Here is a 55,818-nt window from a genome sequence, read left to right on the forward strand (position 1 = left end):
ATCGCGCCAGCACGTCGATATCGAATACCGCGCCTTCACCGTTGCCGCACGCGACCGCGAGCCCGCGATCTTCAACCTCCTGCGCCTGCACGAGGCGCAAACCGCGATCATCTTCTGCAAGACGCGGGCCAACGTGAACCACCTTCTGGCCCGCATGGCCAATCGCGGCTTCAAGGCTGTCGCGCTGTCCGGGGAACTGAGCCAGCAGGAACGCACCCATGCCTTGCAGGCGTTGCGCGACGGGCGGGCGCAGGTCTGCGTGGCGACTGACGTGGCCGCGCGCGGCATCGACCTGCCGGGGCTGGAACTGGTGATCCATGCCGACCTGCCCACCAATTCGGACACGATGCTGCATCGGTCGGGCCGGACCGGCCGGGCAGGGGCCAAGGGCGTGTCGGCCCTGATCGTGACGCCCGCCGACCTGCGCAAGGCACAAATGCTGCTGAAGCGCGCACGCGTGGACGCCGAATGGGGACCGGCGCCGTCCGCCGACGAGGTTCGTGCGCAGGACGACACCCGGATGCTGGATCATCCTGCCCTGAAGGAAGGGGCCGAGGATGATGCCGCGATGGCCCAGATGCTGCTGGACCGCTTCGGTGCCCCCCGGCTGGCCCAGGCCTTTATCCATCTGTGGCGCGAAGGCCGCCCCGCGCCCGAGGAACTGACGGTGCTGCATCAAGGCAGCAATACCCCTGCCGCTGCACGCGAACGCCCGCCGTTCGGCGAATCCGTCTGGTTCTCGCTGTCGGTCGGACATACGGGCCGGGCCGAGGCCCGCTGGCTTCTGCCCAAGATCTGTGATGGCGGCGGCATCACCCGCGACGCTATCGGCGCCATCCGCGTGCGCGGGGACGAAAGCTTCGTCCAGATCGCCGTGGCGCAGGCAGGCCAGTTCGGCAAGACGATGGAGCTTGAGCCGGGCCTGACCATGCGCCGCCTGGATGGCGAACCCGATCTTGACCGCGCTCCCCGCGCGGCCGATCCGCGCCCCGCCCGCCGCAAGCCCGAGGGCGACTGGAAGAAGCCGCCCCAGGCCGAGGCGCCAGCCGATCCGGCAGTCAAGCCCCGCAAGGCCCGCTGGACCCCCGAGGATCGTGCTGCAAAGGGCGGCAAGCCACCGCGCGCGGCCGGATCCTTTGACAAGCCCGGCGGGTTCCGGTCGGGTGCATCCAAGCCCGGTGCAGCTAAGGATCGCGGCGCAAAATTCGCCGCCCCCAAGAAGGGCGGCAAGCCGCGCAAGGGCGACCACTGACGGCTGCGCGGCATCCCCGGCTTGGGGGTGCCTTCGCGCAACCTGCGGTAGAAGTTAACGAATAATGTTGACCTTGGGTCAAACAAGTCTCACGCTGGACCTCGTATTCCCGTTTTGGTGGAGTGTGTGATGATTAAGCGTGTTTTCCCCCCCGGCAAGGACTCGGGAACGGTTCCTCGCAACCCGCAGCCTGCGCATGTTCTTCAGAAAAAGGATTTCGTGGACCGTGTGGTCGCCGCCAGCGGGGCAAAGAAGGCCGACGCCCGCCCCATCATCGAGGCGACGCTGGCCCAGCTTGGCAAGGCCCTGTCTGCGGGCGAGACGCTGGCCGTCCCGCCCCTGGGCCGCGCCCGCGTGAACTTGGAGCGTGACCAGCGGGGTGGCGAAATCATCACCCTGCGCCTGCGCCGCCGCCCGTCCAGCATCCGGCAGTCCGTCCACCCCTCGGGCGAGTGAAATCGGCCGATTCGCCCTTGCGATCACCCTGTGCCCCTGCTAGATGCTGCGCCCACGGGTGATTAGCTCAGCGGTAGAGCGCTTCGTTCACATCGAAGATGTCAGCGGTTCAAATCCGTTATCACCCACCACCTTTTCCTTTTGCGCGTTCGTCAGATGATGAAAACCTTTGTCACGGACGCAGCGACCTTGTCCGTTGCACCGATGATGGACTGGACGGACCGGCATTGCCGCGTCTTTCACCGGCTCATGTCCCACCGGGCCTTGCTTTATACAGAAATGGTCACGGCACCCGCCATCGTTCATGGCGACCGGCCCCGGCTGCTGGATTACGACGCCGCCGAACATCCGGTGGCCCTTCAACTGGGTGGTTCGGATCCGGCGGAACTGGCGCAGGCCGCGCGGATCGCAGGCAACTGGGGCTATGACGAGATCAACCTGAACGTCGGCTGCCCCAGCGACCGGGTGCAATCGGGCTGCTTCGGCGCGGTCCTGATGAAGACGCCTGACCTGGTCGCCGATTGCGTGGCGCGGATGATGGACGTCAGCCCAGTCGAAGTTACGGTGAAATGCCGCATCGGCGTGGATGATCAGGTGCCCGATGATGTGCTGCCCGCCTTTCTGGACAGCGTGCGCGGGGCGGGCGTGCGGCGCATCGCAATCCACGCGCGCAAGGCTTGGCTGCAGGGGCTGAGCCCCAGGGAAAACCGCGACATTCCGCCGCTGGATTATTCCCTGGTCCACCGGATGAAGCAGGAATTCCCCGCCTTGCACCTGTCGGTCAACGGCGGGATCGGTAGCTTCGACGCAGTCCGCGATCACTTGCGGCTCATGGACGGGGTGATGGTGGGCCGCGCGGCCTATCACCAGCCTTGGAACATCCTGGGCGGGGCAGACGGTCTGTGGGGCGACACCCCTCCCTTCGACAAGCCTGAACAGGTCGCCCAGGCAATGCGCCCTTATATCGCCCGGCATCTGGCGGCAGGCGGGCGGCTGCATCAGGTCACGCGGCATATGCTGGGGCTGTTCCACGGGATGCCGGGGGCGCGGGGCTGGAAACGCACCTTGTCCGAAGGCGCCTCGAAGGGCGGGATCGAGGTTTATGACGCGGCCCTGCGCCAGGTCACGCAACTGGCAGCCTGATCTTCTTCACCAAAATATCCTGGGGTGAGGCCCCGGCACGGGGCCGAGGGGCAAAGCCCCTTACTCTGCCGCCTTTTCGGCCGCCTTCGCCTGATCCCACAGCCGGTCCATCTCGGCCAGGTCGCTATCCTCTGGGCGGCGTCCCTGGTCGGCCAAGGCCGCCTCGATGGCCTCGAACCTCCGGGTGAATTTCGAATTCGCCCGGCGCAGCGCCTGTTCCGGGTCGATCTTCAGATGCCGCGCCAGGTTCGCCATCACGAACAAAAGGTCGCCGAATTCTTCCTCGCGCGCGTCGGGGCCAAGGCTGTCGCGTGCTTCGACCAGCTCGGCGGTTTCCTCGGCGATCTTGTCCAGAACCTCGGCGGGACCGGGCCAGTCGAAGCCCACGCGGGCGGCACGGTTCTGCAGCTTCACGGCACGGGTCAGCGCGGGCAGGCCCATCGCCACGCCGTCAAGCGTGCCCGCTTCGGCCTTGCCTGCCCGTTCGATGGCCTTGATCGCTTCCCAGTCCTTGACCTGCTGTTCGGCGGACTTGTCGCGGTTCTCGGTGCCGAAGACATGGGGGTGGCGAAAGACCAGCTTGTCGGAAATTGCCGCCGCGCAGTCGGCGAAATCGAACATTCCGGCCTCGTCCGCCATCTGCGCGTGAAAGACCACCTGCAACAGCAGGTCGCCCAGTTCGCCCGGCAATTCGGTCCAGGCCTGCCGGTCAATGGCATCCGCGACCTCGTGCGCTTCCTCGATCGTGTAGGGCGCGATGGATGCGAAATCCTGTTCGACATCCCAGGGGCAGCCGGTTCGGGGGTCGCGCAATTGCGCCATGATGTCGATCAGGCGGGCGATCTCGGCGCTGGCGTCGCGGCGCGTGTCTTCGGTCATTGCGATTTCCCCTCGCTTCTGTCCTGATGGGCCATTGCCACAGCCAAGGTCGTTAGTCCACATGCCCGTCGTGAACCGCATTGCCGAATTTTCCGACGACATGATCCAGTGGCGGCGTCACCTGCACCAGCATCCCGAACTGGGCTTCGAATGCTATAAGACCGCCGCCTTCGTGGCCGAACGGTTGCGCGAGTTCGGGGTTGACGAAATCCACGACGGGATCGGCGAGTCCGGCCTTGTCGCCATTATCGAGGGACAGGGTCCGGGGCCGACCATCGGCCTGCGCGCGGACATGGACGCCCTGCCGATGGACGAGGCAACCGGCCTTGACTACGCCTCGACCGTTCCGGGGCGGATGCACGCCTGCGGCCATGACGGGCATACGACCATGCTGCTGGGCGCCGCGCGATACCTGGCTGAAACCCGCAATTTCGCGGGACGCGTCGCGCTGATCTTCCAACCGGCCGAGGAAAACGGCGGGGGCGGCCAGGCGATGGTCCAGGACGGGATGATGGACCGGTTTGCCATCACCAATGTCTTTGCGATGCACAACACCCCCGGCCTGCCCGTGGGCATGATGACCACCACGCCCGGACCGATCATGGCGGCGGTGGATACGTTCGAAATCCACGTCCAGGGCCGGGGCGGGCATGGCGCGATGCCGCATCTGACCGCCGACCCCGTCGTGGCCGCCGTGGCCGTGGTGAACGCGATCCAGACGATTTCCAGCCGCAACCATTACGCCCTGGACGACCTTGCCCTGTCGGTCACGCAAATCCACACGGGCAGCGCCGACAACATCGTTCCCGACGGCGCCTATGTCTGCGGCACGGTGCGGACCTTTGCGCCCCATGTGCGCGACATGGTGCGCCGCCGCATGGCGCAGATCTGCGACGGGCAGGGCGCGGCCTATGACGTGACGATCCGGCTGGATTACGTCGAAGGCTATCCGGCCACCGTCAACGACCCCGGCCAGACCGCCTTTGCCGTGGGGGTCGCCCAGGAAATCTTGGGACATGACAATGTCCTGGGCGATGGCGGGCGGGAAATGGGGGCCGAGGATTTCAGCTATATGCTGAACGAACGGCCCGGCTGCTATCTGTTCATCGGACAGGGCGACACGGCGGGCGTCCATCACCCGGCTTATGATTTCAACGACGAAATCTCTCCGGTCGGGGCAAGCTTCCTTGCGCGCCTTGTCGAGCGCGCGCAGCCCTTGTCGCGCTGACGTTCACGATCCTGTTCGTCGCGGGCCACGCGCCCGGCCTTCCTTGCCAAGCCCGGGCCGCGGCGATAGGTTGCGCGCCAATCCGGGCGGGTTCGACCGCCATGACAGCCGAAAGGATAGCCATGCTCGTATCCCCCGCCTATGCCCAGGCCGCCGCAGGCGGTGCAAGCCCCACCGCAGCCTTTGCGCAGTTCATCCCGCTGATCCTGATCTTTGCGATCATGTATTTCCTGATGATCCGCCCGCAGCAAAAGCGCGTCAAGCAGCACCGCGAAATGGTCGCGGCTGTGAAAAAGGGCGATCAGGTCGTCACCTCGGGCGGCATCATCGGCAAGGTCGCATCCGTCCGCGACGAGGAACTGGAGGTCGAGATCGCGACCGGCGTCCGCGTCCGCGTGGTGCGCAGCACGGTGTCCCAGGTCTTGAACAAGACCGAACCCGTCGCTGCGAACGCCTGACGCTTTTCGTATTACCATTCAAGGGCTTCGGCAAAGATGCTTCAGATCGACCGTTGGAAACGCATCCTGATCGTCGGGCTTTGCGTCCTGGGCATCGGCTTTGCCGTGCCAAACCTGTTCTATCAACGGGTCGAGTCCCATAACGACGCCCTGGCCGAGATCGAGCGCAACGGCGTCGAGACGCCCGAGCTTGCCGCCGCCCGCGATGCCTGGCCCGGCTGGCTGCCCAGTTCCGTCGTGGCGCTTGGCCTGGATCTGCGCGGCGGCGCCCATCTTCTGGGAGAGGTGCGCGTGGCCGAGGTTCACAAGGCGCGCATGGACGCGCTGTGGCCCGAACTGCGCCGCGCCCTGGCTGACGAACGCGCGACCCTGGGCGCAATCCGCCGCCTGCCGTCCCCCGAAGGCACCCTGAAGATCGAGGTCGAGAACGCCGATGGGATCGCCCGCGCCACCGAAATCGTGCGCGGCTTTTCCACGCCCGTCACCACCCTGACCGGCGCGGGCCAGCAAAGCTTGGCGATCCAGCAACAGGGCAACACGATCACCATCCAGTTGTCGGACGCCGAAAAGGCCGTGACCGACGACCGCACCGTCCAGCAAAGCGTCGAAATCATCCGGCGCCGCGTGGACGAGGTCGGCACACGCGAACCGACCATTGTCCGCCAGGGCGCCGACCGCATCCTGATCCAGGTGCCGGGCATCGGCTCGGCCGAGGAACTCAAGGCGCTGATCGGCACCACGGCCAAGCTGACCTTCAATTCGGTCGTCGCCACCGGCACCGATCCGCAGGCGCGGCCGGGCGTGGGCCAGGTCATCCTGCCCTCTGCCGATCAGGAAGGCATCTATTACACGCTGGAAGAAAGCCCCGTCGTAACCGGCGAGGAATTGACCAATGCGATGCCGGGAACGGATCCGAACGGCCAGCCCGCCGTTGATTTTACCTTCAACCCGACCGGCGCGCGCAAGTTCGGCGCCTATACGGCGGCCAATATCGGCCAGCCCTTTGCAATCGTCCTGGACAACCAGGTGATCTCGGCCCCGGTGATCCGGTCGGCCATTCCGGGCGGAACCGGCCAAATCTCGGGATCCATGGATTTCGAGGGCGCGAACCAGTTGGCCGTGCTGCTGCGTGCCGGCGCGCTGCCCGCGCAACTGGATTTCCTGGAAGAACGCACCATCGGCCCGGAACTGGGCCAGGACAGCATCGACGCGGGCCGCCTGTCGTCGGTCATCGCTACGGCGGCGGTGGTCGCCTATATGATCGCCAGCTATGGGCTGTTCGGGGCCTTTGCCTCGGTGTCAGTGGTCCTGAACGTGGTCCTGATCCTGTCGATTATGTCGATCATGGGAGCCACGCTGACCTTGCCGGGCATCGCCGGGATCGTACTGACGGTGGGCACGGCGGTGGATGCCAACGTCATCATCTATGAACGCATCCGTGAGGAATTGCGTGCGGGCAAACGCGTGGCCAAGGCCATCAGCGACGGCTTCGACGAGGCGATGAGCGCGATCATCGACGCGAACGTCACGTCCTTCATCGCGGCGGCAGTGATGTTCTTCCTGGGTTCTGGCCCGGTCAAGGGCTTTGCCGTGACGCTGACCATCGGGCTTGTCACCTCGGTCTTCACCGCCATCTTCCTGACGCGGCTGATGATCATCTGGTGGCTGGAATGGCGCAAGCCCAAAGAACTGATCCTGTAAGGGGACCGATATGGCATTCCGTCTGAAACTTGTCCCTGACAACACCAATATCAACTTCTTCCGCTGGCAATTTCTGACCTTCGGCGCGTCGATGGCAGCGATGGTGGCATCGGTCATCCTGATCTTCACGATGGGGCTGAACTTCGGCATCGACTTCAAGGGCGGCACCACCATCCGCACCGAAAGCCCCACCGCCTTCGAGGTTGGCGATTACCGCGAAGCCCTTGACGACCTGGGCTTCAGCGACCTTGCCATCACTGAGGTGTTCGATCCCAGCTTCGGCAGCGATCGCCATGTCGCCATGATCCGCATCGGCACCACGGACGAGACCGGCTCTGTCAGCCCCGAGCAGTTGAACCAGATCGAGGCTGCGCTGCACGAGGTCGATCCGCAGATTACCTTTGCATCCGTCGAATCTGTCGGTCCGAAGGTGTCGGGCGAATTGATAAAGACGGCCTTCTATGCGGTGGGGGCCGCCTGCCTGGGCATCATGGCCTATATCTGGCTGCGCTTCGAATGGCAGTTTTCGGTCGGGGCCGTCGTTTCGCTGATCCATGACGTGCTGCTGACGGTCGGGCTGTTCTCGCTGTTTCAGTTGAAGTTCGACCTGACGACCATTGCCGCGCTTCTGACGACCTTGGGCTTTTCCTGCAACGACACGGTCGTGGTCTTTGACCGGCTGCGGGAAAACTTGATGAAGTACAAGACGCGGCCTTTGATCGACCTGATGAACCAGACGACTAACGAAACGCTGTCGCGCACTATCATGACCGCCGTCACCACCGGTATCGCCCTGACCGCGATGCTGATCTTTGGCGGCGACGTGATCCGCGACTTTGTAATCGCCATGCTGTTCGGGGTGATCGTCGGCTGTTATTCCACGATCTATGTCGCAAAGAATATTGTGCTGTGGCTGGGCGTCAAGCGCGACTGGTCCAAGAAGGATCCGAAGCTGGCGGCGTCCCCGTTCGAAAACGCGGAACGTTCCTGATGAAGCTGACGCCCACCGATTTTGGCGGGGCGATGGCTGTGGACAGCTATGGCCCAGGCTTTTTCCGGGTTGGCAGGACGGTGTATCACGGTCCCGTTCTGGTTACGGCAACAAGCGCCGGGGCCTGGGGCGGACTGGATGATCGCACCGCGCTGATGGCCCTGGCGGGGCAGGTGGACGTCTTGTTCCTGGGCATGGGGGCGGATGTCGCCCATGCCCCCGCCGATCTGATCGCCGCCCTGCACAAGGCAGGGATTGCCGTCGAACCCATGGCCTCGCCCACTGCCGCGCGCTCCTATAATGTCACGCTGTCCGAGGGTCGGCGCGTCGCCTGCGCCTTGCTGCCCCTGTGACATTGCTGTCCGTCCATGACCTTGCCGTCTCGCGCGGGGGATTGCGGACAGTGGAAGGAGTGTCCTTTACCTTGGTCGCAGGGCAGGCGCTGATCCTGCGCGGGCCGAACGGCATCGGCAAGACGACGCTGCTGCGCACGGTCGCGGGCCTGCAGCCCCCGGTGACGGGCCGGATCGAGATGCCCGATGACGCTGTCGCCTATGCCGCCCATGCCGACGGCCTGAAAGGCGCGCTGACCGTGACCGAGAATCTGGTCTTTTGGGCGCAGGTCTTTGGCGGCGGCGATGTGATCGGCGCAATGGATGCCATGGACCTTGCCGCCCTGACCGACCGTCCTGCCGCGGCCCTGTCGGCAGGGCAGAAGCGGCGTCTGGGCCTTGCGCGCCTGCTGGTTTCACGCCGTCCGCTGTGGGTGCTGGACGAACCGACCGTGTCGCTGGATGCGGCATCCGTCGCGCGCTTTGCCGATGTGGTGCGTGCCCATCTGGATCAGGGCGGGGCGGCGCTGATCGCCACCCATATCGATCTGGGATTGGAAGCGCAGGTGCTGGACCTGACGCCGTACCGCGCGAAAGCTGACAGCGCCGCTCGTCCCGCGGGCTTCAACGAGGCTTTCGCATGATTGCCCTGCTGCGGCGCGACCTGTCGCTTGCGGTGCGCGCGGGGGGCGGGTTCGGCCTTGGCGTCGCCTTCTTCCTGATCCTTTGCACGCTTGTCCCCTTTGGCGTCGGCCCGGACACCAGCGCGCTGCAACCCATCGCGCCGGGCATCCTGTGGCTGGGTGCGCTGCTGGCCTGCCTTCTGTCTCTGGACCGCGTCTTCGCGCTGGATTACGAGGATGGCAGCCTGGACCTGCTGGCGACATCCCCCCTGCCGCTGGAAGGGGCGGTGGCGGTCAAGGCGCTTGCGCACTGGGTCACCACCGGGCTGCCGTTGATCCTGGCCGCGCCCCTGTTCGGCATCCTGCTGCACCTGCCCCCTGCCGCCATCCTGCCGCTGCTGGCGTCGCTGGCTCTGGGCACGCCCGCGCTGTCGATGCTGGGCGCTTTCGGGGCGGCCGTCACGGTGGGATTGCGGCGCGGGGGGCTACTTTTGTCGTTGCTGGTGCTGCCGCTTTATATCCCGACACTGATCTTCGGGACCGAGATGATCCGGCGCGGGCAAGAGGGCGGCGACATGGGACCGCCGCTGCTGTTTCTGGCGGGCATCACGGCGGGCGTGCTGGCCGTGATACCTTTTGCCGCAGCCGCCGCGCTGCGGGTCAATCTGCGGTGAACCGGCTTGAGCCGGAACGGCGCGGGCGCTAGGGGATTAGTCATGTCGATCTGGGAATACGCCAACCCCGTCAAGTTCATGCGCACCTCGGGCGCGATCCTGCCATGGGTTGTCGCAGGGGCTGCGGTCTGCACTGTCACGGGGCTGATCTGGGGCTTCCTCACGCCCGAGGATTTCCGCCAGGGATCGACAGTCAAGATCGTCTTCCTGCACGTTCCCGCCGCGATGATGGCGATCAACATCTGGGTCATGATGCTGGTGGCGTCGCTGATCTGGCTGATCCGCCGCCATCATGTCAGCGCGCTTGCCGCCAAGGCCTCAGCCCCCATCGGTGCGGTGATGACGCTGATCGGGCTGATCACCGGGGCGGTCTGGGGCCAGCCGATGTGGGGCACCTGGTGGGAATGGGATCCGCGGCTGACCAGTTTCCTGATCCTGCTCTTGTTCTATATCGGCTATATCGCGCTGTGGTCCGCCATCGACGATCCCGACAGCGCCGCCGACCTGACCGCCGTCCTGTGCCTGGTCGGGTCGGTCTTTGCCCTGTTGTCGCGCTATGCCGTGTTTTTCTGGAATCAGGGCCTGCACCAGGGTGCCAGCCTGTCTGTCCAGCCGGGCGAAAGGATGAGCGCGGTTTACCGATACCCGCTGTATCTGACGATGCTGGGCTTTGGCCTGCTGTTCCTGTCGCTGCTGCTGATCCGCACCCGCACCGAAATCCGCAAGCGTCGGCTGGCCGCGCTGCAAGCAAGGGAAATGCGCGCATGATCGAGTTGGGTAAATATGCGGGCGCGGTCATGGGTGCCTATGGCTTGTCGCTCGGCCTGCTGGGCGGGCTGATCTGGCATACGCTGGCCGCCAATGCCCGCGCGCGGCGCGCCTTGGAAAGGCAGGAAAACCGTGGCTAGGATTTCACCGCTTGTCGCCGTTCCGCCCTTGGCTTTCGCCGCTTTGGCCGGAATGTTCCTGTGGGGCATGGGGCGTGACGATCCTAACACGCTGCCCTCGGCCATGGTGGGGCGTCAGGCGCCCGCCGTTCCCCTGACGACGCTGCCCGGAAAGACCCAACTGACAGACGAGATGCTGCGCCAGCCGGGGGTAAAGCTTGTAAATTTCTGGGCCAGCTGGTGCCCGCCTTGCCGCGCCGAACATCCGACGCTGACCGATCTGGCCCGGCGGATGCCGGTCTATGGCGTCGATCTGCGCGACAACGATGCCAATGCCCTGGCCTTCTTGGATCAGGATGGCGATCCCTATGCCGCCATCTCCACCGACCCCAAGGGGCGGGCTGCCATCGACTGGGGCGTCACCGCCCCGCCGGAAACCTTTATTGTCGATGGGGACGGGACGATCCTTTACCGCTTTGCCGGTCCCCTGGTCCGAGAGGATTACACCGGACGCTTCCTGCCGGAACTGGAAAAAGCCCTGGCAGCCGAGGATTAGGCCCACCCCCGAAAGTGGGAGGGCACAAAGCGCCCTTACGGCCCGTCGTTCAGATAAGGCGTCGAAGCCGAGGCTGCCGTTTTTGCCGACTTCCGGGTCTTCTTCGGTGTCTTGCCTGCCATGGCCTCTGCTGCGCCCGGCTGGCTTTGGTTCTTCCGAGTACTCTTGCCTGCCTGCCCGCTGCTGCCGCTTTCCTGCCCGCTTCCCGGCTGAACGCCGCTGGATTGATCGCCTCCGCCAGTCTGGTCGCCTTCGCCCGTCTGGCTGTTCAATTCCTGTTCGGCCTGGGACCAATGATCGGCATCCCGGCCTTCGGGGCGGCCCTCGCTTTCCCAAATTTCATGGGCGCGTTGCTTGATCCGTTCCTGATGGTCGTGGTCCATGTCGTCCTCCTTGATTTTGGTTATGCCTGCGTCTGTGGGGCGCGCATAAAGGCCATGACTGTCTGCCAGGACACCGCCACCGTGCCGCTGACCAGTGTATCCTGCGCCACCCCTTCGGTCGAGGTGTCGATGCGCAGGGTCCAATCCCCCTTGGGCAGGGCGAATTCCGCATCCTCGCCCGCATTGACCAGGATCAGCAGGTCCGGCCCGTCGGGAAGGGCCTGGTGCAGGGCAAGGCAGCGCAGTTCGCCGTCCTGCCAGTCGCCGTCCTCCATCGCGCCGCCGCGTGGATGAAGCCATGTGATGGCCGGCTGACGGGCCTGGGCGTCATCGGGTGCCGCGCCAAAGCGGGATTGCGACAACGGCACCTCGCGCCGGAATGCGGCCAGGGCCTGCACGGCGGTCATGATATCCTGGTTCGCCTTGGGCCATTCCAGCCAGCTGATCGCATTGTCCTGGCAATAGGCGTTGTTGTTGCCGTCCTGGGTATTGCCGAAATCGTCGCCCGCCAGGATCATCGGCACCCCTTGGCTGAGCATCACCGTCGCCAGCATCGCGCGCACCCGCCGGATGCGTGCGGCGATTATGCCCGGTTCGTCCGTCGCGCCCTCGGCCCCCAGATTGTCGGACAGGTTGTGGTCGTGGCCGTCGCGGTTGTCTTCTCCATTCGCATCATTGTGCTTGTCGTTGAAGCTGACCGTGTCCCACAGGGTAAAGCCGTCATGGGCCGCGACGAAATTCACGCTGGATGTCGCGGGGCGGTGGCTGTGGTTGAACTGCACCGGCGATCCTGCCAGCCGTTCGGAAAAGGCAGGCAACAGCCCCGGATCGCGGCGCCAGAAGGCGCGGGTGTCGTCGCGGAACTTGTCGTTCCATTCGCGGAATGGCCAGCGGTATCCGCCGACCTGGTATCCGCCTTCGCCGATGTCCCAAGGTTCGGCGATCAGCTTGGCGCTGGACAGGATCGGATCCTGGCGGATGGCGTTGAAGAACGACCCGTCGCGTTCGAACCCTTGCAATTCACGCCCCAGGGTCGATGCCAGGTCGAAGCGGAAGCCATCGACGTGCATCGCCTCGACCCAGTAACGCAACGAATCCATGATCATGCGCAGGACCATTGGATGCGCGACGTTCAGGGTGTTGCCGGTGCCGGTGGTGTCGAAGCTGTGGCGGGGGTTGTCGGGCGACAGCAGGTAATAGGACGCGTTGTCGATGCCCCGGAACGACATCGTCTGGCCCAGTTCGTTGCCTTCGGCGGTGTGGTTGAAGACCACGTCCAGGATCACCTCGATCCCCGCCTTGTGCAGCCTGCGGATCGCCTCCTTCACCTCGCGGATCTGGCCGGATTTCAGATAAGGGGCGTGGGGCGCGAAGAACGACAGGGTGGAATAGCCCCAGTAATTCGACAAACCCTTTTCACCCAGGAAGCGGTCATTGGCAAAGGCGTGGATCGGCAGCAGTTCGATCGCGGTGACGCCGATCTTGTGCAGATGTTCGATCACCGCATCGCTGCCCAGGCCGCGAAAGGTGCCGCGATCTGGTTCGGGAACATCGGGGTGCAGTTGCGTCAGGCCCTTCACATGGGCTTCATAGATAAAGCTGCTTTGCCAGGGCGTGCGGATGGCGCGGTCAGTATCCCAGTCGAACTTGGCATCCACCACGACTGCCTTGGGCATGAAGGGCGCGCTGTCTCGGGTGTCGAAGCTCAGGTCATCCTCGCCCACCTGATAGCCGTGCAGCGCATCGTCCCATTCGATCTGCCCGCGCAATTCGCGGGCATAAGGGTCCAGAAGCAACTTGTTCCGGTTGAAGCGGTGGCCTTGTTCCGGCTCGTACGGACCATGGACGCGATAGCCGTACACCTGGCCCGGCCCTATGCCGGGAAGATAGCCGAACCAGATCCCGCCTTCCATGTCGGGCAATTCCAGGCGGTGCAGTTCCTGTTTGCCGGTGTCGTCGAACAGGCACAGTTCGACTTTGGTGGCATGGTCCGAAAACAGGGCGAAATTCGTCCCTTCGCCCAGGAACTCGGCGCCCAGGATGTCGGGACGTGTGACGGACAGATCAAAGGCGGGTGTGTCTTTCAAATCGCGCATTGCGTTCCCCCGGTCATGCGACATCTTGGGGCCGCAGCGCATGGCGCGCCCCGGCGGGCAGGGTCATCGGCACGCGGATCGCGTCCCGCCGGTCCAGCATCGCCTGGGTGATCAGAAGGGTGTCCTTGTCCCGGCGGAACCAGCGGGAATCCTCGTCTGGATCCTCGCCCGCGACCAGACCGGAAGGTACTTGGGTGCCAGGGGCCACAAGGCAGCCCGTCAACCGGGCCGAGCCTGGGACAAGCGCGCCCGGCATCGCCACGCTGCCCCGTCCCAGATACCATTCGGACAAGGTGGACATACGCGGCAACCGGGCAGGCTGCTGGCCCACGAAATCCAAATGGGACAGGCGCAAGGCATCCAGCGTGCCGACATCGCGCCAATAAACATGGCCCGACGGTCCCGCAGGCAGGCGATGGGCCGCGGCAATCCCCTGGGCCACCGCCACGGGAATGACATCGTGCCCGAAATCCATGGGCTTGATGTCGCCACTGAACAGGGCATCCCTCAGCCAGTCGGTCTTGAACACATAGACGCCCATGGACACCATGGCGCTATCCGGCTCGCCGGGGATGGCGGGGGGATGTGCGGGCTTTTCCAGGAAGGACAGGATGCGGCCGCCGTCATCGGCCTGCATCACGCCAAAGCCGCCGGCCTGATCCAGAGGAACGACGTCCACGGCCACCGTTACCGCCGCGCCTGATGCACGATGCGCCGCGATCAGCGGACCGTAGTCCATATCGTAAACGTGGTCGGCTGCCAGAACCAGAACCTGTTCCGAACCCCAGTCCGCGATCTGCTGCCAGTTGTGGCGCACCGCGTCGGCAGTTCCAAGATAGCAGTTGCCCCCGTCGCACAGCACCATGCCGCCTTGCGGAAAGTGGCCCTCCCACCGGGCGGGCAGATGGTCGTGCAGGGTGGCGGGCGCGTATTGGGTGGCGACCAGCATCCTGTCCAACCCCGACCGGACGATGTTCGCCATTGCGAAATCCACGATTCGGTTGCGGCCTGCGAAATGCACGGCAGGCTTGCTTTCGGCGGCGGTCAGTTCGTGCAGGCGGCTGCCTTGGCCGCCCGCCAGCAGGACGGTCGCAACCCCTTGATCCCAGGGGGTAATAATGGACGAACGGGAATGCGTTGCTGACACCGTACAAACCTTTGTTTTGGAAAATAAGCGCCCGAGGGGCAGCTTGCTTTCCAAACTGAAACAACGCGTGATTGTTCCGGCCGTTATCAAATGTTAGCAGGATTTTCGCTGCTTGGCACGGTGACGCTGACGCTTGTGCCATCGGCAAAGGCGCGGGCCAGGAACATGTCACCCGGCAAGGCGGCGTTGCCCGAAAACTCGGCAATCAGATGCCGGTCGCCCATGCTGCGGATCAGGCGCAGCCGGTCCCCGTCGATCTGCACCCGTGCATCCGCATCGCGAAGGAAATCCCCTTGTGTCCTGCGCAACGCCAGAAGCTGCCGGGTCCAATGCAGCTTGGCGTCCGTGTCAGCCCCCTGATCCTGCAGGGCGTCCCAATCTACCGCCAGGCGATTGTCGGGGTCGGTGAGGGCCAGCAAGCCTGCTTCGTCCCCCCGATAGATGTCGGGAAATCCCGGCATCAGCATCTGGAAGGCCAGTTGGGCAAAAGCCAAGGCCGTTCCCCGGTCCAGCAAGGCTTGCAGGGCAGGATCGAGGCGACGGGTCCACTGGTCCAGAAGGTCGCGTGCAAAGGCCTGGGCAGCAGCCTCGGCGGTGTCGTCGGGATTGGTCCAGAAACTGGTCAGCTTGGCTTCGCGCATCGCCTTTTCGATATGGCCGTCCAGCCTGTCGGCGGTCGATCCCGCCCGTCCATCCCAGATTGCTAGGGCCGATTGCAGGACATACCACCGCCAGCGGGGTTCGACCCGGCTGGCCGAGGGCAGGCTGTCCGCCGCATCGTACAGCGTCCGGAACGCCTGGGGCAGGTGGCTGATCGCGACCAGCCGCATCCGGGAATCGCCCGACCGTTTCGTGTCATGCGTGGACACCAGCGTCATGTCCGCCGGGCGCCGCGCGGACAGGAAGGCCGTGGCCTCCTCGATCGTGGCCGTCGGCTCGTCGGGTTCAGCACCGACTTCGTTCGCGGGCAGATAGCGAGTCCAGCGAAAGCCTGCCGTGTCTTCCTGCGCCTTGGCAAGCAGGGCGCCGGACACTTGCTGGAACCGGCGCACAAAGGCACGCGCGGCGTCGGACTGGGGATCCAGCATGACATCGGCCAGCAGATCCACGACCGTCCGGCTGCGCAGCCCTTGGGCCGCGTCCTCGGCCACGGCACGCAGCAGGTCGCGATCATCGGGGCGGGCCGTATCCGTGACATAGCTGCGATAGCGCGGCATGGACACGAGAAGGCCGGTCACCGCCTCTCGCAGGGATTCCGGGCCGGGTTCCGCCAGGGGGGATCCTTGCGCTGCCAGCGCGGCCATGTCGCCGAGCTGCCGCCGCTCGGCCGCCAGTTCATTGTCCAGCACGTCCAGCTTGGCTTGGCGCAGTTCATCGCGGAAGCCGGTTTCGATGCCGGTGGCCTGCCGCCAGGCGCGGTCCAGATCCTCGATCCCCGCAGGGTCGGTGAACAGCCGGGCGATCAGGCGTGCGGCCTCGTATCCGGTGGTGCCGACGGTCTGCCATTCAGGGGGCAGCGTCTCGTGTCCCACAAGGATCTTTTCCACCCAGACGGGCGTGCCGGGCAGTTCGTCATGCAGCCAGTCCAGATAGGTGGCAGGGTCGGCCAGCCCGTCGATGTGATCCACGCGCAGCCCTTGGACCAGGCCGTTGCGGACCAGATCGAAGATGAGGCTGTGGGTGTCGTCAAAGACCGCGCGATCCTCGACCCGCATCCCGATCAGGCTGGTGACGTTGAAAAACCGCCGATGGGTGATGCCGTCGCGTTCCAGTTCGAAATGAACCAGACGCCAGTGCTGGGCATCGTGCAAGGCGCGCAGATCGCCGGTGATCGGGCTGTCTTCGGCCAGGGGCAGGGACACGTCGCCGAAATGCCACATCCCGTCCGCCGCATGAAAGGCGCCGTCGTCCAGCATCTTTTCGAAGGGTTCCGGCAGGAAGGGCAGGACCAGCGGCCCCGCGTCCCAGTCGATGTCGAAATGGCGGGCATAGCGGCTGGCCGGACCGTGCTTCAGCACATCCAGCAGCCAGGGATTTTCCAGCGTGAACGCCGTGTGGTTGGGCACGATGTCCAGGATGATTTCCAGGCCTTGTTCGCGTGCGGCACGCGCCAGGGCATCGAACCCCTCGCGCCCGCCCAGGACGGGATCGACGCGCGTCGGGTCGATGATGTCATAGCCGTGGGTTGACCCCGATCCCGCCAGGAAGATCGGCGACAGATACAGGTGCGATATCCCCAGGCCGGCCAGATAGGGCAAAAGCTGCGTCACGCGGGCAAAATCCACGCCGTCGCGCATCTGGATCCGATAGGTTGCCGTAGGGATATGGGTCATGTGAACCTTGTGGTGATGGAAAGGGCAAAGGGATCGGTGCCGATCCGTCCCAGGGAAAACGCGGCCTCGTCCAAAGGTGGCAGGTCCGGTTCAGCCTGACCCAGGCTCAGCCGCAGATCCAGTGTTCCCTTTTGGAACTGCCAGGTCGCGGCCAGCGATGCCGCACCATACCGGACGACCTGCGCAGGCCTGCTGCGGCCGCTTGTCAGCAACGGCACCACATGGTCGCGGCGGAACGAAAGCGCACGGCGCGTCACGTCCAGCCAGTCGCGCGCCGTGGCGGTATCGTCCCAATCCAGCCGCGACCGGGCAAATGTGTCGGGCGCCAACGGATCGGGCACCCTGGCTCTCAGGCTGGCGATGCCTGCGAATTCGGCGGCCCGGCCCTCGCGCACGGCGCGGGCGAGATCGCCGGTAAAGTCGGCGAAGAACAGGAAAGGGGTGGTGGCGCCCCGTTCCTCGCCCATGAAGATCATGGGGATATAGGGCGCGGTCAACAGCAGGGCAAAGGCCACCTGCACACCCTGCGGATCGGCCAGCGACAACAGCCGTTCGCCCATGGCGCGGTTGCCCACCTGATCATGCGTCTGGGTTGAATTGACAAAGCCCGTGGGCGGCAGATGCCCGCAAGGCTCTCCTCGTGGTTCGTCGCGGCCGGGGCGGGGCTGGCCTTCCTCGATATGGCCGCGTGCCAAGGCCAGGCACAGGTCGCCCACGGGATCGTGCGAGAAGCTGGCGTAATAGCTGTCGGATTCGCCGGTAAGCTGGCAATGGATCGCATGATGGAAATCGTCGTTCCAGCTTGCGTCATAGCCGTTTTCGCGCAGCGAAGCCTCGTTTCGCTCGTCCTCGACGATCAGGTGGATGGGACGGGCGGGATCCACGGCGCGGGCACGCCGGGCGAACTCTGCCATGAAATCGGTTGCACCCGGCCCGGCGATCTGGTGGACCGCGTCCAGCCGCAGCCCGTCCAGCCGGTATTCGCCCAGCCAGTATTGCGCGCATTGGATCCAGTACTCCCGGACCGCGTGTTGCGAAAAGTCGATGGCGGCGCCCCAGGGGGTATGGCGGCCTTCGTCGAAAAAGGGCGGCGCGGCGTGATGCAGATAGGCGCCTTCCGGGCCGAAATGGTTCATCACCAGATCCAGGATCACCATCAGCCCCAGCGAATGCGCGTGATCGACAAAGCGGCGCAGATCGTTCGGGCTGCCATAGGCCGGATGCAGCGCATAGGGCAGCACCCCGTCATAGCCCCAACCACGTTCCCCCTGCCACTGGCCGATGGGCATCAGTTCGACCGCCGTGATCCCCAGGTCGGCCAATTCCGCCAGCTTGCCGGTTGCTGCAGGCAGCGTCCCTTCGGGCGTGAAGGTGCCAAGGTGCAGTTCATAGATCACGGCCTCGGCCCAGGGGCGGCCTGCCCAGGGGACTTGCCGGGCATCGTCGGATGGTTTCACCACGACCGATGGCGCATGGACATCGCCCGACTGCAACCGGCTGGCGGGATCGGGAATGTCCTTGCCGTCCACGCGCAGCAGATAGGTGTCACCCGACCGCGCGTTGGCCGTGGCCGACCAGAACCCGTCCGCCTGCCGTGTCATCGGACAAGGCTTGCCATTCAGGATCAGCGCGACCTGATCAGCCAGCGGCGCCCAGGTGCCCACCGTCCATCCCGCATCCGTCCAGTATCCCCCCCACATCTGCGCCATCACATCATCGGCTTGCCGCCGGTCACGGCAATCGTGGCGCCTGATACAAAGCTGGACATCGGCTCTGCCAGCATCACATAGGCCGAGGCGAGTTCGACCGGCTGGGCAGGACGCTTCATCGGATAATTCTCGCCGAATTTCGACACTTTCTCCGGCTCCATGCTGGCGGGGATCAGGGGCGTCCAGACGGGACCGGGGGCCACGACATTGGCGCGAATGCCGCGTTCGGCCAGCAGTTGCGCCAGACCCATGGTAAAGTTCTGGATCGCGCCCTTGGTCGTGGCATAGGCCAGCAGGTTCGGGCTGGGATCGTCGGAATTGATCGAGGCCGTGTTGATGATCGAACTGCCGGGTTGCATATGCGGGACTGCGGCCTTGGTCAGATAGAACATCGCGTCGATGTTGGTGGCAAAGGTATAACGCCATTCCTCGTCCGGGATGTCCTCGATCTTGTCGAAGGTGCGCTGGTGGGCGGCGTTGTTCACCAAGATGTCGATCCGCCCGAAACTTGCGACCGTGTCGGCGACGATCTTGCGGCAATGCGCGGCGTCCGAGATGTCACCGGGCAGGGCCAGGCATTCGCGCCCTGCATCGCGGACCAGTTGCGCGGTGGATTGTGCATCGTCGGTTTCGTCCAGATAGGACATCGCCACATCCGCGCCCTCGCGGGCAAAGGCGATCGCCACCGCCCGGCCGATGCCGCTGTCGCCGCCGGTGATCAGGGCCTTCATCCCTTCCAGCCGGCCCGCGCCGCGCCAGCTTTCTTCGCCATGGTCGGGCTTGGGGTCCATCTTCTGAAAGGTGCCGGGCAATTCCTGCTGCTGTTTGGGGAAGGGCGGCTTGGGATAATCGCGCATCGTGCGGCCTTTCTGATCTGAAGGATGCCGCCCGTTTCGGGCGGCCTGCCCCCTTTGAACCATCGGGGAACCATCGGGTTTCCACCTTGCTGTTTATCAGTCGAAATAACCGTCCGCCCGTTCGGGGAACAACTGCAGCCGCGCGGTCGTTGATTCCCGAACAACAGGAGCAATGACATGCGCAATTGCGACATTCTGATAGCAGCGGGCGGGTTCCTGCTGGCAGGGGGACTGATTACCAAGGCGATGGGCGGCGGCTCGGGGTCGCAGGGCCACCGCTATGTCCGCCCCGCGGGACGCCGCGAGATGTCGGCGCCGCCCCGTGACTGGGACCGCGTGGATGAGACGGCGGACGAATCCTTTCCCGCCAGCGATCCCCCCGGCACCTACTGAGGGCGCCATGGGACAGGACGCCAGGGCCATCGCCCACGCCAAGCTGATCGAGGCTTTGCCGAACCTGCTGACGCCGGATGCCCGCCGGTCGCTATGCGACTGGCTGGCCGAACGGCAGGTCTTGCATGACGGCCAGGAAGACCCCGGCGCCGTTATCGTGGAAGGGCTGGAAACCGAACTGGCCATTGCTGAGACATTTCGCCAGATCGCCGAGCGTCTGGACTGCCGCACGGACAGCTAGACCATCGCGGCGACCAACTGGTTCGTCGCGACCATCTCGATCTGCTGACCGAAGCGCTTGGCATACATCTCCATCGCGGCGTCATGGGTTTCGTCCGTGGACGAGCAGACGGCATCCGACACCACGATCACCCGGTATCCCAGATCGACGGCGCCGATGATGGCGGCCAGCAGGCAGACATCCGTCTCGCCGCCGGTCATGATCACCGTGTCGATCCGGTCCTGTTGCAGCATCTTGTGCAGCCGCCCGTCCATCCAGGGGGAATAGACCGGCTTGTCGAAGACCTGGGCCGTCGGCAGGTGGATTTCCAGTTCCGGCAGCAGCCGCAACCAGTCGGGATCCAGGTTCCGGCGCAGCATCTGCGGCCATTTTTCGTAATAGCGCCGCCAGCTTCCCGGCGCGTCGTCCAAGGTTTCGGGCGTGATGAAGCGGGTGAAGATCGTGCGCGCGGGAAACATCTCGACCAGGTGGCAGACATTGGGCAGCACCCGCCGGATCCATTCGACCTCCCATTCCGACCCCTTGTCGAACAGCCGCTGCATATCGATGCACAGATGCACGGCCCTGTCGCCCGGCGGGCCATATCTCAGGCCTTCGTTCACCTTGTCGGCGTCCTGCATGGTCATGTCGTCACCCGCTCTTGAATCCTGTTCCAGAACCGCGGGGCAGGCGGGAAGTTTCCGATTCCGCCCGCCGCCAAACATTTGTTCCATGAACGGTCAGTGCAGGTGCGACCGGCCCCGCATCCGATATTCCTGATCCAGCAGGTGCAGCAGCCATGGTCCGACCTCGGCCGAACCGTCCCTGACGGATCGTTCGGCCACGGCGCGCTGCAAGGTCGCCTCGACCAGGCGTTCGGCCGAGGAAGCATCGGGCATGACCCGGCGTGACTGCTGCATCATCTGGACCACAATGGTCTGGATGGCATCATCGTCCTCAGGGATCCCGACACGGCGTTGTCCCAGCAAATCATCCAGCAGGGGCGCCGCATGGCGATGGCGGGGATAGGTGCGGTGCCCCTTGAACCGGCGCGGAATGGCGCCTGGACCGGCGTCGGTCAGAAAGACAAAGGGCACGTCGCTGTGGCGCAGGGTATCAGCCACCCAGAAACAGCCTTCGGTCCGGGCCGCCACGTCCAGGATCGCGGCCTGCACGCTGCCCGCGATCTGGATTGCCTCGTGCACATCCGCGAAGGGGCCAACCACCACATGGCCGCACTCGCGGACCTCGGCAGTCAGCCTTTGGGCATGGATAAGATCATCCTCCATGACCATGACACGCAATGGTTCGACTGTCATTCGTCCCCCCTGACCGGCGTGACAGGACATCCGGTCCCATCACAGGTTTTCCGCGCCTTCCCCAAGGGAAGCCTAGCGTCAGGTTCGGGTAAATCCAGTCATATCAGACTTAAGGACTAATTGATCTTTAGCAGCCGTTGATTTGGGCAGGAATCTGCCGACCAGGCCAGGACAGGACAGCCGTTCGCCTGTCTTGTCCTGGCAATCTCGGTCACTGGACCTGGGCGATTTCCGCGTCCATGCGCTCGCGCGCCTTCTTGGACAGCTTCACGGTCTTGGCCGCCTCGAGGTTCGCGGGCGCGTCGCCCACCTGGATCAGGCCCACCATGCCCATCGCGAAATGCGGCGTGCATTTGACGCCGTACAATCCCGGCTCGGTCACGGTCAGCGAAAACTCCTCGTTGATCTTGCTTTTGAAGGTTTCCACGCCCTCGGGCAGGATGTCCTTGATGGCTTCGACGTTGTGGCTCTTGTCGGTGGGAATGAAATGGATCACGTCGCCGGGCTCGGCCTTCACGAAGGCGGGTTCGAACACCATCATCCCGGCCTCGCCCTTGTTGAGCATATGCACCTCGTGTTCGGCGGCAAAGGCCGTGCCCCCCAGGGCCAGCATCAGGGCGGGGGCGGCAAGCAGCAGGGACAGTTTCATCGTCATTCTCCGTAAGGACGCGGGCCAGGAGGCGGCCCGTTCGCCCAAGGACTTAGGGCTTCCATCCGGCCCCCACCTTGACCCAGCGCAAACTGCGGCGCGAAAACGCCGCGTCACCGGAATCATTTGTTCCATCTTTGTTTCCTTTTCCCGTTCGGTTAGGCTGGCCCGGCGGAAAGAAAGGACGCAAGGCCTAGATGGAGGAGCCAAGGGAACAGCCTGAACAAACGCCACCGGCCGTGATCCGCAAGATCATCCATGTGGACATGGACGCCTTTTATGCCTCTGTCGAGCAACGCGACGATCCCGGCCTGCGCGGCAAGCCGGTGGCCGTGGGCGGGTCTGCCGCGCGTGGCGTCGTCGCCGCCGCCAGCTACGAGGCGCGGGTTTTCGGGGTCCGGTCGGCCATGCCCTCGGTCACGGCGCGTCGCCGCTGTCCCGACCTGATCTTTGTCAAGCCGCGCTTCGATGTTTACCGCGCCGTATCGCAGCAGATCCGCGAGGTCTTTGCCGAACATACCGACCTGATAGAGCCCTTGTCCCTGGACGAGGCCTATCTGGACGTGACCGAAAACAAGCAGGGCATTCCCCTTGCCACAACCATCGCGCTGATGATCCGCGACAGGATCCGGGATGTGACGGGGCTGAACGCCTCTGCCGGGATTTCCTATAACAAGTTCCTGGCAAAGCTGGCCAGCGACCTGAACAAGCCCAATGGCCAGGCGGTCATCACGCCTGCGCGTGGGCCCGCCTTCGTGGCCGAACTGCCCGTCAAGAAATTCCATGGCATCGGTCCCGCCACGGCGGCCAAGATGGAACGGCTGGGCATCGTCACCGGTGCAGACCTGCGCACCAGGTCGCCCGATTTCCTGCGCCGTCATTTCGGCAAGTCGGGCGACTGGTATCACCGCATCGCGCGCGGCATCGACCACCGTCCGGTCGAACCCCACCGTGTCCGCAAATCCGTGGGCGCCGAGGATACCTTTTCCGCCGATATTCACGATTTCGACCTGGCCCGGCGCGAGATCACGCCGCTGGCCGAAAAGGTGTGGCGGGCTTGCGAAAACAAGCGGCTGACCGGGCGGACCGTCACACTGAAAGTAAAATACGCCGATTTCCAGCAGATCACCCGCAGCCGCACGCTGACCGGCCCGGTCCATGGCGCCGAGGATCTGGAAACCATCGCCATCGGCCTGTTGCAGCCTCTTTTCCCTGTCGCCAAGGGGGTGCGGTTGCTCGGCGTCACGCTGTCGTCGCTGGAAGACGACGAAGGGCAGGGACCGCAACTGACCCTTTGCCTGCCGGGCTTTGACTGACACCAGGGTCGGTCCTTGCCCGTTATTCCCGGCGGGGCATCATGAACGAGTCTGCTCGGCTGGACCCTCCCAAGAAATCTTGGATCTCCACAAACTGGCCCCGGGCCTGCGCGATATGACTGGAATGATGCCCCCTAGTAGCTGATCGCAGCAGTCCGCCGCAGATCGTCCGCCGGGGGTTTGCCGAAGCCGAAAAAGTCCAGATAGGCGGGAATCTGTTCGAACAGCATATCGGTGCCGACCTGATACCGGCAGCCGCGTTCGGCGGCGGCAGTCAGGAAAGGCGTCATCTCGGACTTCATCACCACCTCGCCCACGAAGGCCGCGGGGTCGATGCGGGTCACGTCCAGCGGCAGCGGATCCTCCGGGTTCATGCCCAGGGGCGATGCGTTGACGACCAGTTCGAACCCGGCGGCATCGCGGCTGCCCGTTTCCACCCGCAGGTCGGGATAGGCCGCGATCAACCGTCCGGCCAAGGCCTGCATCGCCTCCGGATTGGGGTCGAACAATGCCAGCCGCGAGACGCCCGCGCGGGCCAGCGACGCGGCGATGGCCGATCCGACCCCGCCCGCGCCAACCACAAGCGCGCCGATCCCGTCCAGCCGCTGACCCTTGGCCTGCACCCCCAGGACAAAACCTTCGCCGTCGAACATATCGGCCTCCAATGCGCCATCGACGCCCAGCCGCAGGGCATTCGCCGCTCCTGCGATCCGGGCCGTGACCGACACCCTGTCCGCCAGACCCAGGGTGGCTACCTTGTGGGGCATGGTGATCAGCGCGCCGTGGATGTTCGACAGCCGGAACACCAGCGGCAGGAAGGCTGCGTAATCCTCGGCCCGGCAGCCCATCGGCACCACCACGGCGTCGATGCCTTGGGCGTCGAACCAAGGGTTATAGATCATCGGCGATTTGAAGGTATCGGTGGGAAAGCCGATATGCGCGATCAGCCGGGTCGTGCCGCTTATCATTGTTGGTCCCTAATGGTGCAGGATTTCGCCCAGGAAGTTCCGTGCGCGTTCATGCCTGGGCGCGCGGAAGAATTCCTCGGGGGTGTTTTCTTCAAGGATCTCGCCCTCGGCCATGAAGATCACCCGGTCGGCGACCTGGCGGGCAAAGCCCATTTCATGCGTGACGCAGATCATCGTCATGCCGTCGCGGGCCAGGCTGACCATCGTGTCCAGAACCTCCTTGACCATCTCGGGGTCAAGCGCGCTGGTCGGTTCGTCGAACAGCATGGCGATGGGCTCCATGCAGAGCGCGCGGGCGATGGCGACGCGCTGCTGCTGGCCGCCGGAAAGCTGGGCTGGGTATTTTTGGGCCTGGTCGCCGATACGGACACGTTCGAGGTATTTTCGCGCGGTCGCCTCGGCCTCGGCCTTGCTGAAGCCGCGCAGGCGCATGGGGGCGAGGATGCAGTTTTCCAGAACCGTCATGTGCGGGAACAAGTTGAATTGCTGAAACACCATGCCGACCTCGCGGCGCACGGTGTCGATGGCCTTTTGCCCGTCGTCCAGCCTGGTGCCATCCACGACGATGGTGCCGGACTTGATCGCCTCAAGATGGTTGATGCATCGGATCAGCGTCGATTTTCCGGAACCGGACGGACCACACAGCACGATCTTTTCGCCCCGCCGGACGGTCAGGTTGACGTTCTTCAGGGCATGAAAGGCGCCATACCATTTTTCCACATTCTCCATGCGGATCAGATAGTCTTCTGTCATGATCTCCCTCCGCTGGGGATCACAGGGTCACGCGCGCGCCGATGGCAGCGGACGACTTGACGGCTTCGATGACACGCAGGGTTTCCAGCCCCTCGCGGCCTGACACCAGGGGCGGTTCCTGCCCCTTGATGACCCGGACGAACTGGCTGACCTGGCGGGCCAGCGGATCTTCGTCGGGAACCTGGGCGCGGCTGATGTCCAGGGGCGAATACCAGCTTCTCTCGCCCTGTGCCCGCCGCAGCGTCAGCGACGGCAGGGCCAGCGACCCATGCGTGCCGCCAATCAGGTAACAATCCTGGTCGGTCTGGGGATAGGCGGGGTTTTCCCCGCTGTTCGCCTCCCAGCTCCAGGCCGCGACGGTCGCGTCGCAGACGCTGGCGGGGGCCAGGACGCCGCTTGCGAATTCCAGCAGGATGACCGAGGTGTCCTCGACCGCATTGCCGCGCACCGCATTGGATTCACGCGCGGTCACGGCGATGACGTCGCCCAGCAGAAAGCGCAGGTTGTCGATGTCGTGGATCAGGTTCAGAAAGACCGGACCCGCGCCCTTTTCACGCCGCCATTCGACCTCGAAGTAGTCGTCGGGCTTATAGATCCAGAACATCGCATTGGCGACGACCGGCCTGCCGATGGCGCCGTCGTCGATGATCTGGCGCGCCCGCTGCATCAGCGGATTGTGGCGGCGGTGGTGCCCGGTCAAAAGGGGCACGCCCGCCGCCTCTGCCGCGGCCACCAGCCGTTCGCCGTCCGCCACGCTGTCGCACAGCGGCTTTTCGATCAGTGCGGGCAGACCTGCCGCAACGCAGTCCAGTCCGTTTCGCATGTGCATCTGGTTGGGCGTCGCCACGATCACCCCATCCGGTCGGCCCGCCGCCAAGGCATCCTCCAGCGACTGCATCCAGGGCGCGCCGAAATCCTCTGCCACGGCCTGCCCAACGGACGAGGGGTCGATGACGCAGGCAAGGTCCGCATCGGGCGATGCCGCGACGTGCATCGCGTGCCGCCTGCCGATCAGGCCCGCGCCCATCACCGCGATGCGGGGTGTCACGCGTCGGCCCCGGCCAGCGACACGATCCGGCGCAGGGCCAGCCTGTAACCCTCGGTCCCGCAGCCTGCGATCACGCCGTCGGCGCGCAGGCTGACATAGGAATGGTGGCGGAAGCTTTCGCGCTTGTGGACGTTCGAGATATGGACCTCGATCACGGGGCCGTCAAAGGCGTTCAGCGCGTCCAGGATCGCGACCGAGGTGTGGGTATAGGCGGCGGGGTTGATGACGATGCCCACCGCGTCCTCGCGCGCGGCATGGATCCAGTCGATGATCTGGCCTTCGGCGTTCGATTGCAGGAATCGGATTTCTACGCCCAGATCGGCTGCCAGTGCGGCGCAATCGCGTTCCACATCGGCCAGAGTCTCGGATCCATAGATATGCGGCTGGCGCTTGCCCAGCAGGTTCAGGTTCGGGCCGTTGAGGATATAGACGAGCTTTGGCATGGCATGACCTTGAGGCGCAGGGGATGCCCGGCGACGCGAACCGCCGGGCCAGGGGGGTTACTGGGCAATGGCGAAGGGCACGCCTTCCATTTCCGCGGGCAGTTGCGGCGGATCCATCTTCATCCAGGTGTTGTAGATGCCCTTGAATTCGTCCGTCGCCATGAATTCGGTCAGGAAGGCGTTCACGGTCTGGTTCCAGTCAGTCTCGCCCAGACGGGTGCCCACGCCGTTGTACAGCGCAGTCAGCGGCATCTTGTTTTCGAACTTGCCGGGGGCGCCGGCCTCGATCCGGGTGATATAGAACTGGTTGCCGCCCACGGCATCGACCTGTCCCGACATCAGCGCCTGGATGGTCGCGGCGTCGTCGTCAAAGCGCATGATGTTGGTGCCTTCGGGCGCCATGGCTGTCAGCGCGGTATCCTGGGCCGCCGAACGCGGCACGCCGATGCGGTAATCGGCCAGCGATTCCGGCGTGGACAGGTCGGCGTCCTTCGGACCCACGACCGACATCTGGTTCGCGGCATAGGGGACCGAGAACTGGATCGACTGGGCGCGTTCCGGGCTCATCGCCATGGTGGCGAACAGCACGTCCACCTTGTCGGTGGTCAGGGCGGGGATGCGGTTCGCGACGGCCAGTGGCAGGAACTCGGCCTCGACGCCCAGGTATTCGGCAAAGGCGCGGCCCATGGCGGCGTCGTATCCGTCGGCCTCGCCCGCCGAATTGATGCAGCCCCAGGGGCAGTTGTCGCCCTGGATGCCGATGCGGATGGTGCCGGACGCCTTGGCTTCCTCGACCGTGCGGGCATCGGCCTGGGTGCCGGCCATGGCGGCAAGCGCCAGGGCCGCAGCGGCGGCGATGCGGGTAAAATGCAGCATGGATATCCTCCCTGATATCTGGACCGGCTGGGGGTCCCTTTTGAACTTAGAACCTATTGTCGCGCCACAGTGAAGCTGACGCGGAAGGCGGCAGGGGCTTGTGGTTCATCGGCGGTCGCGGGCCATGCGGCGTTCCATGCGGCCGCCCCACAGCGACAAGGGCCAGCACAGCAGGAAATACAGCAGGCCCACGATGCCAAAGACGATCAGCGGCTTGAAGGTCTGGTTCGACACGATCTGGCCCGCGCGGGTCAGTTCGATAAAGCCCACGATGGCCGCCAGCGAGGTTCCCTTCAGCAGCTGCACCAGAAAGCCGATGGTGGCGGGCAGCGACAGCCGGAACGCCTGGGGCAGGATGATGTCGCGCATCAGGCTGCGATACTTGATGCCCAGGGCATGCGCGGCCTCGGACTGGCCCAGGGGGACGGCCTGGATGGCCCCGCGCCAGATCTCGCCCAGATAGGCAGAGGCATGGGCGGTCAGTGCAACCGCAACGGCACCCCAGGCGGGCGGATCCAACCCCAGCAGGGGCAGGCCGAAATAGAAGACGAACAATTGCATCAGCAGCGGCGTGCCCTGGAAAATGGCGATCCAGGCCATGGCGATGGTGCGCAGCCACCGCCTGCGGGACACTCGCGCCAAGGCCACGACCAGGCCAAAGCCGATGCCGCCCACAAAGCCAACGGCAGTCAGCGCCAGGGTCCATCCCAGACCGCGCAGCAGGAACAGCAGTTCGGGGGATCCGATGGTTGACATGGACGGCCCTTCTTCAGCGCGTGGGATAGGTGAAGGCGGCGCGGGAAATCACCGCGAACAGGCTCATCACGAACCAGGACAGCAGCAGATACAGGACCGTGATGGTGAAATAGACCTCGAAGCTGCGGAAGGTGTCGCCGTCGATGCGCTGCGCCACGCTGGTCAGTTCGTATGCGGAAATCGAGGTGGCGATGGACGTGGTCAGCGTCAGCAGGATGAACTGGCTGACCAGCGACGGGAACACGGCGCGCAGCGCGGGCTTCAGGATGATGCGGCGGAAAACCTCGGCCGGGCGCAGGCCCAAGGCCAGTCCCGCTTCGGTCTGGCCCCTGGGGATGCTTTCGACCCCGCCCCGGATGATCTCGATCGCATAGGCGCCGCCGTTCAGGCCCAGGGCGATGATGGCGGTGACGGTGGGGTTCAGGCGCACGCCCGCCAGCGGCAATGCGAAGAAGATGAAGAAGATCTGCACCAGAAACGGCGTGTTGCGGATCAGTTCGACAAAGGCGATCACCAGGGCCGATCCGATGCGGCTGCCTGACCGGCGGATCGCCACGCCCAAAACACCGATGATCAGCGCCAGGATCATGCCCGACAGGGCCAGGAACAGCGTGCCGCCCAGTCCCATCAGCAATTCGGGCCACCGCGCCCAGACGACGCCAAAATCCAGTGTCATGGTTCCCCTTCCCCAAGGTGCAGGGTGCTTCAGGCACAGTCGCCCGTGTGGGGAAACTGACCGGGGAAGGCCACTCCGTCAAATGCCAATGCCGCATTTTCTTGAGGTCGCATTGATTTGGCTGGCACGCGCGGGCATGGATCCAGGCTGGCGGTAACGCGGCTTTTGGCAGATCATGGCCACCACCTTCTGCGAAAGGACCGGCCCATGACCAATCCCTGCATCATCTGCGTGGCGATCACCGGATCGCTGCCCACCAAGGACAACAATCCGGCGGTGCCGATCACCATCGCCGAGCAGATCGAATCCACCCAGGAAGCGTTCGAGGCCGGAGCGACCATCGCCCACTGCCATGTCCGCGATGACCAGGGCAAGGCCACCAGCGACCCCGACCGCTTCGCGCGGCTGAAGGAAGGGCTGGAGCAGCACTGCCCCGGCATGATCGTGCAACTGTCCACCGGCGGGCGGTCCGGGGCAGGGCAGGCGCGGGGCGGAATGCTGCCCCTGCGGCCCGACATGGCGTCCTTGTCGGTGGGCTCGAACAACTTCCCGACCCGCGTTTACGAAAACCCGCCCGACCTGGTGGACTGGCTGGCATCCGAGATGCTGGCCCATGAGGTGAAGCCGGAAATCGAGGCCTTTGATCTGTCCCATATCCTCAAGGCGCATCAGATGTGGAAGGCGGGCCAGATCAAGGACCGGCCCTATGTCCAGTTCGTGATGGGCGTGAAGAACGCCATGCCTGCCGACCGCGAGGTGTTCGATTACTACATCCACACCGTCAAGCGCCTGTTCGGCGAGGACGCTCCCTGGTGCGCGGCTGGCATCGGGCCGAACCAGATCGTGCTGAACGAATGGGCCATCGGCGCGGGCGGCCATGCGCGCACGGGGCTGGAGGATAACGTGCGCCTGGATCGCGACCGGCTGGCGCCGTCGAACGCGGCCCTTGTGCGACGAGCGGTCGAGATCGCCGAAACGCACGCCCGGACCGTGGCGACATGGCAGCAGGCGCGGCAGATTCTGGGGCTGCGGATGCCGCAGGCGGCGTGAAGGAATGGGCAGGGGTCTGGTTGCAGGCTGGCAATGCAAGCGCTGCGTTGGAAGGCTGCGGCGGATCGACAGGGCTGACCTGATGCCACGGAGTGTGGGATTGCGGCGCATCCGCCGGCAGACCGGCCGTCTTGGTTGATCGGCAAGGAAACTTTTATGCAAACCGGTGATTGGCAAAGGGGGCGTTGCGTGTTTCCCTAAAGGGAAAGGGGGTGGCATGGCATCGTTGATGATCATCCTGCAACTGGGCGGCGCCGTGGCCTTGCTGCTGTTCGGCCTGAACCTGGTGCGCGACGGCGTGACCGAAGGGTTCGGGATCCGGTTGCGCATGGCGCTGGGGGTGGGTACCCGAACCGGGCCGGGGGCGTTCCTGGCCGGATTGGCGGCCACCCTGGGCCTGCAATCTTCGACCGCCACTGCCTTGCTGACCGCGTCCTTTGTCGATCGCGGCATGGTCCGCCCGCACATGGCACAGATCGTCCTGCTGGGCGCGAATGTCGGCACGGCGCTGACCGCCTGGGTGGTGTCGTCCGGCGCAGGGGCGCTGACACCGGCGTTGTTGTTGACGGGCTATGCCCTGTCCCGGCGGAAAGGGCCGGTGCTGGCGGGGACGGGGCGCGCGCTGATCGGGGTCGCGCTGATGCTGCTGGCGCTGTCGCTGCTGGATCACGCGGCGGCACCCTTGCGCGAATCCCCCCTGCTGGCGGCCTTCCTGCCGATGCTGGACCAGGCTTGGCCGGTGGCCCTGTTGCTGGCGGCAGGGCTGGCCTTTGCCTGTTCATCGTCCCTGGCTGCCGTGCTGCTGGTGCTGTCGCTGGGCCTGCCTGCGGGGCTGACCGTGGTCCTGGTCTTGGGCGCCAACCTGGGCGGTGCCGTGGTGCCGGTGATGCTGACCGCGGCCCTGGGCGCGCCCGCGCGGCGTGTTGCGGTGGGCAACCTGGTGATCCGCGCCATCGGCTGCCTGATCGCACTGCCCTTTGCGGGCTGGATCGGCCCCGCGCTGCACCGGGTGCCGCTGCCCTGGACCGGCCTTGCGGTCGAGGCGCATCTGGCCTTCAACCTGACCCTGGCCTTGCTGATCTGGCCCTTTGCCGGGCTGATCGCGCGGATGCTGGACCATCTTGTCGCGGGTGACGAACGCCACGCCGAACCCGGTCCCTTGTGGTTGGACGAGGCTGCGCTGGACACCCCCATCCTGGCCTTGACCGGCGCCGCCAGGGAAGTTCTGGCCATCGGCGATACGGTCGAACGGATGCTAGCCCAGACCCGGCTGGCCTTTCAGCAGAACGATCCCGCCCCCCTGGCCGAAGTGACGGAACTGGAACGCCGCGTCGATCGCCGCCAGCAAGAGGTCAAGACCTATCTTTCCCGCCTGGGCAGCCAGGCCACCGAAGGGGAACGCCGCCGCGCCATCACCATCCTGGATTACGTCATCAACCTGGAACACGTGGGCGACATCATCGACAAGGGCCTGGCATCCGAGGTGCGCAAGAAGATCGGACTGGGCCTGCGCTTTTCCGACGAAGGCTTTGACGAACTGGAGGCGATGTTCGTCATGACCCAGGAAAACCTGCGCATGGCGCAAACGGTCTTCATGACCCGCGACCGCGACATGGCGCGCCGGCTGATGGAACTGAAGGTCGAAATCCGCAACCTTGAACGCCAATCCGCGCAACGCCACCTGTTCCGCCTGCGCGAAGGGCTGGCCGCCAGCCGGGAAACATCGTCCCTGCACCTGGACATCCTGCGCGATCTGAAGCGCGTGAATGCCCATGTCGTCTCGGTCGCCCATCCCATCCTGGACGAGGACGGGCTGTTGTTCGAAAGCCGGTTGCGCAGCGGATGATCGCGGGAACGGGCTAATAATTGTGATTTCGTTTCAAAGCTTCGGGAACAGTCGCGGCGCGGCGTTGTTGTGATGGCAACGCCCCCCGCCATTCCAGGCATCGGGGGCGGCTAACCCCAAGGAGTTTTCCATGGCTGACCAAACGCTTGACACGCTGTTCCACGAAACCCTGAAGGACATCTACTACGCCGAGCGCAAGATCGCGACCTCGCTGCGCAAGATGGCGCGCGCCGCACAGAACCAGGAGCTGAAAGCCGCGTTCGAGATGCACGAACAAGAAACCCAGACCCAAATCGAGCGCCTGACCCAGGTCTTCGAACTGATCGGCAAGCGCCCGCGCGGCAAGACCTGCGACGCCATCGAAGGCATCATCTCCGAAGGCGAGGAGATTATGGACGAATTCAAGGGCAGCCCGGCGCATGACGCGGGCCTGCTGGCGGCGGCCCAGGCGGTCGAGCATTACGAGATCACCCGCTATGGCACCCTGAAATCCTGGGCACAGGCCTTGGGCATGGACGAGGCCGTGACGCTGCTGGACGAAACCCTGCAGGAAGAATCCGCAACCGACGAGAAACTGACCGCTTTGGCGGAATCCGTGATCAACGCTGCGGCCCAGACGGGCAAGGCGGCCTGATCCCTGAAAGGCCCGCGTTCTGAGCGCGGGCCTTTTCCCCATAACCTCATTCAAAGAAGACCTGCCACAGTCCGGTGCCGAAAAGCTCTGGTCTCGGCCTATTGCCGCCATCAAGTATATCCGCAAGGCGCAGCCTGACTTTGGCTAGAACGCCGCCTTGGTCATGTCGAACCAGTCGGTTTCCTGAACCGCCATCGCGCTTTGGCGCCAAGGCAGGGGGCGTTGGCGAATATCCGGGCCAGGCGGGGCGCCGCGCCTGGCGTCCAGCTCGGCGGCCAGCAGGTCGGTTGCAAGCGCCATCGTCGCATACCGCCGATCCGGCGTCCGGGCCTCGGCGATCAATGTCAGCGCATTGACCATTCCCCCTTCGGGCAAGGCCATGTCGCCCAGGATCGCCTGCGCGCGAGGGTCCGATGTCGCTGCTGCGGCGCTGCCCGGTCCGTCGCCGCGCAGATCGGGGGGCAGGGTGATAAAGGCGCCGGTCACGCGCAGCGCGGTTGCCAGCAATTGCGGATTTCGCATTCCCAGTTCGGCGGCCAGTTCCCGCATCAATCCCGGCGCATCGTAAAGCGCGGACAGGCCGATTCGGTCGATGATATCCTCTGCCTCGGCCACGAGGGCTTCAGGATCGGGTCCGCCGGGAGGGGTGGCGCCCCGGTGCAGGCGCAGCAGGCTGGCAATGGACCGCAGGCGTGCCATGTCGTTATGGGTCAGGGTGGCGACGCGATACGCCTCGGCGGCGGCGTGGCGGACGGCTTGACCGTCTTTCTGCGGGGCTTCCACAGGAACAGATCCAGCAGAAGGGGTGTCGGTCGGGGCAATCCTGCCGCCGCGCGCCTTGGTCCACAACCAAACGCCCCCCGATAGAACAAGAAACGCGGTCACCAGAAGCGAGGGCAACCGGTTTTCCTGCGGTGCTTGCACAGGGATGACTGTGTCGGGCGCTTGTGGGATCTCCGGCGGGGCAAGCGAATCCTCGGCAGGGGATGACGTTGCCGGAACGCGTATTGCGGATCGCCGAGCAATCCCGTCCGGCCGGGGCGGCGAGGTGGGCGGGGACATTGCCGCAGGTTCGCCGACGGCGTCGATCGCGGGTTTTTTGGTCGTGGACTGGATCGACAGAAAAGCGGCCATCAGCACGGCCAAGGCCACCGCCAGGCCCAGCAGCAGCTTGCCCGGCGCAGCACTCCGCCGCTTTGATGCCGCCCTGGAGTCTGGAGCGGACCCGCCAACAGGCACGGGCCTTGCGGTGTCCGGCGTGCCTCGATCCCCTTCGCGGACCAGGCTTTCTAGCAGGCGCAGGTTCACGACCAGAAGCCGGTCGCCTGCGGATTCCGCACTGACCAACCCGTCGTCGATGACCCGTAACGCGCTTGCCGGCTGGCCCAGCATGGTCAGCGCCTCCGCCTCGGTCAGGTAGAGGGGCGATCCGGGCAAGCGGGCGCCACGCTGGTTCAGGACCGACAGCGCCTGTTCGGGCAGGTCGTCTCGCATCAGGGCGCGAGCGGTCTGTTCGGCGCTTTGTTCCCATTGCTGCTGGTCTGCGGCATCCTGAAGATCAGGGCGCAGGTCCATGTGCAGGCGGGTCGCCAGATAGACTTGGGCGCGCGGCGGCAGTTCGTCCAGGGACCGGACGAGATAGGGCTGCACGCCGTCCTCCCACCGGACGTCGATATCGGCCGCATCGGCATCGCGCGCCAGCAGGTGATAGATTTCCTCGGCCCGGGCGACGGGACCGGTCTGGCCGCGGTAATGGGCGATGGCCGCATCGTCGATCCGGGCCGTCAGTTCCGGCTGGTCGGCGCGCAGATCGGCCAGGATCACGCGCCGCACGTCCTCCCGGTAGCGCAGGGCACCGGTGCCGGGTTCGGGGTCGGCCAGGGCGACCTCGGATGCGAACAGGTCGAACAGGCGGCCGGCCTCGGCATCGTCGGGGATCGTGACGCCGCAGGGTTTGGCCAGGACATGGCGCAGCACATCGGGCGTGATGCGGCGCAGGACCAGGCCGGGATAGGCCAGGCGCCGCACCTCGGGGTCGCGGATATGGCCCAGAACGCGCCCGTAAAGCTGTGCCTGGACCTTTTCCGTCCTGATCTGCCCGATCAGCCGCGCCAGATCCGCGTCGCGGTGAAAGGCATCCGCCCCCTCGGCCGCGAGGATCCGGCCCGCCAGATGGGTGGCCAGCGGATTGCCCTGCGCCACGGCGAAAATCCGGTCGGCCAGGTCGTCGGGCAGGGGACCGATGCCCGCCACCTTTTCCAGAACCGCCCGTGCCGCAACCGGATCCAGGGCGCCCAAGGTCAGGGTATGGCGCGGCGTCGACGTTTCGTCCACCCGCCCGGCGATGACCACGGAAAGGCGCGGGTTTCCCGACCGCAGGCTTTCGACCAGTTGCAGCAGGCGGTTGACGGCGCTTGGGCCGGTGGTCTGCGCTTCCTCGAAGGTGTCGATCACCAGCAGGACAGGGTGCTGGCCGGGGATCAGTGCCATGATCTCTCGGGCGATCTGGGTGACTGCGCTCCATTCGACCGTCCCGCCCGACACGGATTCGAACACCTCCATCGACCGGCTGCGCCGTTGCAGCGACGCGATATAGCCTCGCATCTCGTCCAGGCGGGGGTTCAGGTCGGGATGCTGGATGCGCAACTGGCGCCCGGCTTCCTGCAGCAAGGTGAAGGGATCGTCGATGACCAGTTGCGGGTCATCCAGGTTCAGCACCATCACGGTCGGCGGGTGGGGGCTTTTTTCCACCGCGTCCAGGATGAACTTGGCCAGGACCGTGGATTTCCCGACCCCTCCCGGTCCTTGCAGCATCAGCACGGAACCTTCGGGGGCCAGGTTCAGATGCGTGGCGATTTCGGCCAAGACATCCTCGCGCCCTGCGAAATGTTCACCCACAAGGCGGCGCAGGGGCGCCAGCAGGCGCGCGCGCGACATCCGCTCGTTGACCTCGTCGGCGCTGGGCAGGCCGTCCAGGATGCCTTCGACCCAACCGATCGCCTCGCCCAAGGCGGCAAGTTGGACCGGATCGCTGGATTCGATCAGCGCGCGCACGGCGTCCGGGTCTTGCAAGACCGCCTGGAACGCTGCCTGAGTGGGATGATCGGGGGCGGGGTTCAGCGCAAGCTGGTCCACCATCGCTTGCCGCGTGCCCAGCCGGGCAAGCGCCTGCCTGCGGATGCCCTGACGCAGCCGGCGGGCATGGCGGGATGCGCGGCTGGGGGTGGACGCGTCCAGCAGATCCACCATCGCGGGCGACAAGGGCGACAGGGTGCCAGAGAGCGCATTCAGGGTCAGCGGTTCGAAATGGGTCAGCACCGCCGCCGCCTCGATCCAGGGCAGGGCCGCATCCGCGGCAGGCGCGGGAACGGCGTCGAACGCCGTTTCCGACAGGGCCTGGCGCAGGTCCATCACACCCCGGCCTTGGCGGCAAGCGCTGCCTGCGCGATCTTCTGGATCCGCGTTGTCAGGGTCACGGCCCGCGCAATGGGATCGGCCACCTTGTCCCATCCGTCATAGCACAGCGTCAGGATCTCGTCGGTCGAGGTCATTCCGGGGGGCATGGCGAACTGCCTGACCAATTCCTCAAGGTAATCCTTGACGTGCGGCTTGTCGAAGGACTGGACCCCTTGTTCGAACACCCGGCCCGGCGGGGGTCCGGATATGACGCGGTCCCAAGCCAGCAGGAACAGGCGGATCCGGTCTGGCTGGCCCAGGCCCACGGTCTGGGCCAGGCCGTGCATCAGCATCAGCACGCTGTCGTCGATCTTCTGGGTGTCGAAGCCGTCGAAGACCAGCCACCAGTCATGCTGAAGATCCTGGCTTGCGGCGACAAGCCAGCGGACCATGCGCGTGACGGCGGTCGAATCCTGCGGGGCATCGGCCAGGGTTGGCGGGCTGCCCAGGCGCATCATCAGCGCCAGATCCTCGATCACGTCGCGGGCGGTCGTCGTCGCCTCGATGGAGGGCGACAGATAGACACGGGCGTTCATGCGGCGGCCCACATGGGCGATCAGATACTGGCTGTATGTCCTGCCGCTGGCAGGGGCGCCGGTGACCTGCAAGACCTTCGGCCCGTGGGGCTGGGTCATCGTCAGCAACGCGTGGCGCAACGGATGCTGGTTCACGAAGGGCGTCCCGTCCAGCAGCAGTTCCAGATGCGCTGGAACGTCCGTGGGCGCGCGCGTTCCGGCAAAGCCGTCGATCAGCGCGATCAGGTCGGGGTTGATCTTGTCGGCGGCGCGCAGCCCGTCCAGCAATTGCCCGATCCACCCTTCGGCATTAGCCGCCGTCACCAGCTGGAAATAATCGTCGTCCAGCGTCCCCCCCGTGACGATCCGGGCAAGCGAGGTATTCATCGGCGGCTGTCCCAGGATGATGTCCAGCTTTCCCGGGTTGGGGAACGCCGCCAGCAGCCCCTTGAACAGTTGCGTGGCCTCGGCATGGCTCAGCTTCATGGCGGCGCCTGCGTCCAGAAGGGATCGACCTTGCCTTGCAGCCAGCCGACGATGCGGTCCATCGGGATCGCCTGGTTGAACAGGGCGGTGCGGAAGTAATTCGGATCGCCCGCATGATGCAGCCCGACCAGGTCCAGCTTGCGGTTGAAGACGGGGGAACCCGACGATCCCCCTTCGGTCGCGACATCGTGGCGCCACCGCAACCCGCCGCCGTGCAGCCCGGTCAGCCGCCCGACGCCCAGTTTCAAGGGTGTGCCTTCGGGATGTTGCAGGATGAACAGGTCGTCACCCTGGCCTGCCTGCAGCGTGGGGTCTATGCCGATCCAGCCGCGCGGGCGATTGTCGGGGCCGTCGTCGCCCGCGCGGGGGGTGTCCCCGACCGGCCTGGACAGGCGGATCAGCGCAAAATCCAGGTTGTCGGGGGCAGGGGCGTCGCCTTCGTCCAGGCTTTCGTCCGAAGGGTCCGGCGGGCTTGCCTGGACCAGCCAGTCAGCCGCCACGGGCACCGCGACCCCTTCGCGGACCTGCACGCCCCCCGCATCGACCAGGTAATCGAACCGGCAGATCATCGGCGCACCCGCGGCCTGTCCGTCGATCACGTGCTGGTTGGTCATCACCAGGTCGGGACCGACCAGAAAGCCCGTGCCGATGGCGCGGGGCGGAGCGCCCTCAAGCTCGATCCGGCAGGTCTGGCCTTCCAGGGCGGAAAGGCGGCCCAGGAATTGGGTGATGTCGATGAAACTGCTGTTGTCGCGCACCAGCCGTTCCAGCCGGACCTTGGATGTTTCGGCAAGGATGGACGGCGTGCCGTTGGCTGCGGTAATGATGCGCGCCCCACTGGTAAGGCCATCGTCCAGCATCAGGTCGGCCAACTGGCTGTTGCCTGGAACGGCCTCGTGGGCGGCGCGGGCCAAGGCTTCCAGCCACCCTTGGGCCTCGACCTGGACCAGGATGTTCCAATATTCGACATCAATCGCGTCCTGCGGCGTCAATGTGTCGTAAAGGACGTCGAACCGCTGTCCCAGAAGCATGGCAAATTTCGACCGGGACGGAAATGCGGCCAGCAGAGCCTTGTGCAGTCGGGACCTGTTCACGTCGAACCACCCACATCACCCCCAGGCTTGCGCCTGGCCACCTGACTGAAATCTTAACGCGAATCGGCTTTTATGTCATCATTTCCGCATCAAGGGCGGTGGGTGGCGGCATGGGCGCGCGGTTGGACCTGGCACTGGCCGTTGCGGCGGGTCTGACGGCAGGTCCGCTGATGGCCCAGCCCCAACAGCCGGTTCCGGCCGCGCCAACCCCGCCCCCCGTCCTGCAACGCCTGGCCGAGGGGACCTTGCCCATTGTCCCATGCCCCGAGGATCCGGACCGGGGCTGCGTCGAGGTTTTGTTCAACGGCGACCAGCCCCCTGTCGCCTGCTGGACCCTGCCACCCTTCGCGGCGCAGGCCGTGCGGGTGGATACAGCGCCGGTGCAGCCCATTGCGAACAGCAGCACCCGGCGGATGACGATCCTGTTCCATCCCCTGCAAGAGGTGCCGCCCGCCACCCCCGCGACGCTGCATTTCGGCTTTGCGCGGCCCGGCGCGCCGTTGGTCTGCGACCAGGCCTTGGTGGTGCAGCGTCCAGCAAGCGTTTTGGCCCTGCCGGGGGATTTGGACCTTGGTGTCCTGCACGTGGACCTGTTCGGCCGGGTTTCGGGGACCACGCTGGTGCAGCCGGTCTTTCCCGCGCCCGGCCAATCCGCAATCGGTCCCCTGATGGTATCGTCGCAGACCAGCCTTTACGCGGGCGACCGCCGGGGCAGCGCGGTTCCCGTTCGGCTGGACCTGCCGGGCGGCGCCACTGTCACCGCCAGCCATTTTGCCGAACTGACCGCGACCCCTGGGACGGCGGGGGCCTTTCCCGCGCTTGGCGCGCTGTCGGGGCAAGCCTGGGTCACGGCGCCCCAACTGGTGCAGCCCGTTCCGCTGACGATCCGCGCGACAAGCCGGATCGGCTGGATGTCGGTCTTGGCGATGCTGGCCCTGGGCATTGCGATGGGCGCTTTGGTCCACCGCCATATCGTGCCGCGCCAGGCGCTTGCCCGCGCGCGGCTGGATGCGGAACGCGCCCTTGTCACGGCGGCGAGGCTGCGTGACGGGCAGCGCGACAAGCCCTTGGCCCAGGACTTGAACGAGTTGATAGACCGGCAACGCCAGCAGATCCGTTCCGCCCTTGACCAGACGGCCGTCGCGCAGGCCGTCGAGGGGTTGAACCAATCGCTAGGCGACCGGTTGCAGGCGGCCGATGCCCGCCGTCAAGCCTTGGCTGCGGCCATTGCCCCCCTCTTGGCGGCCCTTCGCGCCTTGCCTGCGGTATCCGAACTGCCGGTGCAACCGCTTGATGCCTGGGCCTCGGCCTTGGACAAGGCCCAGACCCTGATCGAGGCGGGAGAGATCGCCCGCCCCGAAGGCTTGATCGAAACCGAGGTGGCCCAGGCGGAACGCATCGCGCTGACCGCGTTGTCCGGTTTCGCGGACCGGGCCAGGGCGGCAATCCACGATCTGGGGGACTGGACGCGCGATCCCGCCCGGCAGGCCCTTGCCCCGCTGCAAGCCGCGGGCGCGGGGTTCCTGCTGCCCCCTGGCGTCACGCCCCTGACCCTCCTGACCACGATCCGCGACGCCCATCACGCCCTGCGCCAGGCTGCGGCAACCGGGCACCCTGCCATCGCCGCGCTGTTGCGCGCGCAGTCCAGGGGTGCGTCGAACTGCGGCTTTGCAAGTGCCGCCGACCGGACCGAGGCGATCCTGCGCGACCTGGACCGCACCCCTGTTGCGGCCCTGGAACAGCTTTCCGAACTGGTTCGGGATTACGGCAACCATGCGCAGACGGCCCGGCTGGCATCCTTCGAGGATCTGGCCGATGTCAAACCCTCGGGTGTCGAGGGCGGTGTGGTTCCGATCCCGCCTGTGGAACGCCGGATCGACCCGCCGGAACCGCCCGCACTGGTGATCGAGACAGATCCCGCCTTGCCCGTGGCCGGGCGCGACGTGACAATCCGCCTGGTGGATGTTCCTGCCGATCACGTTGTGCGCATCTGGACCCCGCATGGATCGGCGCGCGTTGCAGGCGGGAACGACCCCGCCCTGACCATCCGCCCACCCTATCCCGGCCTGATCCCGGTGGAAATCGTGGTGGCCGATGCCCAGGGCCATGCCCTGTCGCGTCAATCCACCACTCTGACTGTCCAGCCCGCCCCCGACCATGCCATTCCCGCCCTGACGACGGAACTGCGCAAGGCCGACCGCCTTGCCGTCGCGGCGGCGGCGGTGCTGGCGCTGCTGTCGGGGGCGGCGGTCTTTTCCGTCGTGCCGCTGACAAGCTGGTGGGGGTTGCTGGCGCCGCTGCTGTGGGGGTTCTTTGTCAACCTGAACCTGCCCGACGTGATCCAGGGGCTGCAAGCGCGCCGCGACGCGGTTTTCAAGACATTGAACATCGGCTAGATCGCGGGCATCGCCAGTCCCAGCCGGTCGCAATCGCCGCGCACCCAGTCCCGCAGGATCGCCAGCACCGCATCGTCGAACCGGGGCGCGGAATTGGCGGTGATATGCAGGTCGATGGGCGTGCCCGGCACCCCATAGGCATGAAGCCCCACCACAACCGGAGGACTGTCAGCCGTATCCTGCGCCCAGACCGGCGCGCCCGACTGGCCGCTGACCGTGTCGATGTCGTAAAATAGCCGCCTGGGCGTGACGGCCATGATGCGGTTGGCGTGGTGATACTGCGCCTTGGCCAGTTCCTTGTCGGTCGGATATCCCGAGACGTTGACCATCCGCCCCACCAGATCCGCATCAGCAAGCTGCCGGATCGGAAAGATTCCCGTCCGGTCCCCAAGCGGTTCTGACAGGTGGATCGCGGCGATGTCGTGGTCGGCGGCCTGTTCCTCGACCCAGACATTCAGCGTCGAGAAATGCTTGGCTTCCACCGTGCCGAATGGGAAGCTGTCGCCGGTCCGGCCCGCCGCGACCACGATGCGGTCTGCCCAGCCGTTGAAAAAGGCCGGGTAATGAACGCAATGTCCGGCGGTGATGATGGTCGCAGGTCCCGCCAGCCAGCCGGTGCCCTTGAAGGTGCCGCGCGCGCCGATCAGGTCAAGCTGGCAGATCCGTTTCCATGGATCGCCGCCCGCATCCGGCACCCGCTGGCGTTCGTCGTGACCGATCAAGGTTTCCAACCCGGTCACAGGGTTGGGCGCGCGGGGGCCGGGGCGGGGGGGCTGGAAGCCTGTCGCGGGGACCGGGCCAATGGCCGCAGCGGGCGCGACCTGTCCGGCCTCGACCGGCGCAGACGGTTCGGGCGCAGGGATAGGGGCATCGAAGGCCCGGTTGCTGACGCTGAACAGGTCCATGCCCATCAACGCCAGCCGACCCACGGTGATCCGGGCAAGGGGGCGGCCCCAATCCCGTTTGCGCGGCAAGTTTCGCGTGTGTCAAAGGCCTCTCTGTCACGGAGGCCGACTTGGATCTTGCCGTAGCCCGGCTGCAGTATCAGTGACAGCATCCTGCACACCCATGAACGGTCAGGTCCACAATGTGCGGTCCCCGACATGAGGAAAACTTTTTGAAACTCTGAAATATCTTCTATTTGATAACTTTAGATCGGAAAAAAGTAAACAATGCAGTTTGACGATCCATTTGGCATTTTCTTTTGCAATTCAAAAAACGCGCATTGTTCTGAAAACAGAATAAAGCGGCGTTTTGTTGTCTTGCCTCGACAGTAAATCCCTTAAAGGCTGACAAGTGCCTCCGCCCTTGGCTCGCAAGTTGGCCGGCCATCCTGTCGAACGAGCAGCCTTGGTCCGTGCCCCCGGCAGACCAGATCTCCGCTGCATATTTTCGATCCTGCACTTATCGCGCCGATGTGAATGGAACGCTTGGGGGCAAAGTTTGTTGTGTCTTCACCTGGTCGCCGGGACCACTTAGCCAAGGGGGAACAAATGCCCGACGATCCAAAGACCGATACCATTTCCCTGGTCGAGGAGCAGGTGTCAGTGACAAAGCAGGCGGTCCTGACCGGCCGTGTGCGCATCGCGACCCAGACCGAAACCATCGAACAGCGCCTTCCCGCCGAACTTTCCAGCGAGGAAATCAAGGTGGTGCGGGTGCCGGTCGATCGCCGGGTCGATGCCATGCCGCAGACGACCACCGAAGGCGACCTGACCATTATCCCCGTGGTCGAGGAACGGCTGGTCGTGACCCGCGAACTGTATCTTCGAGAGGAGGTCCACGTTCGCCGCATCAGACGGCAGGAGTCCGTCGAGATACCGGCGGAAACACGCCGGCAAACCGTTCGGATCGAGCGTCTTTCGCCAGACGGCGAAGCCCTTGATCCGATCCCATCCAACAGCAAGGACGATCACGATGACCTATGACAACGATTTTGGCACCACGGGCGGACGTATGGACACTGTCGGCGGAACGTCTCTGTCCGCAATGTTCGACAGCCATGACGATGCGCAGCGCGCGGTAGACAGGCTGGTGCAGGCGGGTATCCCCATGGCCCAGGTCAGGATGGTATCGGGCGGATCGGCCAGCACCACCACGACCTCGACCACCCGGACCGACGATGACAAGGGTTTCTGGGATAGCCTCAGCGATTTCTTCTTCCCGGATGAGGATCGCTATGCCTATGCCGAAGGGCTGTCGCGCGGCGGCTATCTCGTGACGGTCACCGGCCTGGGATCGGCGCAATACGATCAGGCCCTCGACATCCTGGATGACGAAGGCAGCGTTGACCTGGACGAGCGCACCGAAAGCTGGCGGTCGGAAGGCTGGGGCGGATACGAGACCAGCGACTATGCCACCTCGGCCACAGGGGGATCCCTGGCCGGCGGCGCGATGGGTGGTTCCATGGCTGGCGGCTCCCTGACCGGCACGCGCACCGGCGATCTGGACAGGCAGACGGAATACGGCGCGCAAGGCAGCCAGATGGGGATCCGGTCCGACGATGAAACGATCCCCGTGATCGAGGAACGCATCCGCATCGGCAAGCGCGACACCAGCCACGGCCGTGTGCGCGTCCGCGCCTACACCGTCGAGGAGCCGGTGAATGAAAGCGTCGATCTGCGCGAGGAACGCGTCGAGATCGAGCGCCGTCCCGTGGACCGCGCCGTCAGCGGCGCCGACGTTGCCTTCCAGGAACGCACCCTGGAGGCCGAGGAGTACCGCGAAGAAGCGGTGGTCCAGAAGGAAGCCCGCGTGGTCGAGGAAATCGGCCTGCGCAAGACCAGCGACACGCATACCGAAACGGTGTCCGACACCGTGCGCCGCACCGAGGTCGAGATCGAGGATGATCGCGATGGGTCGGGCACGATACGCCGCGATACCGACCGGGACGACCGGATCGTCTGAGAAACCTAAGGCGGCGCCCTTGTCGGGCGCCGCTTTCCTTTGCTCCGGTTACTTGCGCAGCCGCGCCCGGCGCAGGGCCGACAAGTCAGCGCTGCCGGTGCAGAAACAGGCCGTGCGCAACTGTTGCAGGACAATGGTCAACTGCCGTTCCAAGGCCTGCGGTCCGTCCAAGGCCGACGCCAGCACCGCACCTGCCAGCGACACCACATCCGCCCCCAGCCTGATCGCACGCGCCGCGTCCAGTCCTGTGACGATGCCGCCCGATCCGATGATCGTCGCCTCGGGCGCTGCCTGTCGTGCCCCCCGGATCGCGTCCGCCGTGGGGATCCCCCAGCCGGCAAAGCAGGCGGCGACCTGCGCAGCGGCTGGATCGGGCGCACGTGCGGCCTCGACCCGTGCCCAATCCGTTCCGCCCGCGCCGGCCACGTCAAAGACCATGATGCCTTCTGCCGTCAGCCGGGTCACAACGCTGGCGGATAAGCCCGCCCCGACTTCCTTGACCACGACAGGCACGGGCAGGGCGCGTGCAAGGGCGCCGATCTTGGCGGTCAGGCCGCGCCAGTCACGGTCGCCTTCGGGCTGGACCGCCTCTTGCAGGGGGTTGAGGTGCAGGATCAGGGCGGACGCGCCGATGGCCTCGATCGCCCGCAGGGCCTGGTCGCGGCTAAAGCCCCGGTTCAACTGGGCGGCACCGAAATTGGCCAGAATCGGGATGTCGGGGGCCAGGCGGCGCAGGCTGCCGTCCAGGCCCGCCGCCTCTCCTCCTTCGATCATCACGCGTTGCGATCCGACCGCCAGGGGCAGGCGAAACTGCTGGCATACCTGCGCCAGCGTGCGGTTGATCGCCCCCGCCCGGCGCGGTCCGCCGGTCATCGACCCGATCATCACGGGGGCGTCAATGGCGTGGCCCAGAAATTCGGTGGACAAATCGACCTCGTGCCACGAAACTTCGGGCAAGGCGATGTGTTCGAACAAGACCGTCTCCAGCCCGGTCGTTACCGTCGCGCCTGCCTGCCCCGCAAGCACGACATCCAGATGTTGTTCCTTTCGAGAGGTGAGTGTGAGTCCGCAATCATTGTCTGTCTCAAGCGACGGATCGGGGTGGGTCATGCCTGTCAGCCCTTGTCGTTTCGCGTTGTCCCTGTTCGAACAGCGCAAGAATTGAAGGACAGTCTCATGCACCAGCAGGCAATAGACAAGCTGAACGCGGCGCCAACCCATCCCGACGCGCAGGCTGGCTTTGTCCGCCGGCTTGACGGTCGCATCGCCTATCATCTGTCGCAACTATCCCCCGCCCCGGCCCGCCTGATCGAAGCCGCGCGCGATGCCATGGGCAGCGGCAAGCGGCTGCGCCCTTATCTGCTGCATCTGGTGGCGGGCGATGCCGCCAATGGCGATGCGGTGCTGGACATGGCCGTCGCCCTGGAAATGGTGCATACCGCGTCTCTGATCATTGACGACCTGCCGTCCATGGATAATGCCATGCTGCGGCGCGGACGCCCCACCACCCACGCCCGGTTCGGCGAGGCCACGGCCATCCTGACCGCCATCGGCCTGCTGAACCACGCCATCTCCATCGCCAACGGGCTGGCGGGTCTGGGGGACGGTCAGCGGGGCGCCCTGGTCGCGATCCTGTCGGGCGTCATGGGCTGGCAAGGGTTGGTCGCAGGACAGGAACTGGATCTGAACGGTTTTTCCGATGCGGATCAGGCGGAGGGCGCCCTTGATCGGGTCACCCGCATCAATGCGCTGAAGACCGGGGCGTTGCTGTGTGCGGCGGTCGAGGTCGGCGCGATCCTAGGCGGGCGCACGGATGATGAACGCAGCCTGCTGCGCCGCTTTGGCGAGGATCTGGGACAGGCCTTCCAGATCGCCGACGACCTGGTGGATATGCTGTCCGACAGCGCCGCGATGGGCAAGGATTGCCAGCAGGACATCGGCAAGGAAACCTATCTGGCCGTCTTTGGAACCGAGGAGGCGCTGCGCCGTTGCCGCGCGCTTCTGGCATCCGCCGATGACGCACTGGTGGGCGCTGGCCTGTCGCCCGATCCGTTCCGCTGCATGATCGACGCGATCTTTACCCCCATGCTGGACCGCGTTCCCGCGTTCCACGCCCAGGCGGGCGCCGCACGATAACCTGGCTTGGTATCTTGCTGATCGTCATGGCTATCGTCGCCACAATGGCAAGGCGGCTGCGTCGGTTTCGACTTCATCTGTGCCACGCTGGTCACGCAGACGGACCGCAGCAACACCACCCGGCTAAGGCCGAAGATAGAGACCGTCGCGGCTGACGATCCTGGCGCGGCGGCGCGGTGCCAGGATCGTCGATCCCACGGCGCGGGCAGCCAGGCGCAGCTTTTCGGCTTTTGTCGTGGAAAGCCGTCCATTCCAGGCATCCGGTCCCGTCGCGCGCAGCTTGACGCCGATCTGGCGATAGATGTTGCGCGCGGCCGTGATCGCAAGCGCCGGGCGGCGGGGCAGGGCATTGATGCCGATATCCGCGCTGCGATAATAGATTTCGGCGTCGTCCAGCAGGCGCAGGGCGATGCGGTGCAAGGCAGGACGTTGGCTCATGTCGTCGGGATGGATGGCCTCGATCCCTTCGGCCCGCAGCAGATCGCGCGGCAGATAGGTCCGCCCGATGCGCGCATCGTCGATCACGTCGCGGGCGATGTTGGTCAGTTGGAAGGCAAGGCCCAAGTCGCTGGCGCGGTCCAAGACCGCCTCGTCCCGGACGCCCATGATCCGGGCCATCATCACGCCCACGACGCCCGCTACGCGATAGCAGTATTCCAGCAGATCACCCATGGTGTGGTAGATGCGCCCCTCCACATCCATGGCGAAACCGTCCAGCAATTCCTCGACGTGCCTGTGCGGGATGCCCCGCGCCGCCACCACGCGCGCCAGCCCGGCATAAACCGGGGCGGCCGCATCGCCCCGCAAGGCGCGGTGCGTCAGGTCGCGCAGTTCGGCCAGCCGCGCGGCAGGGTCGCCCACGGCCCCCGTGGCAAAGCCCGCGTCCTGCCCGTCGATCACATCATCCGCGTGACGGCACCAGGCATAGAGCATCACGCAATCCTCGTGCATCCCCTGGGGCAGAAAGCGCGAGGCCATGGCGAAGCTTTTCGACCCGACGGCGATGGATTGCCGGGCCTGGTCCAGGGTCCCGTCGGTCATGCAGGTTCCCCGATCATCAGGGATGCGGTCGCCTCGGCCGATCCGACCACACCGGGGATGCCCGCGCCGGGATGGGTGCCTGCGCCCACGATATACAGGTTTTCCAGCCGTTCGTCGCGGTTGTGGGGGCGGAACCACGCGCTTTGGGTCAGGATCGGCTCGATGGAGAAGGCCGATCCCAGATGGGCGTTCAACTCGGTCTTGAAATCCAGCGGCGTGAAATGCCGCACCGTCATCAGGTCGCGCCGCAGGTTGGGGATATAGCGTTCTTCCAGGTAATCGAGGATCCGGTCGCGATAGGCTTCGGCCGCTTTGTCCCAGTCCATGTCAACCGTTCCCAAGTGCGGGACCGGCGCCAGCACGTAATAGGCGCTGCACCCTTCGGGTGCGAGATCGGGGTCCGTCACCGACGGCGCGTGCAGATACAGCGAAAAGTCTTCCGCCAGGTCCTTGCCCCCGAAGATCTGGCCGATCAGTTCGCGGTATCGCGGGCCGAACAGGACCATGTGGTGGCGCAGGTCTGGCCGCAGTCCGCGCAGGCCGAAATAGATCACGAACAGCGACATCGAATGGCGTTTCGCCGCCAGCTTGTCGCCCTTGGGGTCATTCAGCAGGTTGCGATAGGTGTGAACCACGTCGGCATTGCTGGCGATCATGTCGAACGGATGGCGCGCGCCCATGGCGTGGACGGCGGTGGCGCGGTTGCCTTCGGTCTCGATCCGGTCCACGGGGGCGTTCAGGTGGATCGTCCCGCCCAGCTCCTGGAACAGTTGCACCATGCCCGCGACCAGGGCACCGGTCCCGCCCTTGGCGAACCAGACGCCGCCCTGCCGTTCAAGCGCATGGATCAGCGCATAGATGGACGAGGTCGAGAACGGGTTTCCCCCCACCAGCAGCGTGTGAAAGCTGAAGGCCTGGCGCAGGTGTTCGTCCTTGATGCTGCGTGCCACCATCGAATGCACGGACCGCCAGGCTTGCAATCGCGCCAGTTGCGGGGCGGCCCGGATCATGTCGCTGAAATGCAGGAAGGGGACCGATCCCAGCTTTTCATACCCTTCGCGGTACACATCGCGCGAATAGGCGAGGAAGCGGCGATAGCCTTCGACATCGGGCGGGTTGATCGCGCGGATCTGGGCCTCGATCGCGTCCTGGTCGTCGGCATAATCGAAGACGGTCCCGTCTTCCCAGCAGAGGCGATAGAAGGGATCCACCGGCAGCAGGGTCACATGGCCGGCAATGTCGCGCCCCGACAGGCGCCACAGTTTCTTCAGGCATTCCGGGTCGGTGATGACTGTGGGGCCTGCGTCAAAGGTAAAGCCCGCGTCGTGATAAACATAGGCCCGTCCGCCCGGCTTGTCGCGTTTCTCGAAAACCGTTGTCGCAATGCCTGCGCTTTGCAGCCGGATCGCAAGCGCAAGGCCGCCCAGGCCCGCGCCAATGACGGCGGCGGTCTTGCCGTTGTCTTGTTTCATGCAGGGTTCACCTTGAAGGATTCGGGCAGGCAGCGCAGGGCGCGCCTGACGGGGACGGGCGGTCGGCCCGTCAGGATGCGGGCCTTGTCGGCCAGCGTGCTTTGGCCGGCATAGAACCGTTCGATCAACGGTTCAGGCAGCAGATAGAAACGGTCCATCACGCGGCGGCGTTCGTCTGGGGCTGCGGCCTCGAACAGCATCCGCGACAAAAGGCGGTAAAAGCCCTGCGCCTTGGCGTCGGCCAGCGAATCGCGGCGCAGGGCACGGGCCAGGGCTAGCGGACCTTGCCGCCAGTGCCGGGCGATCAGGTCGGCGCCGCGCACCGCATGGGGCAGGCTATAGCCCGTCAACGGGTGAAACCGCATCGCGCGCAGCCCGATGGTGGGAACGTCGCGCGGCACGCTGCGCCAGAAGGCATCTGCGTCAAAGCGCAGGGCGATGGGCAGGACGCCGATTTCCTCGCGGATCACCCCGGCAATCTGCCAGCCCTGGCTTGCGACGTAATCGGCAATGCCCGCGCGCTGATCGTCAGCCGACAGGGCCGCGCCGTCGGAATAATAGGTCGCCTCGACCAGCAGGCGGGTGTCGTCGAAGGGCAGCAGGTAAAAGAAACGGTAGCCGTCCATTTGCGGAACGGTCGCGTCCATGATGACGGGCCGGGTCAGACCATGGGGGGCGGTCAGGCGCAGTTCCTGACCCAGGAATTTCTGAGACCGTACCTGGATCGCGGGATGGGGTGCAAAGCCATGCGCGTCGATGGCCAGTTCCGCCCCGATGCGCGTCCCGTCCGCCAGTGTCACGCCCCCTGCATCGATGGACGCCACGCGGGCCGTCAGCCGGGTCACCCCCGGCACGTCCGCCAAGGCCGCCCCCAGGCTGTCCGCGTCTAGGCAGGCATAACCTGAGCGCAGCGTGCGGGTCCGGCCCGGAAAGCGGACATCCTGCCCGTCCCATGCCCGGCGGATCGCCGGGGCCAGCCAGGCGCGTTGGGCGGCGTCGATGTCGCCGGAATGAAACGACCAGGTATGCCCGGCCAGCGGATCCGCCCGCTGGTCGATCAGCAGGACGCGCGCCGCAGGGGCCAGCCGCAGCGCCGCAAGCGACGCCGCAAGGCCTCCGCCGGCAATCACGATCTGGGCTGTCTGTTCTGTCATAACCCCTGGATCTCGCGGTCCCTTGTCATGGCGGGCGTTGCCTTTACTGTGGCAACGATGACAGATGAAAACCGTTCCGCCCCGCCGCTTTCTTCCAAACGATCTGCCAGCCTGATGCTGGATGCAAGCGAATTGCCGCGCCGGCGCGGATGGGGGCGGCAGGCCATGGCTTTGATCGGGCTGGCGCTGGCCGCCAAGCTGGCGATGCTGACGATCCTGGACCGCCCGCTGGGTTGCGATTGCGGCCGGATATGGGGGATGCCGGACCAGGCGGGGCTGAATTCGCGGACCCTGCTGGATCCCTATAGCCTGTTGCACCTGGCCTTTGGCGCGGTGCTGTTCAAGCTGGTGCGGTGGAAGCGCCCGGACTGGCCCTTGTGGACCCTGCTGGCCGCCGTGATCGTCAGCAGCACCATCTGGGAAGTGGCCGAGAACCTGCCCCTGTCCATTGGTCTGTTCGGATACTCGTCCGGCGATCCGCTGGCCTATCACGGCGACAGCATCGTCAATTCCTTCAGCGACACGGCTGCCGCGACGTTGGGCGCAGTCCTGGCGCTGCCCCTGGCGGGATGGGTGGTGGCCGTGGGTGGCGCGGCGGTGGAACTGGGCCTGTCGCTGTGGATCGGCGACAGTTATCTGATCACGTTGTTGCGCGCCCTGGGGTTCTGAGCATCGCCTCTATCCGGTCGATGGCGCCTGGCGCCCCTTCCCAGCCTCCGGCTTGCGCCGCAAAGCCCCGCGCCCTGTCGCGATAACGGGCATCGGCCAGCAGGGTCCGCACGCTGTCCACGATTCGCGCCGTGCCGCGTTGCCAGGGCTGCAACCGCAGGCCCGCGCCGCACCGGGCGATGCGCGCCGCCACGCCCGGCTGGTCATGGGTCAGGGGCAGCGCCAGCATCGGCACGCCTGCCGCCAGGCATTCAAGCGCGGTGTTCAGGCCAGCATGGGTCACGCACAGGTCCGCGCGCGCCAGAACCGCCTGTTGCGGGACAAAGGCGCGCACCCAGTCGGCCGGGATCGCGCGGGCCTGATGGGCGGTCAGTGACCCTGCATGGGATACCAGCACCTGTGCGCCAGCTTGTTGGCAGGCCCGCGCAATCCGCGCCAGAAGGCCTGCGCGATGTCCCTGCAACGTCCCAAGCGAAGCATAGATAAAGGGCCGCCCAGAATCAGGAAGGATGTCGGCGGGAAAGTTCCCCGCTTCCTGGTCCCGCCGGAACGGGCCGACCTGGGCGATATGGCCGCCATTCGCGGGGCGGGGATAGTCGAATCCCGGCACCATCTGCGACACGGCCAGATCGGGCGACAGGCAATCCTGCAGGCGCTGCAGGTCGCCCAGGCCCCAGGCCCGCGCCCAGTGCCGGATCACGCGGGATTGCGGCGTCATCAGCAGGTCGGCCACGCGCTCGCCCCCCGCGTTGCGGCGCAGGCCCGCTGCCGTGGGATCATGGGGCCAACCCAGGAAAGGCAGGGGAATGCCCGGTTCGGGATCCATCGGCACCGCGCAGGCCACCGATACCAGCGGCACCCCAAGCGCGCGCGCCAGCAGGCCGGAAGCAGGCTCCATCTGGTCACCCAGGATCAGGTCCGGGGACAAGCCGCGCAGCACGGCCAGGCCATCGCGGCACAGCCGGTCGGTGCGGCGCGCGCCTGCCACGATCTCGGCCAGCAGGCGGCGGGGTTGGGCGCGCGCGGGTGGGCCGGGCAGGGCGACTTGCGCCGCGTCGTCATGCAGCGCCACGCCCGGTTCCGTCAGGAAGATCGCCTGGTGTCCCCGGCGGGTCAGTTCCCGTGCGAGTGCCTCGAAGGCGCGCAGGTGGCTGTGCAGGGGCGGGGTAATCAGAACGGCGCGCATGAAACCTCGGGTCGATGATCCATCGGTCTTGCCATAACCGCCGCCGGGTTGCACTTGTGCTTTTGCGCGGGCTGCCGGGGGATGAGGGATGGACATCAGGCTGATCATCTTCGATTGCGACGGCGTGATCGCCGATAGCGAGATTTTGTCGTCCGCCGTCTTGATCGACCAGTTGGGCGCCCTTGGCATCTCGGTGACGCCCGCCGATGTGCGCCGCGACTTCCTGGGGCGCAGCTTTCCGACCGTTGCCCAGACGATCCGCCAAAATCACGCCCGCCCCTTGCCCGACAGTTTCGAGGCCGATTACCGCGCCCGCCTGCTGGACCGCTTCACCGCTGAACTGGGACCGACCCCCGGTTTTCTGGCGATGCTGGACGGGCTGCGAATCCCCGCCTGCATTGCCACATCATCCAGCCCGCCGCGCGTTGCCCATACGCTGAACATCCTAGGGCTGGCCGATCGGTTCCAGGACCGGGTCTTTACCGCAAGCCAGGTCAGCCGTGGCAAGCCCGCGCCCGATCTGTTCCTTCTGGCGGCACGGCAGATGGGCTGCCCGCCCGAGGCGACCCTTGTGATCGAGGACAGCAGCCCGGGCATCGCGTCGGCGGTGGCCGCGGGAATGCGCGTCCTGCATTATGCGGGCGGGGCGCATCTGCGCGGGACTGATCCAATGGCCTTGCCGCAAGGCGTCGGGGCCTTTGACAACTGGGGCAGTTTTTCGCAACTGTTGAGAGAGATGCAGGACAAGGCGGCGACCCCGTGAACGCAGGACGATTCAGCCCGAATGCGGTGCGACTGGACGATGCGGCCCGCGCGGGGTGGCTGTATTACGTGGCGGGCAACACCCAGGACGAAATCGCCCGCAAGCTGGGTGTCAGCCGCCAATCGGCGCAACGGCTGGTGGCGATGGCCGTCAGCGAAAAGCTGATCAAGGTCCGCGTCGATCACCCCATCGCCCGCTGCATGGACTTGGCGGGCGCGCTGTCGGACCGGTTTGGCCTTTTGTCGGTCGAGGTCGTTCCCTCGGACCCCGAGGCACCGGGCCTGCTGACAGGCGTTGCCATCGCGGCGGCTGCGGAACTGGAACGGGTGCTGAAATCCCCGGACCGCCGCATCGTCAGCTTGGGAACGGGCCGGGCGCTGAAGGCCACCGTGGAACAGTTGCCGCGCTTGTCCTGTCCGCAGCACGTCGTCGTCTCGCGGTTGGGGAACATGATGCAGGACGGATCGGCCTCGCCCTATAACGCGACGATCAGCCTGGCGGAACGGGTCGGCGCGCCGCATTACCCCTATCCCTTGCCGGTGCTGGCCCGAAATCCTGCCGAACTGGCCGCCATGCGCAACCAGGAAGCCGTGCTGAACACGATCCGCCTGTGCGAACGGGCCGACCTGTCGCTGGTGGGCATCGGCCAGATGGACCGCAGCGCGCCCATGTTCCTGGACGGTTTCGCCTGTGCGGCCGAGATGGACGAACTGGTCGCCCTTGGCGCGGTGGGTGAAATCACAAGCTGGGTCTATGATCGGGACGGCCAGATCATCGACTGCGCCTTCAATGAACGCGTGGCCTCGGCGCTATTGCCGCGTGCCGCCGACCGACCGATGATTGCCGTTGCGACGGGCGAGGCAAAGGTGCCGGCAATCGAGGCCGCGCTGACTGGGCATCTGGTGAACGGACTGATCACCTCGGAAGCCACGGCCGAACGTCTGTTGGCCCTTTAAGACCTACCCGTTTTGTCGGCGTGAAATTTGCCGCTTTGGCGGAACGGCCAAGCATGGCAAACTTTGTTTATTGACAGACGGCAACAGCTTTGTGAGTATTTGCCCGTCGAAGTGGCAAATGCCCAAACGACAAGGGGAGGATAGCATGACAACGACTTGGCGCGCCCTGTTGGGTGCGACGGCGCTATGCGCCACCGCCGGTATCGCCGCTGCGCAGGACAATGTGACGCTGACCATCGCCACCGTGAACAATGGCGACATGATCCGGATGCAGGGCCTGACCGATGCATTCACCGCGGCCAATCCAAACATCCAGGTGCAATGGGTGACGCTTGAGGAAAACATCCTGCGGGAACGTGTCACCACCGACATCGCGACCCAGGGCGGCCAGTATGACGTCCTGACCATCGGCACCTACGAGGTTCCGATCTGGGCCAAGCAGGATTGGCTGGTGCCGCTGGAACTGGGTGACGCCTATGATGTCGACGACCTGGTCCCGGCCGTGCGCGACGCATTGTCGGTGGATGGCAAGCTGTACGCCGCGCCTTTCTATGCCGAATCCGCGATGGTGATGTATCGCACCGACCTGGCCGAGGCCGCGGGCGTTACCATCCCCGACGCTCCGACCTGGGCCGACATCCGCGACGCGGCGGCGAAGATGACCGACAAGTCCAAGGAACAATACGGCATCTGCCTGCGTGGCAAGCCGGGTTGGGGCGAGAACATTGGCTTCATCACCGCGATGGCCAACAGCTATGGCGCCCGCTGGTTCGACACCGACTGGAAGCCGCAGTTCGACAGCGAGGAATGGAAGGCCACGCTGACCGACTATCTGGCCATGATGAACGAATACGGCCCGCCCGGCGCGTCGTCGAACGGCTTCAACGAAAACCTGTCGCTGTTCCAGCAGGGAAAATGCGCCATCTGGATCGACGCCACCGTCGCTGCCAGCTTCGTGACTGATCCTGCGACGTCGACCGTGGCGGACAACGTGGGATTTGCGCAGTTCCCAAACCGCGAGGGCGTGGATAACCGCGGAAACTGGCTTTGGGCCTGGAGCCTGGCGATCCCGACATCCTCGGACGCAAAGGAGGCAGCCCAGACCTTCATCGCATGGGCCACGTCCAAGGAATACTCGGCACTGGTCGCTGAGCGCGAGGGCTGGCGCGCGGTGCCGCCGGGAACCCGGACCTCGCTTTACGAAAATGCCGACTATCAGGCCGAGGCACCCTTCGCGGCCATGACGATCAACTCGATCAACGCGGCCAACACGCAAAAGGCGTCGGTGCAGGACGTCCCCTATACCGGCGGACAGTTCGTGGCGATCCCGGAATTCCAGGGCATCGGCACGGCGGTGGGGCAGCAGTTCTCGGCAGCCCTGGCAGGGCAGATGTCGGCCGAGGATGCCCTTGCTGCGGCACAGTCCAACACCACCCGCGAAATGACGCGGGCGGGCTATATCAAGTAACGAGTTAACCGTTACCTGTCCGGCACCGCCCAGCCCTCCTCTGGGCGGTGCCCCCTCTGGGGTTTCTCGCGCATCCGCGCCGGTAAGGGAGTTTCGTCATGGCCACACGCCAGACCCAAGGGCTTGCCCGGCTGATGCGGGCACCGGCGATCATCCTGTTGTTTGTCTGGATGATCGTGCCTCTGTGCATGACGCTTTATTATTCGTTCCTGAACTACAACCTGCTCAGTCCCGGCACGACCAGTTGGGCTGGGTGGTTCAATTACCAGTATTTCTACACGGATCCGGCCTTTTTCGAGGCGATCTGGAACACGCTGGTTCTGGTCCTGGGCGTGCTGTTCATCACCGTAGTGGGCGGCACCTTTATCGCCATGCTGATCGACAAGCCGATCTGGGGGCAGGGGATCGTACGGATCCTGGTAATCAGCCCGTTCTTCGTGATGCCGCCCGTGGCCGCGCTGATCTGGAAGAACATGATCATGCACCCGTCCTATGGCGTCTTGGCGGATGTGGCACAGTTTTTCGGCGCAAGCCCGATCGACTGGTTCGCGCAATATCCGCTGTTCTCGATCATCCTGATCGTGGCCTGGCAATGGCTGCCCTTTGCCACGCTGATCCTGCTGACATCCCTGCAATCGCTGGACACCGAGCAGATGGAGGCGGCCGAGATGGACGGCGCGCCCGCATACAGCCGCTTCCTGTATCTGGTGCTGCCGCACATGGCCCGCGCAATCACCGTGGTGATCCTGATCCAGACGATCTTCCTGCTGGGCATCTATGCGGAAATCCTGGTGACGACCAACGGCGGACCAGGAACGGCGTCCACCAACCTGACCTTCCTGATCTATCGCGCCGCGCGGCTGAACTTCGACATCGGCGGCGCGGCGGCGGGGGGCATCATCGCCGTCATCCTGGCAAACATCATCGCCATCTTCCTGATGCGCGCCGTCGGCAAGAACCTGGACTGAAGGGGAACTCATGGCACGCGCAACATCCCGAAACGCCCGGATCGGCTGGACCATAGCGGCCTGGTTCGTGGCCCTGCTGATCTTCTTCCCGATCCTCTACACGATCATCACCAGCCTGAAGACGGAACAAGAGGCCATCGCCGGCTTCAACCTGATTCCGTCCTTTACGCTGGAAAGCTATCAGACGGTGCAAAGCCAGAACAATTACTGGCGGCCTTTCACCAACTCGGTCATCCTGGCGGTGGGATCGACGATCCTGGCGCTGATCGTGGCAATCCCGGCGGCCTGGGCGATGGCGTTCTCGCCCACGAAGCGGACCAAGGACATCCTGATGTGGATGCTGTCCACCAAGATGATGCCCGCCGTGGCCGTGCTGGTGCCGATCTATCTGATCTTCCTGAACACGGGACTGATGGATACCCGCATCGGGCTGACGGTTCTGCTGATGCTGATCAACCTGCCGATTGTGATCTGGATGCTGTACACCTATTTCCGCGAA

Annotated in this window: 55 protein-coding genes and 1 tRNA gene (2 of these 56 cut by a window edge); 30 read left to right on the forward strand and 26 right to left on the reverse strand. The window is 65.3% G+C overall.

Translation table 11 applies throughout. The features are described 5' to 3' along the window. The 4 genes from LZ585_RS05030 to dusA form a co-directional block, all read left to right on the forward strand. Positions 1 to 1,252 carry the 3' portion of a DEAD/DEAH box helicase gene (locus tag LZ585_RS05030; protein ID WP_234855327.1) on the forward strand. 629 nt of this gene lie to the left of the window's left edge, so 1,252 of the gene's 1,881 nt are visible here — the last part of the coding sequence; its start codon lies off the left edge, out of view; it ends in the stop codon at positions 1,250 to 1,252. Between the two features lie 129 nt (positions 1,253 to 1,381). Further along, entirely contained in the window at positions 1,382 to 1,708 is a 327-nt protein-coding gene (locus LZ585_RS05035) for an HU family DNA-binding protein (RefSeq protein ID WP_256445651.1), read from the forward strand. A gap of 56 nt (positions 1,709 to 1,764) precedes the next feature. Next, positions 1,765 to 1,839, forward strand: a tRNA-Val gene (locus LZ585_RS05040). 25 nt (positions 1,840 to 1,864) lie between these two features. Further along, a complete protein-coding gene (dusA, locus tag LZ585_RS05045) occupies positions 1,865 to 2,851 on the forward strand; it encodes a tRNA dihydrouridine(20/20a) synthase DusA (RefSeq protein WP_234855329.1) in 987 nt (328 codons plus the stop codon). Between the two features lie 60 nt (positions 2,852 to 2,911). On the opposite strand, the gene mazG is transcribed toward dusA, so the two are convergent. Beyond that, on the reverse strand, positions 2,912 to 3,730 hold the full coding sequence (mazG, locus tag LZ585_RS05050; RefSeq protein ID WP_234855330.1) for a nucleoside triphosphate pyrophosphohydrolase: 819 nt from the start codon (positions 3,728 to 3,730) through the stop codon (positions 2,912 to 2,914). A 61-nt stretch (positions 3,731 to 3,791) separates the two neighbouring features. On the opposite strand from mazG, the gene LZ585_RS05055 reads away from it, so the two are divergent. From LZ585_RS05055 to LZ585_RS05100, 10 genes are all read left to right on the forward strand, one after another. Further along, a complete protein-coding gene (locus LZ585_RS05055) occupies positions 3,792 to 4,958 on the forward strand; it encodes a M20 aminoacylase family protein (RefSeq protein ID WP_234855331.1) in 1,167 nt (388 codons plus the stop codon). A 122-nt stretch (positions 4,959 to 5,080) separates the two neighbouring features. After that, complete coding sequence (yajC, locus tag LZ585_RS05060; RefSeq protein ID WP_234855332.1) at positions 5,081 to 5,416, forward strand: preprotein translocase subunit YajC; 336 nt, start codon at positions 5,081 to 5,083, stop codon at positions 5,414 to 5,416. Between the two features lie 36 nt (positions 5,417 to 5,452). After that, positions 5,453 to 7,117, forward strand: a complete 1,665-nt coding sequence (gene secD / locus LZ585_RS05065; RefSeq protein ID WP_234855333.1) for a protein translocase subunit SecD — start codon at positions 5,453 to 5,455, stop codon at positions 7,115 to 7,117. A 10-nt stretch (positions 7,118 to 7,127) separates the two neighbouring features. Continuing rightward, positions 7,128 to 8,108 carry a protein translocase subunit SecF gene (gene secF, locus LZ585_RS05070; RefSeq protein WP_234855334.1) on the forward strand — a complete coding sequence of 327 codons (981 nt, stop codon included), beginning with the start codon at positions 7,128 to 7,130 and terminating at the stop codon, positions 8,106 to 8,108. Then, a complete protein-coding gene (locus LZ585_RS05075; RefSeq protein ID WP_234855335.1) occupies positions 8,108 to 8,461 on the forward strand; it encodes an Mth938-like domain-containing protein in 354 nt (117 codons plus the stop codon). The genes secF and LZ585_RS05075 overlap by 1 nt, the downstream gene beginning before the upstream one ends. Continuing rightward, a complete protein-coding gene (gene ccmA / locus LZ585_RS05080; protein ID WP_234855336.1) occupies positions 8,458 to 9,084 on the forward strand; it encodes a heme ABC exporter ATP-binding protein CcmA in 627 nt (208 codons plus the stop codon). The genes LZ585_RS05075 and ccmA overlap by 4 nt, the downstream gene beginning before the upstream one ends. After that, positions 9,081 to 9,737 carry a heme exporter protein CcmB gene (gene ccmB, locus LZ585_RS05085; RefSeq protein ID WP_234855337.1) on the forward strand — a complete coding sequence of 219 codons (657 nt, stop codon included), beginning with the start codon at positions 9,081 to 9,083 and terminating at the stop codon, positions 9,735 to 9,737. The genes ccmA and ccmB overlap by 4 nt, the downstream gene beginning before the upstream one ends. Positions 9,738 to 9,779: 42 nt before the next feature. Next, a complete protein-coding gene (locus LZ585_RS05090; protein ID WP_234855338.1) occupies positions 9,780 to 10,505 on the forward strand; it encodes a heme ABC transporter permease in 726 nt (241 codons plus the stop codon). Continuing rightward, the gene (gene ccmD, locus LZ585_RS05095; protein WP_234855339.1) at positions 10,502 to 10,645 is read left to right on the forward strand and encodes a heme exporter protein CcmD; all 144 of its coding nucleotides are present in this window, start codon (positions 10,502 to 10,504) and stop codon (positions 10,643 to 10,645) included. Before LZ585_RS05090 ends, ccmD begins: the two co-directional genes overlap by 4 nt. Next, complete coding sequence (locus LZ585_RS05100; protein WP_234855340.1) at positions 10,638 to 11,180, forward strand: DsbE family thiol:disulfide interchange protein; 543 nt, start codon at positions 10,638 to 10,640, stop codon at positions 11,178 to 11,180. The genes ccmD and LZ585_RS05100 overlap by 8 nt, the downstream gene beginning before the upstream one ends. 35 nt (positions 11,181 to 11,215) lie before the next feature. On the opposite strand, the gene LZ585_RS05105 is transcribed toward LZ585_RS05100, so the two are convergent. The 6 genes from LZ585_RS05105 to LZ585_RS05130 form a co-directional block, all read right to left on the reverse strand. Next, positions 11,216 to 11,563 (reverse strand): DUF2934 domain-containing protein, encoded by a 348-nt coding sequence (locus tag LZ585_RS05105; RefSeq protein WP_234855341.1) that lies wholly within the window; start codon positions 11,561 to 11,563, stop codon positions 11,216 to 11,218. Between the two features lie 20 nt (positions 11,564 to 11,583). Further along, positions 11,584 to 13,659: a glycogen debranching protein GlgX gene (glgX, locus tag LZ585_RS05110; protein ID WP_234855342.1), complete on the reverse strand. Its 2,076-nt coding sequence runs from the start codon at positions 13,657 to 13,659 to the stop codon at positions 11,584 to 11,586. 13 nt (positions 13,660 to 13,672) lie between these two features. Then, on the reverse strand, positions 13,673 to 14,806 hold the full coding sequence (locus LZ585_RS05115) for a sugar phosphate nucleotidyltransferase (RefSeq protein WP_234855343.1): 1,134 nt from the start codon (positions 14,804 to 14,806) through the stop codon (positions 13,673 to 13,675). 86 nt (positions 14,807 to 14,892) lie between these two features. Beyond that, positions 14,893 to 17,139, reverse strand: a complete 2,247-nt coding sequence (gene treY / locus LZ585_RS05120) for a malto-oligosyltrehalose synthase (RefSeq protein WP_234855344.1) — start codon at positions 17,137 to 17,139, stop codon at positions 14,893 to 14,895. Further along, on the reverse strand, positions 17,136 to 18,848 hold the full coding sequence (gene treZ / locus LZ585_RS05125) for a malto-oligosyltrehalose trehalohydrolase (protein ID WP_234855345.1): 1,713 nt from the start codon (positions 18,846 to 18,848) through the stop codon (positions 17,136 to 17,138). The genes treY and treZ overlap by 4 nt, the downstream gene beginning before the upstream one ends. Further along, positions 18,848 to 19,705 (reverse strand): SDR family oxidoreductase, encoded by an 858-nt coding sequence (locus tag LZ585_RS05130; protein ID WP_234855346.1) that lies wholly within the window; start codon positions 19,703 to 19,705, stop codon positions 18,848 to 18,850. The genes treZ and LZ585_RS05130 overlap by 1 nt, the downstream gene beginning before the upstream one ends. Before the next feature lie 177 nt (positions 19,706 to 19,882). Here LZ585_RS05130 and LZ585_RS05135 point away from each other — a divergent pair, with 177 nt between their 5' ends. Both LZ585_RS05135 and LZ585_RS05140 read left to right on the forward strand, forming a co-directional pair. Next, positions 19,883 to 20,098: a hypothetical protein gene (locus tag LZ585_RS05135; RefSeq protein ID WP_234855874.1), complete on the forward strand. Its 216-nt coding sequence runs from the start codon at positions 19,883 to 19,885 to the stop codon at positions 20,096 to 20,098. A 7-nt stretch (positions 20,099 to 20,105) separates the two neighbouring features. After that, positions 20,106 to 20,339 (forward strand): hypothetical protein, encoded by a 234-nt coding sequence (locus LZ585_RS05140; RefSeq protein WP_234855347.1) that lies wholly within the window; start codon positions 20,106 to 20,108, stop codon positions 20,337 to 20,339. Here the strand turns inward: LZ585_RS05140 and LZ585_RS05145 are convergent. The 3 genes from LZ585_RS05145 to LZ585_RS05155 form a co-directional block, all read right to left on the reverse strand. After that, the gene (locus tag LZ585_RS05145; protein WP_234855348.1) at positions 20,336 to 20,965 is read right to left on the reverse strand and encodes a cysteine hydrolase family protein; all 630 of its coding nucleotides are present in this window, start codon (positions 20,963 to 20,965) and stop codon (positions 20,336 to 20,338) included. The genes LZ585_RS05140 and LZ585_RS05145 overlap by 4 nt on opposite strands. Positions 20,966 to 21,058: 93 nt before the next feature. Beyond that, positions 21,059 to 21,637, reverse strand: a complete 579-nt coding sequence (locus LZ585_RS05150; protein WP_234855349.1) for a response regulator — start codon at positions 21,635 to 21,637, stop codon at positions 21,059 to 21,061. Between the two features lie 211 nt (positions 21,638 to 21,848). Further along, positions 21,849 to 22,286: a pseudoazurin gene (locus LZ585_RS05155; protein ID WP_234855350.1), complete on the reverse strand. Its 438-nt coding sequence runs from the start codon at positions 22,284 to 22,286 to the stop codon at positions 21,849 to 21,851. A gap of 239 nt (positions 22,287 to 22,525) precedes the next feature. Here LZ585_RS05155 and dinB point away from each other — a divergent pair, with 239 nt between their 5' ends. Next, positions 22,526 to 23,602, forward strand: coding sequence for a DNA polymerase IV (dinB, locus tag LZ585_RS05160; RefSeq protein ID WP_234855351.1), 1,077 nt, complete (start codon positions 22,526 to 22,528; stop codon positions 23,600 to 23,602). Positions 23,603 to 23,736: 134 nt separating this feature from the next. Here dinB and LZ585_RS05165 read toward each other — a convergent pair whose 3' ends face one another. The 7 genes from LZ585_RS05165 to LZ585_RS05195 form a co-directional block, all read right to left on the reverse strand. After that, positions 23,737 to 24,570, reverse strand: a complete 834-nt coding sequence (locus tag LZ585_RS05165; RefSeq protein ID WP_234855352.1) for a shikimate dehydrogenase family protein — start codon at positions 24,568 to 24,570, stop codon at positions 23,737 to 23,739. A gap of 9 nt (positions 24,571 to 24,579) precedes the next feature. Beyond that, positions 24,580 to 25,323, reverse strand: a complete 744-nt coding sequence (locus LZ585_RS05170; protein ID WP_315857642.1) for an amino acid ABC transporter ATP-binding protein — start codon at positions 25,321 to 25,323, stop codon at positions 24,580 to 24,582. A 19-nt stretch (positions 25,324 to 25,342) separates the two neighbouring features. Then, positions 25,343 to 26,371, reverse strand: coding sequence for a Gfo/Idh/MocA family protein (locus LZ585_RS05175; protein ID WP_234855353.1), 1,029 nt, complete (start codon positions 26,369 to 26,371; stop codon positions 25,343 to 25,345). After that, entirely contained in the window at positions 26,368 to 26,814 is a 447-nt protein-coding gene (aroQ, locus tag LZ585_RS05180) for a type II 3-dehydroquinate dehydratase (protein WP_234855354.1), read from the reverse strand. Before aroQ ends, LZ585_RS05175 begins: the two co-directional genes overlap by 4 nt. Positions 26,815 to 26,871: 57 nt before the next feature. Then, entirely contained in the window at positions 26,872 to 27,690 is an 819-nt protein-coding gene (locus LZ585_RS05185; RefSeq protein ID WP_234855355.1) for a transporter substrate-binding domain-containing protein, read from the reverse strand. Positions 27,691 to 27,795: 105 nt separating this feature from the next. Next, the gene (locus tag LZ585_RS05190; RefSeq protein ID WP_234855356.1) at positions 27,796 to 28,446 is read right to left on the reverse strand and encodes an amino acid ABC transporter permease; all 651 of its coding nucleotides are present in this window, start codon (positions 28,444 to 28,446) and stop codon (positions 27,796 to 27,798) included. Between the two features lie 13 nt (positions 28,447 to 28,459). Beyond that, positions 28,460 to 29,122, reverse strand: a complete 663-nt coding sequence (locus tag LZ585_RS05195) for an amino acid ABC transporter permease (protein WP_234855357.1) — start codon at positions 29,120 to 29,122, stop codon at positions 28,460 to 28,462. Positions 29,123 to 29,329: 207 nt separating this feature from the next. Here LZ585_RS05195 and LZ585_RS05200 point away from each other — a divergent pair, with 207 nt between their 5' ends. The 3 genes from LZ585_RS05200 to LZ585_RS05210 all read left to right on the forward strand — a co-directional run bounded on the left by LZ585_RS05200 (position 29,330) and on the right by LZ585_RS05210 (position 32,652). Continuing rightward, complete coding sequence (locus tag LZ585_RS05200) at positions 29,330 to 30,172, forward strand: BKACE family enzyme (RefSeq protein WP_234855358.1); 843 nt, start codon at positions 29,330 to 29,332, stop codon at positions 30,170 to 30,172. A 217-nt stretch (positions 30,173 to 30,389) separates the two neighbouring features. Beyond that, positions 30,390 to 32,018: a Na/Pi cotransporter family protein gene (locus LZ585_RS05205; RefSeq protein ID WP_234855359.1), complete on the forward strand. Its 1,629-nt coding sequence runs from the start codon at positions 30,390 to 30,392 to the stop codon at positions 32,016 to 32,018. Between the two features lie 130 nt (positions 32,019 to 32,148). Beyond that, complete coding sequence (locus LZ585_RS05210) at positions 32,149 to 32,652, forward strand: YciE/YciF ferroxidase family protein (protein ID WP_234855360.1); 504 nt, start codon at positions 32,149 to 32,151, stop codon at positions 32,650 to 32,652. Positions 32,653 to 32,796: 144 nt separating this feature from the next. On the opposite strand, the gene LZ585_RS05215 is transcribed toward LZ585_RS05210, so the two are convergent. Genes LZ585_RS05215 through LZ585_RS05225 form a run of 3 tightly spaced genes read right to left on the reverse strand, consistent with a single transcriptional unit; the run spans position 32,797 to position 38,203 of the window. Continuing rightward, positions 32,797 to 36,063: an AAA family ATPase gene (locus LZ585_RS05215; RefSeq protein WP_234855361.1), complete on the reverse strand. Its 3,267-nt coding sequence runs from the start codon at positions 36,061 to 36,063 to the stop codon at positions 32,797 to 32,799. Further along, the gene (locus LZ585_RS05220; RefSeq protein WP_234855362.1) at positions 36,063 to 37,109 is read right to left on the reverse strand and encodes an effector-associated domain EAD1-containing protein; all 1,047 of its coding nucleotides are present in this window, start codon (positions 37,107 to 37,109) and stop codon (positions 36,063 to 36,065) included. Before LZ585_RS05220 ends, LZ585_RS05215 begins: the two co-directional genes overlap by 1 nt. Then, positions 37,106 to 38,203: a trypsin-like peptidase domain-containing protein gene (locus LZ585_RS05225; protein ID WP_234855363.1), complete on the reverse strand. Its 1,098-nt coding sequence runs from the start codon at positions 38,201 to 38,203 to the stop codon at positions 37,106 to 37,108. The genes LZ585_RS05220 and LZ585_RS05225 overlap by 4 nt, the downstream gene beginning before the upstream one ends. A 110-nt stretch (positions 38,204 to 38,313) precedes the next feature. On the opposite strand from LZ585_RS05225, the gene LZ585_RS05230 reads away from it, so the two are divergent. Beyond that, positions 38,314 to 40,599, forward strand: coding sequence for a hypothetical protein (locus tag LZ585_RS05230; protein WP_234855364.1), 2,286 nt, complete (start codon positions 38,314 to 38,316; stop codon positions 40,597 to 40,599). Here LZ585_RS05230 and LZ585_RS05235 read toward each other — a convergent pair. Further along, entirely contained in the window at positions 40,596 to 41,573 is a 978-nt protein-coding gene (locus LZ585_RS05235) for a trypsin-like serine peptidase (protein ID WP_234855365.1), read from the reverse strand. The two genes, LZ585_RS05230 and LZ585_RS05235, sit on opposite strands and share 4 nt — an antisense overlap. A gap of 519 nt (positions 41,574 to 42,092) precedes the next feature. On the opposite strand from LZ585_RS05235, the gene LZ585_RS05240 reads away from it, so the two are divergent. Both LZ585_RS05240 and LZ585_RS05245 read left to right on the forward strand, forming a co-directional pair. Continuing rightward, complete coding sequence (locus tag LZ585_RS05240; RefSeq protein WP_234855366.1) at positions 42,093 to 42,527, forward strand: YsnF/AvaK domain-containing protein; 435 nt, start codon at positions 42,093 to 42,095, stop codon at positions 42,525 to 42,527. Further along, entirely contained in the window at positions 42,517 to 43,506 is a 990-nt protein-coding gene (locus LZ585_RS05245; RefSeq protein ID WP_234855367.1) for a YsnF/AvaK domain-containing protein, read from the forward strand. Before LZ585_RS05240 ends, LZ585_RS05245 begins: the two co-directional genes overlap by 11 nt. Before the next feature lie 48 nt (positions 43,507 to 43,554). Here LZ585_RS05245 and fni read toward each other — a convergent pair whose 3' ends face one another. Beyond that, entirely contained in the window at positions 43,555 to 44,616 is a 1,062-nt protein-coding gene (gene fni / locus LZ585_RS05250) for a type 2 isopentenyl-diphosphate Delta-isomerase (protein WP_234855368.1), read from the reverse strand. A gap of 66 nt (positions 44,617 to 44,682) precedes the next feature. On the opposite strand from fni, the gene LZ585_RS05255 reads away from it, so the two are divergent. Further along, positions 44,683 to 45,642 (forward strand): polyprenyl synthetase family protein, encoded by a 960-nt coding sequence (locus tag LZ585_RS05255; protein ID WP_234855369.1) that lies wholly within the window; start codon positions 44,683 to 44,685, stop codon positions 45,640 to 45,642. A gap of 123 nt (positions 45,643 to 45,765) precedes the next feature. On the opposite strand, the gene LZ585_RS05260 is transcribed toward LZ585_RS05255, so the two are convergent. From LZ585_RS05260 to crtY, 3 genes are read right to left on the reverse strand one after another with little or no spacing between them, the layout of a single operon-like run. Beyond that, positions 45,766 to 46,683, reverse strand: a complete 918-nt coding sequence (locus tag LZ585_RS05260) for a phytoene/squalene synthase family protein (RefSeq protein WP_234855370.1) — start codon at positions 46,681 to 46,683, stop codon at positions 45,766 to 45,768. Further along, positions 46,680 to 48,155 (reverse strand): phytoene desaturase, encoded by a 1,476-nt coding sequence (locus tag LZ585_RS05265; protein ID WP_234855371.1) that lies wholly within the window; start codon positions 48,153 to 48,155, stop codon positions 46,680 to 46,682. Before LZ585_RS05265 ends, LZ585_RS05260 begins: the two co-directional genes overlap by 4 nt. After that, positions 48,152 to 49,309, reverse strand: coding sequence for a lycopene beta-cyclase CrtY (crtY, locus tag LZ585_RS05270; RefSeq protein ID WP_234855372.1), 1,158 nt, complete (start codon positions 49,307 to 49,309; stop codon positions 48,152 to 48,154). The genes LZ585_RS05265 and crtY overlap by 4 nt, the downstream gene beginning before the upstream one ends. Before the next feature lie 114 nt (positions 49,310 to 49,423). Here crtY and LZ585_RS05275 point away from each other — a divergent pair, with 114 nt between their 5' ends. Continuing rightward, positions 49,424 to 49,978, forward strand: a complete 555-nt coding sequence (locus LZ585_RS05275) for a DUF2585 family protein (protein WP_234855373.1) — start codon at positions 49,424 to 49,426, stop codon at positions 49,976 to 49,978. On the opposite strand, the gene LZ585_RS05280 is transcribed toward LZ585_RS05275, so the two are convergent. Next, positions 49,950 to 51,164 (reverse strand): glycosyltransferase, encoded by a 1,215-nt coding sequence (locus LZ585_RS05280; protein WP_234855374.1) that lies wholly within the window; start codon positions 51,162 to 51,164, stop codon positions 49,950 to 49,952. The two genes, LZ585_RS05275 and LZ585_RS05280, sit on opposite strands and share 29 nt — an antisense overlap. An 88-nt stretch (positions 51,165 to 51,252) precedes the next feature. On the opposite strand from LZ585_RS05280, the gene LZ585_RS05285 reads away from it, so the two are divergent. The 5 genes from LZ585_RS05285 to LZ585_RS05305 all read left to right on the forward strand — a co-directional run. Continuing rightward, complete coding sequence (locus LZ585_RS05285; protein WP_234855375.1) at positions 51,253 to 51,927, forward strand: HAD family hydrolase; 675 nt, start codon at positions 51,253 to 51,255, stop codon at positions 51,925 to 51,927. Then, positions 51,924 to 52,883, forward strand: coding sequence for a sugar-binding transcriptional regulator (locus tag LZ585_RS05290; RefSeq protein ID WP_234855376.1), 960 nt, complete (start codon positions 51,924 to 51,926; stop codon positions 52,881 to 52,883). Before LZ585_RS05285 ends, LZ585_RS05290 begins: the two co-directional genes overlap by 4 nt. A gap of 145 nt (positions 52,884 to 53,028) precedes the next feature. After that, positions 53,029 to 54,351 (forward strand): ABC transporter substrate-binding protein, encoded by a 1,323-nt coding sequence (locus LZ585_RS05295; protein ID WP_234855377.1) that lies wholly within the window; start codon positions 53,029 to 53,031, stop codon positions 54,349 to 54,351. 98 nt (positions 54,352 to 54,449) lie between these two features. Then, positions 54,450 to 55,319 (forward strand): carbohydrate ABC transporter permease, encoded by an 870-nt coding sequence (locus LZ585_RS05300; RefSeq protein ID WP_234855378.1) that lies wholly within the window; start codon positions 54,450 to 54,452, stop codon positions 55,317 to 55,319. Between the two features lie 10 nt (positions 55,320 to 55,329). After that, positions 55,330 to 55,818, forward strand: partial view of a carbohydrate ABC transporter permease gene (locus LZ585_RS05305; RefSeq protein WP_234855379.1) — the 5' portion only. It continues 336 nt past the right edge of the window; only the first 489 of its 825 coding nucleotides appear in the window; the start codon lies at positions 55,330 to 55,332; its stop codon lies off the right edge, out of view.

It is taken from the genome of Paracoccus everestensis, assembly GCF_021491915.1.
Taxonomy (GTDB): domain Bacteria; phylum Pseudomonadota; class Alphaproteobacteria; order Rhodobacterales; family Rhodobacteraceae; genus Paracoccus; species Paracoccus everestensis.

Coding starts and splice junctions, on each gene's coding strand:
- LZ585_RS05035 (WP_256445651.1), top strand. CDS start 1,382: ATGATTAAGCGTGTTTTCCCCCCCGGCAAGGACTCGGGAACGGTTCCT.
- dusA (WP_234855329.1), top strand. CDS start 1,865: ATGATGAAAACCTTTGTCACGGACGCAGCGACCTTGTCCGTTGCACCG.
- mazG (WP_234855330.1), bottom strand. CDS start 3,730: ATGACCGAAGACACGCGCCGCGACGCCAGCGCCGAGATCGCCCGCCTG.
- LZ585_RS05055 (WP_234855331.1), top strand. CDS start 3,792: ATGCCCGTCGTGAACCGCATTGCCGAATTTTCCGACGACATGATCCAG.
- yajC (WP_234855332.1), top strand. CDS start 5,081: ATGCTCGTATCCCCCGCCTATGCCCAGGCCGCCGCAGGCGGTGCAAGC.
- secD (WP_234855333.1), top strand. CDS start 5,453: ATGCTTCAGATCGACCGTTGGAAACGCATCCTGATCGTCGGGCTTTGC.
- secF (WP_234855334.1), top strand. CDS start 7,128: ATGGCATTCCGTCTGAAACTTGTCCCTGACAACACCAATATCAACTTC.
- LZ585_RS05075 (WP_234855335.1), top strand. CDS start 8,108: ATGAAGCTGACGCCCACCGATTTTGGCGGGGCGATGGCTGTGGACAGC.
- ccmB (WP_234855337.1), top strand. CDS start 9,081: ATGATTGCCCTGCTGCGGCGCGACCTGTCGCTTGCGGTGCGCGCGGGG.
- LZ585_RS05090 (WP_234855338.1), top strand. CDS start 9,780: ATGTCGATCTGGGAATACGCCAACCCCGTCAAGTTCATGCGCACCTCG.
- ccmD (WP_234855339.1), top strand. CDS start 10,502: ATGATCGAGTTGGGTAAATATGCGGGCGCGGTCATGGGTGCCTATGGC.
- LZ585_RS05105 (WP_234855341.1), bottom strand. CDS start 11,563: ATGGACCACGACCATCAGGAACGGATCAAGCAACGCGCCCATGAAATT.
- glgX (WP_234855342.1), bottom strand. CDS start 13,659: ATGCGCGATTTGAAAGACACACCCGCCTTTGATCTGTCCGTCACACGT.
- treY (WP_234855344.1), bottom strand. CDS start 17,139: ATGACCCATATCCCTACGGCAACCTATCGGATCCAGATGCGCGACGGC.
- treZ (WP_234855345.1), bottom strand. CDS start 18,848: ATGGCGCAGATGTGGGGGGGATACTGGACGGATGCGGGATGGACGGTG.
- LZ585_RS05130 (WP_234855346.1), bottom strand. CDS start 19,705: ATGCGCGATTATCCCAAGCCGCCCTTCCCCAAACAGCAGCAGGAATTG.
- LZ585_RS05135 (WP_234855874.1), top strand. CDS start 19,883: ATGCGCAATTGCGACATTCTGATAGCAGCGGGCGGGTTCCTGCTGGCA.
- LZ585_RS05140 (WP_234855347.1), top strand. CDS start 20,106: ATGGGACAGGACGCCAGGGCCATCGCCCACGCCAAGCTGATCGAGGCT.
- LZ585_RS05145 (WP_234855348.1), bottom strand. CDS start 20,965: ATGACCATGCAGGACGCCGACAAGGTGAACGAAGGCCTGAGATATGGC.
- LZ585_RS05150 (WP_234855349.1), bottom strand. CDS start 21,637: ATGACAGTCGAACCATTGCGTGTCATGGTCATGGAGGATGATCTTATC.
- LZ585_RS05155 (WP_234855350.1), bottom strand. CDS start 22,286: ATGAAACTGTCCCTGCTGCTTGCCGCCCCCGCCCTGATGCTGGCCCTG.
- LZ585_RS05165 (WP_234855352.1), bottom strand. CDS start 24,570: ATGATAAGCGGCACGACCCGGCTGATCGCGCATATCGGCTTTCCCACC.
- LZ585_RS05170 (WP_315857642.1), bottom strand. CDS start 25,323: ATGACAGAAGACTATCTGATCCGCATGGAGAATGTGGAAAAATGGTAT.
- aroQ (WP_234855354.1), bottom strand. CDS start 26,814: ATGCCAAAGCTCGTCTATATCCTCAACGGCCCGAACCTGAACCTGCTG.
- LZ585_RS05185 (WP_234855355.1), bottom strand. CDS start 27,690: ATGCTGCATTTTACCCGCATCGCCGCCGCTGCGGCCCTGGCGCTTGCC.
- LZ585_RS05190 (WP_234855356.1), bottom strand. CDS start 28,446: ATGTCAACCATCGGATCCCCCGAACTGCTGTTCCTGCTGCGCGGTCTG.
- LZ585_RS05195 (WP_234855357.1), bottom strand. CDS start 29,122: ATGACACTGGATTTTGGCGTCGTCTGGGCGCGGTGGCCCGAATTGCTG.
- LZ585_RS05200 (WP_234855358.1), top strand. CDS start 29,330: ATGACCAATCCCTGCATCATCTGCGTGGCGATCACCGGATCGCTGCCC.
- LZ585_RS05205 (WP_234855359.1), top strand. CDS start 30,390: ATGGCATCGTTGATGATCATCCTGCAACTGGGCGGCGCCGTGGCCTTG.
- LZ585_RS05210 (WP_234855360.1), top strand. CDS start 32,149: ATGGCTGACCAAACGCTTGACACGCTGTTCCACGAAACCCTGAAGGAC.
- LZ585_RS05215 (WP_234855361.1), bottom strand. CDS start 36,063: ATGGACCTGCGCCAGGCCCTGTCGGAAACGGCGTTCGACGCCGTTCCC.
- LZ585_RS05220 (WP_234855362.1), bottom strand. CDS start 37,109: ATGAAGCTGAGCCATGCCGAGGCCACGCAACTGTTCAAGGGGCTGCTG.
- LZ585_RS05230 (WP_234855364.1), top strand. CDS start 38,314: ATGGGCGCGCGGTTGGACCTGGCACTGGCCGTTGCGGCGGGTCTGACG.
- LZ585_RS05240 (WP_234855366.1), top strand. CDS start 42,093: ATGCCCGACGATCCAAAGACCGATACCATTTCCCTGGTCGAGGAGCAG.
- LZ585_RS05245 (WP_234855367.1), top strand. CDS start 42,517: ATGACCTATGACAACGATTTTGGCACCACGGGCGGACGTATGGACACT.
- fni (WP_234855368.1), bottom strand. CDS start 44,616: ATGACCCACCCCGATCCGTCGCTTGAGACAGACAATGATTGCGGACTC.
- LZ585_RS05255 (WP_234855369.1), top strand. CDS start 44,683: ATGCACCAGCAGGCAATAGACAAGCTGAACGCGGCGCCAACCCATCCC.
- LZ585_RS05260 (WP_234855370.1), bottom strand. CDS start 46,683: ATGACCGACGGGACCCTGGACCAGGCCCGGCAATCCATCGCCGTCGGG.
- LZ585_RS05265 (WP_234855371.1), bottom strand. CDS start 48,155: ATGAAACAAGACAACGGCAAGACCGCCGCCGTCATTGGCGCGGGCCTG.
- crtY (WP_234855372.1), bottom strand. CDS start 49,309: ATGACAGAACAGACAGCCCAGATCGTGATTGCCGGCGGAGGCCTTGCG.
- LZ585_RS05275 (WP_234855373.1), top strand. CDS start 49,424: ATGCTGGATGCAAGCGAATTGCCGCGCCGGCGCGGATGGGGGCGGCAG.
- LZ585_RS05280 (WP_234855374.1), bottom strand. CDS start 51,164: ATGCGCGCCGTTCTGATTACCCCGCCCCTGCACAGCCACCTGCGCGCC.
- LZ585_RS05285 (WP_234855375.1), top strand. CDS start 51,253: ATGGACATCAGGCTGATCATCTTCGATTGCGACGGCGTGATCGCCGAT.
- LZ585_RS05295 (WP_234855377.1), top strand. CDS start 53,029: ATGACAACGACTTGGCGCGCCCTGTTGGGTGCGACGGCGCTATGCGCC.
- LZ585_RS05300 (WP_234855378.1), top strand. CDS start 54,450: ATGGCCACACGCCAGACCCAAGGGCTTGCCCGGCTGATGCGGGCACCG.